The organism is Gimesia fumaroli (assembly GCF_007754425.1).
GTDB lineage: Bacteria > Planctomycetota > Planctomycetia > Planctomycetales > Planctomycetaceae > Gimesia > Gimesia fumaroli.
This window is the reverse complement of record NZ_CP037452.1, coordinates 1,038,085-1,082,500: the sequence shown is the minus strand read 5'-3', so window position 1 is coordinate 1,082,500 and position 44,416 is coordinate 1,038,085. Positions and strand designations below refer to the sequence as shown.

Sequence of the window (44,416 nt, the reverse complement as noted above, 5' to 3'; positions counted from 1 at the left end):
CCTGAGTGCTACGCTGACTCGGTTTGAGGAATTCCACCTCAACCGGGTCCTCTGCAAAGGCACTCAAAGCGCAACCATTACTTTTAATCCACTCTAGAATTTGAAACGAATGACTTCACCAGCTCCTTCAGAACAACCTGTCAAAAAAATCGTGATTGCTTCAGACCATGCCGGCTATCGCTACAAACGCCGGATCATTGAACACCTCACAAAAGAAGGCTATCAGGTGGAAGATTTCGGCACTGATTCGACCGAGTCGGTTGATTATCCTGACTTTATCTTCCCGGCTGCGAAAGCGGTCGCAGCCGGAGAATTCGATCGCGGGATTGTGCTAGGTGGTTCTGGAAACGGCGAAGCGATTGCCGCCAATCGGGTCAAAGGCATTCGCTGTGCGGTCTGCTGGAACGAAAAGTCAGCCCGTCTGGCGCGAATGCATAATAACGCCAACATGATCTCGATGGGCGAACGGATGGTTTCCATGCACGACGTGTATGAAATCATCGATATCTGGCTGACAACCCCCTTCGAAGGGGGACGGCACATCAGACGGATTGAAAAACTAGACGAATAAGCGGGCAGAGACCTGAGGTCGCCCCACAAAAACCCATAACCATTACAATAAAAACTAGTTACAAAAAACCATTCACTCTCACTCGAATACCAGACAAGTAATGAAATCATTTGTAAACACCGTTGAATAAACCGGCCCTTCATTTTGTAAACGCCGTTGACAAAATGAAGATCGGCTGTAAGCTAGAGGCATTATTCAGACCCTATGTGTTCTTGCGGATTTGAAAGCACACACCATGAATTGCCGACTTCTTTATCAGTTTCTGTTAGCGGGAAGCCTGTTTTTCAGCGGTACTCAGTCAGGTGAAACGGCTGAGGGTTCGCCCGATTTCGAAACAGAGATCGTCCCCCTGCTGATCAATCGGTGTATTGAATGTCATCAAGAACAGAACAAGTCTGGAAGTCTGTCTGTCGTTACTCGCGCCGACTTATTAAAAGGGGGCGATTCCGGAACCGCCGTCGATTTGAAATCGCCGCTGGAAAGCCATCTGCTGGCGCGCGTTCGAGATGGCGAAATGCCACCCGAGAAACAGGGACGACCGCAAAAACTGCCTGCTGACGAACTCCAACGGCTGGAACGCTGGCTTGCCGCGGGTGCGCCCTGGCCTGAGGGGCGGAAGATTGACCTGTTCGAGCGAACCACGAAATTGCGTGCAGGGCGGGACTGGTGGTCTCTGCAACCAATCAAGCGTCCCGCAGTTCCAACGTTGAAAACAGGATCGCAGCCGGCGAACCCGATTGATGCCTTCATTCTCAAACGGCTGGAAGAAAAGCAGCTCAAGCCGGCCCCTCTCGCAGACAAGCGAACCCGTTTGCGACGCTTGTACTATGACATCACCGGACTGCCTCCTACTCTGAAGCAGATCACACAATTTGAAAACGACACCTCGCCCGATGCCTGGGAGCGACGAATTGACGCATTGCTGGCATCTCCACAATACGGCGAACGCTGGGCCCGCTACTGGCTGGATCTGGTCCGCTATGCCGACACCAGCGGTTATGAGCGCGATCAGGAAAAGCCGTTCGCCTGGAAGTATCGCGACTGGGTGGTCGACGCGTTCAATTCCGATCTGCCTTATGATCGCTTTATCCTCGAACAAATCGCCGGTGACGAACTACCGGATCGCAGTAAAAGTTCGGTCATCGCCACCGGCTTTCTACGATTGGGAACCTGGAATGATGAGCCCAACGATCCGCTCGATTATCAATACGATCGGCTGGAAGATCTGGTGCATACGACCTCATCTGCTTTTCTGGGCATGACTGTGAAATGTGCGCGGTGTCATTCTCATAAGTTTGATCCGATTACGCAGGAAGACTATTACCGCATGGCGTCGGCGTTCTGGGCCGGTCCCATCGCGGCCGGGGACCGGAAACTGCTGGGGGGACCGAAACCGGAACAACTGGGTTTCCCGGATGTGCTGGGATGGACCGACCTGAGTTCGTCCCCTGCCCCCTTACACGTTCTGAAAAATGGCGAGCGGGAACATCCGCTGCAGGCCGTCACGCCGGCTTCGCTTTCAATGATTCCCGAACTCGAACGCCCCTTCACCCCGCACCCGAAAGACGCCGACACGTCACACCGCCGACTGCAACTGGCCCGCTGGATTACAAATCCTAACCAGCCCCTGACGGCGCGCGTGTTTGTGAATCGTTTGTGGCTGCATCATTTTGGTGAAGGCATTGTCCGTTCACCGAACAATTTCGGTTTCATGGCTGATCCGCCGACGCATCCGGAGCTACTGGACTGGCTTGCCGCCGAGTTCCAGTCGGGAGGCGGAACAATCAAACGCATGCACAAACTGATTCTAATGTCGCGCACCTGGCAGCAGTCATCGCTGCATCCCCAGGCGAAAGAATATCAATCCCGCGATGCGGGAAACCGACTCTGGTGGCGGGCAGAACGCCGACGTCTCGATGCAGAGGCGCTGCGCGATTCCATGCTGGCGCGAACGGGCGAACTGGATCTGCGCCGCGGAGGCCCCGGCTTTCGTCCGGCGATCAGCGCCGCGGCACTGGAGGGTCTTTCAACCAAATCCAAAGCCTGGCAGGCCTCTCCCCCGGAGGAACAAAACCGGCGCAGTCTTTATACCTATTCCAAACGGGGCCTGCTGCCGCCGATGATGACGACCTTTGATTTATGCGACTCGACTCAGTCGTGCGGAAAACGTGATGTCACGACGGTCCCGACACAATCGCTGGCGATGCTGAATAATGAATTTGTGCATGCCCGCAGTGAAACCCTGGCCCGGGAAATCAGTCAGGCAACCAGCGAACCGGGAGCACAGGTTCGACAATTGTGGGAACGCGTTTATGCCCGACCGCCGGCTGCGGAAGAAAAGACGCTGGCGGTGCGACATCTTGTGGTTCAGTCAGCCCATTTCCAGAAATCACAACAACAGGCCGCATCCACCAGCTCAACAGAAATGACGCCGAACGAGCTCGCGCTGGCCTCACTCTGTCACGTACTGTTTAACTCGAACGAATTCCTGTATCTAGATTGAGATGTTCATGATGAATCAACGGCGTTTCCCTTGTGGCAACTCGCGTCGCGAGTTTGTATGGGAGATGGGAGCCGGTTTCGCGGGACTGGCGCTGACGAGCCTGCTCTCGAAAGACGGCTTTTTCGCACAGCAGGTCTCTGCAGACGAACCGCCACGGTCACTCAATCCAACTGCCCCCAAAGAGCCTCAACTCAAACCGCGGGCCAAAGCGTGCATCTTTCTGATGATGAACGGTGCCCCTTCGCAGGTAGATACGTTCGATTATAAACCGGAACTGGAAAAATACGCCGGAAAGCAGCTTCCAGCCGACAAGAAGTTCATCAATTCCGGTGGCCGAAAAATGGGCTACCTGACGCCGGCCTGGCGCAAGTTTCGTCCGGGTGGTGAAAGTGGATTGTTGGTCTCCGACTATTTCCCTGAAGTGCGCAAGCATGCGGATAAATTGTGCGTGTTGAACTCATGCCATACCGACAGTCACGCGCACGGCTCTGCACTGGTGGCGATGAATACGGGAAAAACGTTAATCGGCCGCCCTTCACTGGGAAGCTGGTGCGTATATGGCTTGGGGACGGAAAATGAAAGTCTTCCCGGTTACGTCGTCATGCTGGATAAGCGCGGCGGCCCGATCAGCGGTCAGCCCAACTGGTCGAGCGGATTCATGCCAGCCACTTATGCGGGAACGTTATTTCGCCCGGTCGGCGATCCGATTCTTGACTTGAAAGGACCAAAACATATCTCACCATCGGCCCAGCGCGAACAGCTCGATCTACTGGCGCGTCTCAACCAGCGACACCTGGATGCCCGGCCCGGCGGCCAGGAACTCGCCGCACGCATCAACAGCTATGAGCTCGCCTACCGCATGCAAACCGCCACTCCTGAAGCCGTCGACCTGACACAGGAAACCGAGCAGACTTTAAAAATGTATGGCATCGGCGAGAAACCAACCGACGAATACGGCCGGAACTGTCTGATCGCGCGACGACTGGTGGAGCGAGGCGTACGGTTTATTCAACTCTATTCCGGTGGCGGCCATCTTGAGGAAACCTGGGATGCGCATGAAAGTATCGAGAAGAATCATGGCCGGCACGCGGGGGAAGTCGATCAGCCGATTGCCGCTCTGCTGACCGATCTGGCACAACGGGGTATGCTGGATGAGACTCTGGTCGTCTGGGGAGGCGAGTTTGGTCGAATGCCCTTCAGTGAAGGAAAAAATGCCCCCGGGCGGAATCATAATCCGTATGGTTTCAGTATGTGGCTGGCAGGAGGCGGGATCAAAGGTGGCACCACTTACGGCGAAACAGACGAATTCGGTTTCGAAGCAGTACAAAATAAGGTGCATCTTCATGATTTACATGCTACCATCCTGCAGATGATGGGGCTGGATCACGAGCAGTTAACATATTTCCATCAGGGACGCGACGAAAGTTTAACTGATGTTGGCGGTCGTGTGATCCATGATATCCTTGCCTGAAATCACAATTGGAAATTTGAGGCTTATTTTCAGAGGAACTCAATGAGAACGCTGGTCTCTTCACAACCACAAATTTTGAGCCAGATGAATGAGCGGATGGTCCTGCGCATACTGAGGTCCAACGGTCCCAGCTCCCGGGCTGAGGTTAAGCGACTCTCGGGCGTCACGGCACCCACCGTTTCCAAAGCGGTCTCTTCTCTGTTGAAATCAGGAATGCTGGAGGAGTATGAGGAAGCAGCAACTTCGCGCGGGCGTCCTGCAAAAAAACTACGTCTGGCAGAAGAAACCGCACAAGTCATCGGACTGGTAATTGATACGCCGACATGTACGCTCGTCGCGACCGGACTGGATGGAAATATTCGTGAGAAGAAACAGATCGAATTCAAGACCCCCGACACCTATGAAGCACTGCTCCAGAAGGTGAGTGAGGAAGTCAACAAACTCAAATCTACTCATGGCGTTCGCACCTGGGGAGTCGGCATCAGCCTGCCTGGTCTGTTTGATTCGCACGAGGGACGCTCGATTCTGTCACCCAATGTGCCGATTACGAACAGTCAATATGTCCGGAAAGACTTGTCGAAACGGACCGGATTGCAATGCGTGGTATTACAGGAAACCGATGCGCTCTGTCTCGCAGAACGGCATGCTGGCCTGGCACGCGACATGGACGACTTCGCAATGCTGGATGCGAGCACGGGAATTGGCCTGGGTGTGTTTATCGAAGGCCGCCTGCTGAAAGGCAGCAGTGGTCTGGCAGGAGAAATTGGCCACTTACCGATGGTCCCGGATGGCGTAAAGTGCGGTTGCGGTCGAAGCGGCTGCCTGGAAACCATTGCCAGCGACACCGCTCTGACGCGGCTGGTTTCGAAACGTATCGGTCGTGATCTTGACATTCATCAGATCCAGGAACTCGTGCAAACCGATGATCTGAATGTCGCGGAGGAATTAAACAACGTCTGCAATCAACTCACGTTTGCACTGGCGACCGTGATCAATTTATTCAATCCACAGACACTCTTCGTACATAGTCGCATGTTCGATATGGACGCTGCACTCTTTGATCGTCTGATCGAAAACACAGAAACCAAGGCACTCGCTTCTTCCTTTCGAGACTGCCGCATCGAACGTGCCCGCAGCAGTAAGCAGGCAGGCGCGATTGCAGGCATCATCGAGCATCTGACCGATTCCCGCATTTCGGAATCGAATCCACACTTCCTGAAAGTCTTATAACAGTGCCTTGAATATCTACGGCTTACTTTTGAGATCAAACTCAAACGTGGTATGATTCGCGTCTACCGTGGCTTCGAGTGTCGACTTTTTATTGTACCGTTCGGGAATTTTGCTTTGCGGTTGATTCGAGGAACCCTCGCCCGATTCTTCATCCGGATTTTCCAAGTCTGTTTTGACCTGAATGCGGACGATTTTATCCCCCGTCAAACAGCCCGATTTTTCGGTGTTGAACATCAACGTAAAGGCGCCACTTTCATCGGTCACACCCGATGAATATGTTCCGTCGGGCGCTTCAAAGGCAACGGTTGCCCCGGATAACGGTTGGCCATCGAGGGTAACTTTCCCTGAGACATCAATCAGATCAAGGTTACTGTAGTCGGCATTAATCGAACCACCACAGCCGGCACACAACATCAACAGAGACAAAACGAAGCCGGGAGAAAAAACACGTACTTTCATGCTTATACACTTTCAACTAAAAACGACTCATGCAAACAACTGCCACCGCTTCATGGAATGGCAGTTGTTTCAAATTTGATACTTACCTGAGATAATGAGATCAGAACCTTACGGTGTCACCACTTCGCGTCCAAAGCGAGTCGACAGCCCCTGATACACGGTTTGATCGATATTCTCAGAGATGAAGTGGACCGAACCATCGGCGTAGGCCATATGGCCTCCCCCCACGTGCCAGCTGCCGTATGAAAGCTCCATGATATGACCACTGGCAGAGGGATCGGTGCGGCGAGCATTCATTTTGGCATAAGCGGAGCCGACAAACTCGGTGAACTCGGTTCCTCCGGTACCGTTATTGCATCCACAGGGATCGGTTTGCGGCGAGCCGATCACCCAGTGATCCATTGACTGACCATCTTTGCCGAATTCGATATCCGTTTGCGCTTCACACAACATGAAGGTATTGGATGTCCCGTCCTTGATATCACGCAAAGAAACGCTGCTGCAGGCATAAAACAAGCCGTTCTGAATCACTTCTTCCAGCGACTTCGTCCCCGATATTTTTGTCGAAGCATCGTCCGAAGTGGCTTCGGATCCAGAATTTCCCAGGTAACTTGAGGTAGCACGATTAGGAATATTATTGAAGCTGTAATGTTTTTTGATGGGGGAACTGGGGCAGAACAAAACAGGAAGATGAGTTGCCGCGGCATCGGTATTGGCGGAGCCGGAGTCCCAGTTGCCATCGCCGGATTCCTGAAAGATCAGGGTATTATAAACATTGGCCTGATCAATCATTGGCAGAATCATGGCACTCCAGGAGGCACCGCGCTGATCCCAGCCAAAGGGAAGCACGCCATGCAGATCATGGTAGTTGTGCATGCCGATGGCAATCTGTTTCAAATTATTCTTACACTGTGATCGTCGGGCGGCCTCTCTGGCCTGCTGGACGGCTGGCAGCAGCAGTGCAATCAAAATGGCAATAATCGCAATCACGACCAGCAGTTCGATCAATGTAAAACCGGTTCGTCGCTTCGACTGGTTGTCTGTGAACAACATGAGATTTCCTTATGGAATAAAAAAGGAACAAGGGAGAACGCAAAGAATTTGGTTTCACCTGTCCGGCGAAACCAGGTACGTTTCAAAAGCGGTGTGAAACGTGCTCCTTTATACAATCCCATTTCGAAGTTTTAATGAAGTGATCGTAAAATCAGGGAAGAGATGCTCTGAAAATAATTTCTTTTTTTCAGGCGGAGCAGAAAGCCTTCGATTACCACGCTCACGGAAACAGTGAAGCGTGAATTGCAGCAGAAACAGGACCATTCAACGCCGGTCAAAACAACAGCGGGAGAATCTCACAGACAATCCTGACGCCGCTGACTCTCGCTTTTAATGACAAAAACCATTAAAAATGGCCGACCAAGAAGTTTTCATGAATTCATTTTGAAGATCTCATCAAAAAACGCCCTCCTGATTCAGGAAGGCGTTTTGATTGTCCTGGATTTCAAGAGCAACGTGATATCAGGAGATGGCGCGGCGCATGATGTTGTGCGTGATCTGCTGCACGCGCTCATCAGGGCCATGAGGCCGCGACCAGTGCGACCAGGGCAGCATATGTCCGGGTGGACTGGAAAGATCCTGACACCAGAAGATGGTCGAGGCATTGAACACAAAGTTGTCTTTCGGTCCGGGATAGATGGTCGCCGTCCAGTTCTGCGGATTGACGCCGCCCTGCAGTGCCGTTCCTTTCGCGACGACTTCCAGACCGGGAATGTCTTGGGGGGGATCGCCGTGATATTCCCAGCCGATCAAACCGGGAATGGAGTCTCCCTTTTTCATACCCGTATTTTCAAATATCCAGTGATCAGGCAATTCACAGACCCAGTCACCTCCTCCGTTGACCGGGTCGACATTGCGGGCGCCCATCAGATAACCTTCGTCAGGCCCCCGGAACGGAAACGGGCCGTTATCCCGTTCGCGGTCTTCTGCGTATTTGTACTTGCCGCCGTAAGGGCCGCCGCGGAACATAATGCGCTTTGGTCGTCCATCGGTACTGTCAAGCAGCGGCGTCACCCAGCAGACCGAGTTACCTGAGAAGAACAACAGATTGACACCTGCATCGCGCATTTTCACCACCGATTCATACTGTTTGATATCCCAGTATTCATCGTGGCCAACCGAGAGAAACGACTTGCATCTCAAGCCATGATCGGGAGTCGTCATGTCGCTGTTGGAACAATAGGTCACATCATAGCCGTGCTTTTCCAGCCAATAGGCAAACGGGAATTCAAAACAGAGCCATTCCCCCGAACCGACCGATTGCGGGTTTTCATAAATCTGTGCGTACTTGGCATACGGTCGATCAAAGCTGACATCGGCCCAGGGTCCCTGGTTGCCTTTCGGATGCGTATACACCGAGTAGTTGCTCGGCCACTTGTTGTATGCCTGCCAGGTATTGTCCGAACATTGAAACAGAATATCCGCGGGCCGATCATCTTTGACAATGAACACCACATAACTTTGCCAGTAGCCGTAGCCGGTTTTGTCTTTGAGTGTGGAAAGTCGTCCAAGATAAACGCCGCTCGGCCAGTCGTCCGGAATCGTCAATGTGACCGCAGAGTCCCAGTGGCATTCATGCAGATTTTTCTTGCCCGGTTTGGGAACGGGCTGCGCTTTGCCTTGCAGCGGGCCGATGGTTTTCATCAGGCGGGCACCGCGTCCACCATAATAGCCGGTGCGAAAGATTTCGATTTTGAATTCCTGGGCGGGACGCGTAGAGACCTTAATATCAATCGTATCGCCGGCAGCTACACTCTGTTTGGAACAGTAACCTTCAATCTTGGGAGAACGAAAGCCAGCGCGTTTATCCAGCTGCACGCGTGTCAGTTGCCAGTCGGTGGCACCTTCTTTCAAGTTTTCGCGATGGATTAAATCCGGGTCCGCCTTGGCAGCGTGGGCGTTATCCAGAGAAAGATTTCCTGCCAGTGACGCCAGCGACGTCGCCACGGCTCCTTTTAACAATTTGCGACGATCCGAGTTCATCTCTTTCATGGTGCCCATTCCTGTATTCTCAAAGGTGTCTAATGATAAGCGAACAAAGTTGTACTGTTATCTTCTTTTTTTAATCTCTGCTGAACTCTCCAGAACGCGTCCCATTTAATGATCGCATCACTCGTGCTATGATACTCGATCCAAAAGAACATGGAGACGCCATAAGAAACCTGGCCACAGGTCAGTTTCTAAGTTATCTCTCCATGATAACCTTAACTTTATTAAAATAATAAGTATAATTAAAGGATTTCCATATCCTTCTATGATGAAATAGACTGTCACAACGATGGTCTTTCTTCATCATGGCTACCACACCCGGAGTTGTCAGTGGCATCATTCTCGCTGGATCAGACAGAAATCAGAGCCTGCTATCAGGCACTCTCAAAACAATTGGAACAGGAAATCAGCGAACTGGAACCAGCGCTGATCGACATTCGGCGGACCCTGCATAAAAATCCGGAAGTCAGCGGCGAAGAAAAACAGACGTCGCAATTTATCTGTAAAACCTTACGAGACGACGGGTTAACGCCCCAGTTGATGCAGAACGACATCGGTGTCATTGCCGACGTGACCCTGGGAACGCCTGCCCCCGATGCCCCGCTGATTGCCATTCGTGCCGACATCGATGCGTTGCGGATTACCGATCAGAAGGAAGTAGACTACTGTTCGCATAATCCGGGAGTCGGCCATCTCTGCGGACACGATGCCCATACCTCGATCGCATTAGGCGCTGCTTTGGGCTCCCGCCGTTTCACAGAAATATTTGAATCCGAGTGGCCCGGTCAGGGGCTGCGGTTGCGATTCATCTTTCAGCCTGCGGAAGAAATTTGCATGGGCGCCCGCTGGATGGTCGAACAGGGAGCGATGGAAAATGTGGCGGCGATCATCGGCCTGCACATGGACCCCGAAATCGCAGCCGGGACGGCGAATATTCGCTATGGTGTGATGACGGCGTTCTGTGACGAAGTTCATTTTGAGATCCACGGCCTCGGCGCCCACGCAGCCCGCCCGCATCACGGCAACGATCCGATTACCACCGCCGCCCAGTTGATCTCCAGCCTGTACCAGAATCTGCCACGCTCAATCGATTCGCGGATGCCGGCCGTGTTTACCATTGGACAAATCACCTCGGGTCAGGCACCGAATGTGATTCCCGAAATCGCCGTCCTCAAAGGATCGTTGCGCTCCACCAACGACCATGCCCGCGATGTACTGCACCGACGCATTGATGATATCGCCGAGGGCATCGCGAAGAGTACGGGAACAAGAATTGAAACGCTGTTTAAATCTCCTCTGCCCGCGGTCGTCAATGACACGACGATTTCGGCAGCGCTGGAACAGGCGTCGCGCGATGTGCTCGGCTCTGAGCAGGTGGGGCTCATCGATCAGCCCAGCATGGGGGGCGAAGACTTTTCGATTTATCTGCAAACAACCCCCGGTTCCATGCTGCGACTGGGTTGTGCGAAACCGGGGCAGAAGACCGCCTTCTTACATTCACCCTACTTCGACATCGACGAACGCGCCCTGGCACTGGGCAGCCGCATTCTGCTGCAGACCGCATTATTGCTTTCACTGAATCCACAACTCATCAAAAAAGGGTCTTAGTCATATGGGAACAATTTCTTTCGCAAGAAATGATTACCCGACTCTGGGCGTAGAGCTGGAATTACAGCTGGTCGACGCCGAAACTTATGCGCTCTCGAACTCGATCACGGATCTATTGGCGGGTCTCTCCGAAGAGATGCAGAAGTCAGTCAAACCAGAGCTGATGCAGAGCTATCTGGAAATCAATACGGACGTCTGTCGTACCGTCGGTGATGTCCGCCGCGATCTGACCGCCAAACTGGAAGCCGTGACCGAAGTCACCGACAAGCTGGGCCTGAAACTGTTCTGGGCAGCGACGCACCCCTTCTCTTCCTGGCGCGATCAGCAAATCACCGTCAACGAACGCTACTACGAACTCGTCGACCTGATGCAGGACGTCGCCCGCCGTCTGGTCACGTTCGGCCTGCACATTCATGTCGGCGTCGATTCCGGCGATAAAGCCGTCATGGTCTGCGACCGCATGCTGCGCTATCTGCCACTGCTGCTCTCGCTCTCTTCGAACTCCCCTTTCTGGGAAGGTCGAAACACCGGCCTGCATTCGAACCGTTCGAAAATCATGGAAGGCCTGCCCACCGCAGGGTTGCCCCCCACCATGCGAAACTGGAGCGAATACACGTGGCTCATCAACCACCTGATCAGCACCGGCTTCATTAATACCATTCGCGAGATCTGGTGGGACATTCGACCGCATCATAATTTCGGCACCGTAGAGATTCGCGTCTGCGATATGCCCGCCAACCTGGAACAGGTGCTCTCGTTGACCGCGTTCGTGCAATGTCTCGTCAAATGCATCTCCGATGAAATCGACGAAGGCGCGTATCAACTGCAGCATCACCCAATGATGGTGCAACAGAATAAATGGCGGGCCACCCGCTACGGCATCGACGCCAGTCTGGTCAACAGCGACAGCTATCAACTCTATTCGGTCATCGACTCGACGAAACATCTGGTGGATCTGGTTGCTCCCATGTCCGAACGGCTGGAGTGTACAGACGAGTTAAACCGCATCTACGACCTGATCCATCATTCCGGCGCGAAGCGTCAGCTGGAGATTATGGAGGCCACCAATGACAAACGGGAAGTCGTCAAACAGATGATTGAAGAAAATAACATCTTCTGATTTCACTCGGTCCCCTCTATAATTCAATATCCCAGCGAAATAAACTCAAATCGCGTTTTTTCAGGAATCTGATTCCGTGTCTGAAACGGGGCCTCTGCCCAACGATGATTCTTCCGCATCCGAATCGACGACTCCGTCGACCGAAGAGACTGCGCAGACACCACAGGAAAAAGTCCGCACGTTTCCCACCACACCCGGCGTCTATCTAATGAAAGACGCGCAGGCCCGCGTGATCTACGTCGGGAAAGCCGTCAACTTGAAAAGCCGTGCGTCCAGTTATTTTACGCAAGCCGCCGCCGTCGAACGTCGCACCGCCGAACTCGTCACGGAAATCGCCGACATCGATTTTCTGGAGACGGAAAACGAAGTCGACGCCCTGCTACTCGAAGCCCGGCTAATTAAAGATATCCGACCCCGCTTCAATTCCGAACTCAAAGACGACAAGACTTTTCCCTATCTCGAAATCACAACGCGTGAAGATTTCCCCCGCGTCGAGTTCACTCGCAAGCCGCACAGTAAGGGGACCAAACTCTACGGCCCCTTCACGAACGCCAAACAGTTGCGCGGCACCATCACCGTGCTGCAGAAAATTTTCCGCTTCCGCAACTGTTCACTGGACATCGAAGAGGGGGACGAAAAGTGGCGCTGGTTCCGCCCCTGCCTGCTACACAGCATCAACCAGTGCACGGCTCCCTGTAACTTGCGGATCAGCAAAGAGGACTATCGCAAAGACATCAACAAGCTGAAGCTGTTTCTAGACGGCAAGAAGGATCGGCTGCTGAACGAGATGAAAAAGGAGATGCAGGCGGCCTCGGAAGCCAAGCTCTACGAGAAGGCGGCCCGGCTGCGGGATGAAATTCAGCTGCTCGACAGTCTGAATCTCCGCGGCAATCTCGAAGATCACGCGCAGCCCGAAGTGTTTTATATCGATCCGAAAAAAGGGATGCAGGGCTTGAAGAAAGTCTTCGGGCTCGCCGAACTGCCGCGACGCATCGAAGGGGTCGACATCGCGCACCTGCAGGGGGGCGAGACGGTCGCCAGCCTGGTGCAGTTCATCGACGGCCTCCCCTTCAAGCATGGCTACAAGCGGTTCAAAATCCGCACGGTCAAGGGCATCGACGATTTCGCCTCGATCCGCGAAGTCGTCAGCCGTCGGATCAGGCGCCTGCATCAGGAAGGGGAAAGCTTCCCCGACATCCTGCTGATCGACGGCGGCAAAGGCCAGCTCAACGCCGCCATGACGGCGATGCAAGAGCTGGGCGTCGACCCGCCGTTTACGATCTCACTGGCCAAACGGGAAGAAGAAGTCTTCGTCCCCGGCGAACCCGAGCCCCGCCGCCTGAGCCGCCACTCCTACGGCTTAAGACTCCTGCAATACGTCCGCGACGAATCCCACCGCTTCGCCCAGCATTATCACCATCTGCTGCGAAAGAAATCGCACTTTGATGAGTGAAGACTTCGCTCACCGTTTCCAATCCTCTACAGCAAATCCCGGAACATGTGTGAAAGGTTTTCGGTGAAGAAGAGTTCTACTTTTTCGTCGGAATCTTTGATGCCTGGATACACGCCACAAGGTTCGTAACGTTCATAGAAATCCGCGGCGAAGGGATCGGGAATTTCCTGGGCTGTTTCTTTCCGGGGAACAAAACAGCATCCGGGGCGGTACGGCCAATCTGTGTCCTGCCGGGTCTGCTGGGAAGCGAGTAGCCGAGAGAGTCGTATCCAGACAGTTTCTTTTTGCAGTCGGGCGACGACCCAGCTATTCGCATTCGAACGAAAGCGATTGTGGTGCTCCAGATAATACTGACTCAGCGATTCATCTTCGATTCTGAGCAGCAGTTCCGTGTTGACGAACAGCGAGCGGGGATCCAGATTGGGAGAGCCGAGCAGCGTCATTGTGCCATCAATCACGAAATACTTGCAGTGCAGTGTCGTATGGAGTTCGTCGCTCTCGAAGGGATTTGAGCCGAACCCGGATTCTGGCTGCGCGTCGGATTTGTCATTCTCCTCAGACAGGCGCGGGTAGCTGGGAATCATTTCAGCGATCTCCCCCGGGACCGCCCGGATTTCGTGCAAATGGGCGTGGAATTGATTGATCAGCGTTTTTCGCTGTTTGAGTCCGGCTGCATAGGTATAAAGGTTATCCGTGGAAACCAGGCTGTTGCTGACAATTGACAGCAGGAACGATTCGTTTTGCTCGCGCAGTTTTGCCAATCGATCGAGCCAGGCATCCGGGAAGATGATAATGGGTGAGGTCAGATGAATGCTCTTGCGGGCCGACGCGAGAAACTCTTCCAGCCGATTCCCCGTTTCGTCTGGCGTTTCGCAATCGACGGCGGGCAGATCATAAAAGAATTCGATCTGGCGGGGAGTATAGATGCGCTCTAAATAGTCGGGACAGCATTCCTCTGCGATGTTTGCAAACGGTGCCGGGAGGTCAGCAGAATCAGCCGAGGCACTAGATTCCGGCTTGGCTGTGGCTGGCGGTTCCTTGTCCGCAAATTCCAGCAGATCGACACTCAGATCGTGATTCCAAAAACGGGTGAATGCGTTTTGCGTCTCTTTCACAACCGGCCCATTGATCAATATTTCCGCATCGCTGAAACACCGAAATCGATGCAGATCGAAATACTCATCGCCCAGGTTCCGGCCTCCCAGAATGACACACCCGTCATCGAAAAGCATGATTTTCCCGTGCATTCGCCGGTTCAGGGTCTCTCCAAACTTCGCCCCCGCCAACATGATTTCTGCATCCGCAGGGTCCATCTTCTGTACGACCGGATTAAATAACCGCACCTCGATATCACTGGATGCGGCGAGTTGACGCATACGGGGCAGGATCGAGTCTTCTGATTGCAGAGTCACCCAGTGGTCGAGCAGAATTCGAACTTCGACCCCTTCCCTGGAACGGCGCTGCAGTTCGTCGATCAGGAAATTTCCAGCCCGGTCATTTCGCCACAGGAATGTACTGATCCAGATCCGGTGCTGCGCTTGCCGGATGAGCCGTTTTCGGCAATCAAAGGCAGCAAGCCCTTCACTCAGTGGAATACACCGATGCTGACTGGCAGGAACCAGAAACGAAGAAAGCACCGATGAGGCCGCGCTGGAACGAGACATATCAAAGTTTCAATTCCACTTGAATAGGCAAGTGATCAGAGGCTTTACGAGCACTCGGCGAGATGAGAACCTGACTGGGATAAGATTCCAAACCGCCGCCAGTAAAAATACGATCCAATTGTAGCATGGGAAAACGGCTGGGAAAAGTGGAACGCGGCGATCCCCTCGGAATGCATTCTTGCATCACAGACCGTAATCGCTTCATTGCGCGAGTGCGTCCCGGTGAATTGAAATCCCCCATGAGCACACAGGGGCCTCTCTCCGAACAGACCTGTTGCATCAGCTCATGTAATGCCTCGATCTGAAGGATATTTTCTCGACGCTGCACACTGAGATGCGTATTCAAAATCGAGAACGGCTTTCCTTCCCAGTCAAATTGCATTTGAAACACACCCCGTGGTTCGCTTAACGGGCTCACAACAGGCAAGTGAACTTGATTCAAATCGAGCAGGCGCAAATTCATTCGCGAGAGAAAAGCGAGGCCGTACAATCCCTCGTTTTCACGAGGATGCTCAAACTGAGCCCAGTCGACCAGGCTGAAAAAATGCGGCGTCATTCCCAGCCGCCGCCCGATCTCTTCCACCTGATTGACCCGGTCGGTGCGAGGGCAGTTCACATCGACTTCCTGCAAAGCGACCACATCAGCCCCAGTGTTCTCAATCACATTCACAACGTCTTCCAGAGAAGGCGCCATGCGGGGTGAGCGACAGGAATGAATATTGTACGACACAAATTTCAGCGAGTCTCTCGGCACACGCTCCCTTTCAGTCAATGTAATTTTGACCTAAAAGACCTAAAAGGTGGACCTAAAAGGTGGACCTAAAAGGTGTCAGGAACCTTAAATTAATGGTTCCTGACACCTTTAAAATTAAACCTTTAAAATTAAACGGACTCGCTGATTTGCTCTTCTGCATCGTCGAAGGATTTCTTCAGGTTATCCCAGGCAGACTCAATGTCTTTTTTCAGGCCTGCCCAGGCATCGGCTGAAGAATCTTTGACCTGCTCCAGCTTCTCATTCAACTCAGCACGCTTCGCTTCGAGATCTTTCATCTTCTCATCCCATTTCGCTTTGGCATCGTCCTTCAGCTTGGCCCCTTTGGCTTGCATCTCTTCAATTTTCACATTCAGATCCGCCAGTTTTTTGTTGATCTGTTTTGCATACTCATCCTTCTTTTGTGCCGTAAAATCTTTTGCGGTATCAATGGCTTCGCCGACTTCTTTTTTGACATCGTCACCCGTCACCTTCTTTTCAACGGGGGCAGAGTCAGAGGGACTCTGATTCTCACACGCGACCAGTAACAGACTTAAGCTCAATAAACAGGGAGTCAAATTTCGCATGCTGTTCTCCTTTTTGTATTTTGTAGATGATTCGTAATTTGCTGCATTCGCCCCAGTATAACATTTCTACTAGATGATTACGCAAAATGTATGCCACTCCTGCTACGACAGTAAGAGGAAAGGTCTTATGATTTACCTGAGATTGCGAACTGGTTTCTGATCGCCCACACTGATGGCTGAGCAGTCAGATTTTTGCAATACGAGTGACACACTCGATCCCAGGGAACGCTTGCTATAGAATACAGATTCGTAATCCACACCACGCAATATCAATCATACTATATCAACTAAGGAGCCCCCGATGCTGCGCTTGGCCGGGAGAGTGTTCTGGTTCGTTTTGATTCTGCTGACCGTGCCAAAGGTTGTGACCGCGGCGCCGCTGAATGTCGTGTATATCATTGTCGATGATCTGGGGGCGCATGATCTGTCCTGTTATGGGAATTCGCTGCATCAGACGCCGCACATCGATCGGCTGGCGAACGAGAGTATGAAGTTCACGCAGGCCTACGCAGCTTCACCGGTCTGCAGTCCGACGCGGGCGTCGCTGATGACCGGCAAGAACCCGGCCCGGCTCAAGATGACGGTCTGGCATGAACAGGCCAAGTCACAGCGCAAAACGAAACGGCCTTTAATCGATGGCAAATCGCTGCCGAACCTTTCGCACGACGAGACCACCATCGCCGAACACCTGCACCGGGCGGATTACCGGACGCTGCATGTCGGCAAATGGCATCTGGGGGAAGCCGGCTATTATCCTGAGAGTCACGGCTTCGAAGTCAACATCGGCGGCACACTCTGGGGTGCACCGCAAACCTTCTTTTATCCCTTCTCCGGTTCGAAGCATTATGGAAACGAATTTCGCTATGTGCCGGGTCTGCTGGAGCGGAGTGAGAAGGATGACTACCTGACCGATCGGCTGACCGACGAAGCAATCCGCCTGTTGAAGTCTTCCACAGAGAAACCATTTTTTCTGAACATGGCGTTTCACACCGTGCATACCCCCATTGAAGGCAAGCCGGCGGTGGTGCAGGAGTATCAAGCGAAAATCAAGCCGGGCTCCCCCTGGCAGAACGCCGAGTACGCGGCAATGGTGGCCAGCCTGGACGAAAACGTGGGACGAATTTTGCGCACACTGGATGAACTGAAACTCGCCGACAAAACGGCAGTGATCCTGATGTCCGACAATGGGGGCTTCATCAACAAGTACGACGGAAAAACCGTCACCAGCAATCACCCGCTCCGTTCGGGAAAGGGGTCACTCTACGAAGGGGGCATCCGCATTCCCCTGCTGGTCCGCTGGCCGGGCGTGACGGAGGCGGGAAGTGTCTCAGCCGAGCCGGTGGTAACGTCGGACCTGTATCCCACGTTGATTGATCTATTGCAACTCGAAGCAGACAAAGAACACAATCAACGGGACGGCGTCTCATTGAAGCCACTGCTGACCGGTTCCCAAAAGAAATTACAACGCGACCGGCTGCACTTCCATTACCCGCACTACTATCCGACAACAACACCTGCCAGCGCCATCCGAGTCGGCAACTGGAAGCTGATCCACTACTACGAAGACGGCCGTAATGAACTGTATGACCTGAAACAGGATCCTTCCGAAACGACCGATGTCTCCAATCAGAACCCCGCGCAGACACAACAGCTGTGGGACGACCTACACGGCTGGTTAAAATCGGTGGAGGCAAGTTTCCCGCAGGAGAACCCGGATCGGCGAAAGTGAGACGTAAGGGTTAAACCAGGATGGGGTGTTAAAAGGTGTCAGCTGCCACACGATGTTGAAAAACACCCAGGAACAAACGATCTGCAAATTCGTAGCTCTTATCAAAATAACCAGCCACATCGATCCTGCCAGTCTGGCTCAATGCTGCTCGCACCCGAGATACCAGAAACCTTAATATTAAGGTTTTAACACTCTTTTAAAACCTTCCCCCCTGATAATTGAGGGATGGCGATGGTAGCGCAGAAAACTGATCAGTTTAAAATCGGGAATCTTGTTCAATTCCAGGCACCCCGGGTACCCTATTTCGCTGTTATAGCCTTTCGCCAGACCAGCATAACCCATCGATTCCACAACACGCAGTTCCCAGATCTCAAACTCTTCAGGGTGTGGTTCAGGAGCTGCAAAAGGTTCCAGGCTGAATCTCGTGAAAATCCCATCCCTCTGATCAAAATCGAGCCTAACTTTGAGAGAGCGCCCATCAATGTGGGTAATATAAAAACGCATGATGCGAACGGGACTTCTATCACGAATGACTCGTTCTCTCTTCCAGACCCCACGGATTTTGGAGTACTCGCCGATCGGCTTACCTAATCGGCCAATGATCTGATAACGATCACGAAGATCACTGAAGCTTATATCGATGAGGGCTTGCTCCTTCTGTTGGGAAGCCTGTTTCCGTTTATCGTCAGCTTTTTTATGCAGTTCATCACTCTGATGAAGAGACTCCGACACCTGTGGAAGATCTGATACTTTTACGAACTTTGATTGTACATAGAAGAGAGTGCTGGATAACTGAAACGGGTGATTCAGTGACTGCTGATTTTCTTTTGCATAGTAAAGCTCTAAACGTGTCTGTTTGCCTACCTCTTTCCAGTATTCATTTGGCAGCCCAGTAAAACCAATTTTTTCAAATACGCGGTATTCACAACAAAGCAAATCGCGTTGCTTCCAATATGACGAAGTAAGAGGATCGATTTCTAATTTTGAAGTATAGATGTCACTACCACATTTAACCAATTGTTTTTCGGGAAGTAGTAGTGGATCGCTCAAACACTGATGATCAATGTGTGTGATCAACAGATAGAGCTGCTTGGTAGAGAAGTCAAAACGCTTCCAGGTTCCATGAATGGTATGGAACTCCCCGACCGGTTTTCCGAGTCGGCCGATGATCCGGTACTTCTTCTGCAGATCGTCAAAATGAATCTCGGTCCGTTTTGGAACGTTTTCATTATCATTCTGCTGCTCAGACGGTTCGGCTGACAATTGCGGGCAGGCCAGCAGGCAGAACAGACAGATCCATCCAGATGATTTTCGATTTTGTTGCGGTCTCACTTCCCTGTCTCCTCCGTTCGATCCTGAAACTTCCTGATCTTCCTCTGGCAATTCAGTGCTGCGTATCATAGTTTAGATTCAGAGACCTGGCCAACACTTTTTAAAAACCAGCAGCGCAGCAGGCAGCGAAATGAATCAAGATGATCACATACCTTCGGCAGGTCGACTCACAAAAATCATCGCATACCTCATCGCTGGCTTATCCCTGGTATTACTCATCGGATTGAGCCTCAGTTTTGCATTTCCGTTTGATGCGTGTGTGGCGATTACCGTGTATCCTGCCTGGGTCTGGTTTACCGGTGGTCTGTTTCTGTCGCTGATTCTGTTCAAAACGAAAAACCGATGGGTGGCTCTGACGACAATCGGTCTCTGGTTTGTGTTCCTGGTCGGTTTTGCAGATACGCCGTTGAGTTTGTGGCGCGGGCTGTGGGGCTCATCAAACTCCGAGTGGGTTGCGGCCCGAGAACAAGAGCGCGCCCTGCGTGTGATTACGATCAACTGCAGCGGCCGTCAGCAATCGATCCTTGCACTGAAACAAAAGAACCCGGATCTGATTCTGATTCAAGAGTCTCCCACAATCGAGAATTTGAAAACCGTCGCTAACGAATTATTCGGTGGAGAAACGCATCTGTTGGCGGGCGTAGATGCCTCCATCCTCTGCCGGGGTGAAATCGAACCGATCACAACCACGGTGAACTGGTCACTCGGAAAGCTGACCCTTCCCTCAGGCCAAAAACTGGTGGTTGTTTCACTGCGTCTCTCGCCGCCCCCGTTCCGTTTGGATTTGTGGAACCCCGCGTGCTGGCGCGATTTTCGTGACCATCGCATCAAGCAACGTGCCGAGCTTGCGGCTCTCTCGCAGGCTTTAACAGAGATTCCAGCCAGTCTGCCGCTGATTGTGGGGGGGCGACTTCAACGCCAACCCCCGGGATCCAATCTTCCGGGAACTGCCGGCGTCGCTACAGGATGCTTTTTCAACCGCCGGTGCGGGCTGGGGAAATACGATCACGAATGAATTTCCTTTTTTGCGAATCGACCAGATCTGGAGCAATGATGCGTTTCAACCATTGAATGTCGTTTCCGAACCCGCTTTCGACACTGACCATCGCGTGGTCATCACGGATTTAATGTTCGAATGACAATGTGGAATCGCCCATTTCGCGACTCGAAATTTCTGCAAAGACCTGCCTGCCCCCAAAGGCACTCTGCTGCTTACGAAGGCAGGTCATGCATTTCAAATGAGCAACAGGGGGACTTTATAAAGTAACCTCAGGAATAGACCCCATAAATGGCTGAAAAAAACAGGATCGCTTCTGATTAGGTAAGGGGTCTGAAAACAGCAGAATTCCCAGTAGAAAATGTAGGGTTGGCTGCGATTTCATAAGGGAACTCCCTCAAATTGCGGTCCCTGTCGCTGGTGCTGATACGCGAACCCGAGTAAAACAGAGATCCGCAAATAATTTGGCACATATTCTGCTCAAATCATTCGAATGCGTTGTTTTTTCGGGAGTTCTGAGCAATTTCGTGCCAGTGCATGTCACATACGATCAGTAACCCAAGCCCGGTACTTTCGCTGATTGTAAAAAACGCAATCGATTTTTCACAAAACAATGTGAAAGCCGTTCTGCGTCAGCTGCCTGGTTTCCCGCATACGTCAAATCCTAAGTAGTATTTTCGCCCAATGAAAAGGTAAAAAAGTGAACACAGAAATTTCAAGTTCCAATTCGTCTGCAACTTTTACTGGTGCCAGCAATGGAAGCAAAACTACCCTGAGTTCTGCTCGCTCGGCTGCGATCTCGGCTGTGACCAACTACCAGCCGACTCACCCGCCAATGAATTTTCAGCAGACTCCTACGGGACAACTCTTCAACGCTAACGTGTTTTCCAAGAACGCCATGAAAAAACGGTTGCCTAAGGAAACCTACAAGAAATTGGTCAGCACGATTGAAGAGGGCCAGAAACTCGACTGCTCTACCGCAGACGTTGTCGCATCCGCCATGAAAGACTGGGCCATCGAAAAAGGGGCCACCCATTATGCACACGTCTTCTATCCCTTAACCGGTTCGACCGCTGAAAAACACGACAGCTTCCTATCACCAGATGGTGACGGCGGTGCGATTGCGGAATTCAGCGGTTCTCAGTTGATCCAGGGTGAACCCGATGGTTCGAGCTTCCCTACCGGCGGTATCCGTGTCACATTTGAAGCCCGCGGTTACACAATCTGGGACGTGACCAGCCCGGCTTACATCCTGGAAAACTCCAACGGAACGACACTCTGCATTCCCACGGCTTTTGTCTCCTGGACAGGCGAAGCCCTCGACAAGAAGACTCCCGTACTGCGTTCCATGCAGGCGTTGAATATTCAAGCACAACGTATCTTAAAACTGTTCGGCCACACTTCTGGCGATCTGGTTTCGTCCACCGCAGGTCCTGAGCAGGAATACTTCCTGGTTGACCGTAATTTCTATTTTGCACGCCCCGACCTGCTCAATGCGGGACGAACACTGTTCGGTGCGAAGCCTCCCAAAGGGCAGGAATTTGATGACCACTATTTTGGTGCGATTCCCGACCGTGTGCTGGCCTTCATGTTTGAAGCCGAACGCGAACTGTTTAAACTCGGAATTCCCGTCAAAACCCGTCACAACGAAGTGGCACCCGGGCAATACGAAATTGCACCAATGTTTGAATCAGCAAACATCGCGACGGACCATCAACAACTGCTGATGACCACACTGCGTCGTACTGCAGAAAAGCACGGCATGGTCTGCCTGACACACGAAAAACCGTTCGCTGGTGTAAACGGTTCCGGAAAGCATGTTAACTGGTCCATGGGCAGTGCCTCACAGGGTAACCTGCTTGATCCCGGTGACACACCACACGAAAACGCCCAGTTCCTGTTGTTCTGTGGTGCCGTCATTCGTGCCGTCCATAAATTCCAGGGCCTGCTGCGAGCCGTTGTCGCATCTGCTTCAAACGATCATCGTCTGGGTGCCAACGAAGCTCCACCGGCGATCATCTCAATCTTCCTGGGCGATCAGTTAACCGACGTCTTCGAACAGATCAAAGCAGGTGGTGCTAACTCATCGATCCCCAAGGGAACGTTGACCGTGGGTGCCGATGTTCTGCCACCACTGCCGAAAGATGCCGGCGACCGAAACCGAACCAGTCCGTTCGCCTTCACCGGCAACCGATTTGAATTCCGTGCCGTTGGTTCCAACCAGTCAATCGCCGGTCCATTGGTCGCGATGAATACCATCGTTGCTGATTCACTGGAATACTGTGCAACCAAGCTGGAAGAAGCCACTGGTGGTGATCCTGACAAACTGCACGGCGAATTGCAGAAACTGCTGACGGAGATCATGAATGAGCATGGTTCCATCATCTTCAATGGCGATGGATACAGTGATGAATGGCATGCCGAAGCAGAAAAACGGGGTCTGTTGAATCTGAAGACTACCGCCGATGCTTTGCCGATTCTTCAGACTGAAGAAGTCAAAGAACTGTTTACCAAATACGAAGTCCTGTCGGAACGCGAACTGGAAAGCCGACTGGAAACCTACCTGGAACAGTACTGCATGTCGATCAAGGTCGAATTGAACCTGACGATTAAAATGGCAAAGACTTTGATCTTCCCTGCAGCCATTCGTTATCAAAGCGAACTGGTGACCAATTGTGCCAACCTGAAAATGCTGGGGTATGATTTTGATACCAACACGTTGGACAATATCACCGAACTGGTCAAATCCATGCAGGACGGTATCGCCGAACTGGAAGCGGCTGCTGAAGAAAACGGATCGGAAGATCTGCTCGCAGAAGCCAATTACTACTGCCACACAATCCTGCCTCTGATGAATAAGGTGCGTGCGGTAGCCGATGAACTGGAAGGAATTGTAGCCGACGATCTCTGGCCACTACCCACCTACCAGGAAATGCTGTTCATCAAGTAACAGTGACGAGTTAACAATTGAGTCTGTGAACCAGAGCCGACCAGGAATCCCAATTCTGGGTCGGCTCTGTTCCTGTGTGACGCGTTAAAAAACGGATCACCTCAGCCCGGCGACAGAGAAAGCGACTATGACCGATTCTGAATCTTTATTCTCTTCAGATGCGAGTCAGCGAAACAGTCAGGTGCATTCCAGGCCATTCCGTAAGATCATCACTGGAATTGCGCTGTTTTTTTTCATCTGTCTGGTCGCAGTCATCGGCTACGTCTCTGCCGGCTGGAAACTGGAAGATTCGATCTACATGGTGATCATCACCATTTTTGGCGTCGGTTACGGCGAAGTACAGCCCATCGAATCGTCTGGGCTGCGGGCACTCACGATCATGGTGATCATCGCCGGCTATGGCGCGGTGATCTATACCATCGGAGGCTTTATGCAGATGGTGATTGACGGCGAACTTAACCGGGCACTGGGAGCGAGAAGAATGACAAAAGAAATTGAACGTCTGCAAGGCCATACCATTATCTGCGGCGTCGGCCGCATGGGTTCGATCCTGGCAAAAAATCTGTTCGCCGCGAAGAAACCGTTTGTAGTCATTGACTGCGATGAACGTCGCCTGAAGGCAGCCGAGGATCAAGGCTACTGGGTAATTAACGGCGACGCCTCCGAAGAATATATCCTGGAACAGGCGGGCATCCGTCGGGCGGCGGTACTGGCAACAGTGCTCTCGGCCGACGCAACGAACGTGTTCGTCACCATCACCGCCCGTGAGATGAACCCCGATGTCATGATCATTGCCCGCGGCGAAAACCCCAAGACCGAGAAAAAGCTGATCGGCTGCGGTGCCAATCGGGTTGTGCTGCCAACCGCCATCGGTGCCTCTAAAGTCGCACAGCTCATCATGCGGCCCACAACGGAAAACATGCTGGAACAGCTCACCAGTGAGGGCGCGATCAAAGACGAACTGGGGCATTTCGGCCTGCAGTTCGAAGAATTACAGGTGACGAAGGACTCGACATTCGCGAACAAAACGCTGGATAAAATCGAAGTCCGCAGCGACCGCGGCTTTCTGGTGGTCGCCATCCGCCGGGCCGACGGCGAAGTTGAACAGGATCTCTCCCCCGATACCAAACTGCTGGAAGGCGACGCGGTGATTGTGCTCGTGCACAACAACGACATCCCGCACCTGTCCGAAAAATTCGCCGCCAAGGGGATTAAAATTACGTACCGGGGTGTGACCGCGGAGATCTAAAGGCCGTTATCTTCGCCTCCTTCAAACCGGATTGACTGCCCGATTTTCGGGCATGGTCTCCACGGTTGCTTTGCCTTCCAGCGCATCCAGCCGTGATCGGAGTTCCGCGTTTTCTTTCTGTTGCTGTAACAGAAAAAGGGTGACCAGATTGAACAAGACAAGCAAGCCAACAGCGAATAGTCCTCCGCCCCCGTCGCTAAAATAGATTGCGATTGAGAAGAAGACTGCAGTCACTAACAACATCCATGGATTCATTTTTGACATTCGTAAATCCTCATAAATTTTGATAACTCGTTCCTGAAAACGTTTTCAGTCCAGTTCATAGTGAAGTTTTCTCCGGAACGTTTTCCACTCCTGCAGATCTGTCAGAAAGGGGGGCATCTTTCCTCCCCCGGCAAACCAGATATCTTCGATGACGCAGTCGGGAATGAATTGATGCAGTTGATAAGCGGCTTCGAGGTCAATTTTGCTGCCTGTCAGATCCAGGTTTTTCAGATGGGCTAGATCTCGCAACTGCAATAGCCCCGCATTGGTGATATTGGAATTGATCAGCGAAAGACCTTCTAACGTTTTACATTCACCAATATGCTTGAGCGCTTCGTCAGTGAGATCCAGATAATCGAGCTTGAGCTCCTTCAAATGGGGCATTTGCTGTAAATGTTTCAGGCTGCTCATTTCAAACAGAGGAGCGTTGCCAACAGGGGGCGGCGATTTCCCCCTGTATCTCCAGACCCACCCGCTCAATGCAATGCGTTCCAGCGAGGGTACCTGCCCCAGCGCTTCGAATGTTTTGTGGCGTGCCAAAGGGCGTTCCAGGTCGATGCTTTTCAAACTGCGCATGTTTTTCAGACATGTAAGCCCTTCCGGTGTGATTTGATTCCCATATCCCGTCAAATCAAGTTCGGTGAGCTGAGCGCAGTGACTGATGGCTTCCAGATAACGATCATCAACACGCGCGGCTTCGATTTTTTTCAGAGCCGGTAGCTTAGCCAGCGCCAGCAGACCGGAATTGTCGAACGAATCGACGAATACCTCTTTCTGTCCGAGAGACAGATATTCCAGTTCCCGTAAATCCTGCAGTTGCTTTAACTGCGACGTATCACGAAAACCTTTTGTTAAAACGACCTTTAACGTCTTTATTTTCTTGAGGTGCCGCAGGTAGACCAGATCGGTATCTTTGACATACACGTCCGCCTGGAAGAGCAGTTTTTCCAGATGCGTCAGTCTGGGAAGAAACTGAAATGTGTAATCGGAATTACGATTGGAAATGCCCCACAATTCCCGTAGCGGCATTTGCTCGAAGTAGCCAATCGTCGTTCCATTTAATGGAAGTTGAGGGACGTGAAGAATCTCCAGACTCTTAAGCTGGCATAGTTCCGGTAAATCGGCTTCAGCGAATGATGTGTATTCCAGATTGAGACTCTTCAGCCCCTTCAACTGCTTCAGCGTTTCAAAGCATTCACTTGTCAGATGATGGTTCGCACTCAGGTCGAGCGCTTCTAGTTTTTTCAGGCATAACAGATGACGCAGTCCGGCATTCGTGAAGTGGTTCCCTTTCGCCCGCTGGATGGCGCGCAGATGCACGAATCGAACTTCCGGTAATTCCTGCAGGATCACCAGGTCATCATCGGCAATGGGTAAATGTTTGAGATCCAACCAGTTGACCTGCCCGTGTTGGTTCCGTTTCCAGCGCGCCCCCAGCTGCTTGAGTTTGATCAATGTAGCCTGCGACGTGGGCGTGGGCAGAGGTGCTGCTTGTGGAACGACTTGTTCCACCTGGTTATCGCGCATTGTCAGGAAACAGACGCCGCCAACCAACGCGGCCACTGCAAACAACGCTACAATAGTTCGAGATCTGCTCTGCATGAATTGATTATACGGGAAAGGGGTATAACAAAAACAGACATTCATCAGCAAAACCTGCATTCCGCGTGAAGCATTTCTGGATGGTGGCAACCATTCCTTCCAGTCAGTAAGATAAATCAAAACAAGCCATGCAACAAAACCACAGGAGATACGATGGACTCGACGGCCTCTTTTCTATCAGCCACCATCAACACGTTCGAAACCAATCAAAAAATGGCGGAGCGTGCCATCGAGCAGGTTGCAGATGACGGGCTGCGCGTCGCGCTGGATGAGAATACCAACTCCATTGCCGTGATTATGAAGCACGTCGCCGGGAATCTGATTTCGCGCTGGACCGATTTCCTGACGACCGACGGCGAGAAGCCGGACCGCCAGCGGGACGATGAATTTATCGATACGTTTCCCGAACGCGCAGAGTTGCTGGCGTACTGGGAGCGGGGCTGGTCGGTTCTGCTGGATTCGCTTAAAAGTCTGACGCCGGACGATCTGGAAAAAACCGTTTATATCCGCGGCGAAGCACACACGGTGCCGCTGGCAATCCAGCGCTCACTGGGCCATACCTGTTATCACGTGGGACAGATCGTGCAAGTCGCCCGCATCCAGGCCGGCGACCACTGGAACACGCTGACGATCCCCCGCGGCCGATCGGAAGAGTTCAATCAGAAGCACTGGGGTGACGGCAAGCCGAGTGAGTAACGTGAGCAGTGAACCTTGTCTAAGCTCGCTTCGCAGATTCGATAGGGGCGGATCCATGTGTCCGCCCGCCGCGAGAGGTGCGATCCAGATTGAATCAATCAAGGGCACCAGGTTAACAGTTCAAACGAGCAATCAAAAACTCGCGAACCCCGCGGGGAGACACACGGGTCTCCCCCTACAGCTTTGAAAAAACGAACGTCGGCTCGAATGCCCCGCTTACTTTGGCTTTACTACGTCGGCATGTTCAATTTCTAACAGTCGTTTCTTGCGCCATAAACCGCCGCCGTAACCGGTCAGGCTGCCGTCGGCGCCGATGACGCGGTGGCAGGGAATCAAAATCGCGATCCGGTTATCCCCGTTGGCGCGGGCGACGGCGCGGACTGCTGTTGGCTGGCCGATGATTTCCGCCTGTTCGGAATACGAGCGGGTTTCGCCACAGGGAATGGTTTGCAGTGCCGCCCAGACTTTCTGCTGAAACTCGGTGCCCGGTGTGATCAGTGGGAGATCGAATTCCGTTCGCTTACCGGTAAAGTAGTCACGGAGTTGTCCCTCCAGTCGATTGAAGAAGGGACTGTCGCCGGGCAGTGCTTTGGCGTTGAGCCGTTTTTGTAATCGGTCGAGTTGTGTTTCCAGCATCCGTCGATCGGTGAATTCGAGCAGGCAGATTCCCTGTTCCGTCGCGCCCGCCAGCATCGGACCGAGGGGGGTCAAGATCCGGCTGACGGCGATCACCTGCTGACCTTTACTTTTGGCGGGTGCCGTACCCATCGTTTTCTTGAAGCCTTCGCCGAACCCGCTAAGCGATTCGTAGCCGCTCTGAAAAGCAGCGTCGGTGACCGGCGTTTTGTGTTGAATCTGACTGAAGGCCTGATTAATGCGCCGCATGCGCAAATAGGCGGCAAAGCTCATGCCGTGCAGTTTCTGAAACCAGCGACGCACGCGTACCGGATCGAGACCCCGTTCCCGCAAATCTTCGGCCTGCAGCCGAATGGTGGTGTCTTGCTCAACCTCTTCAATCAACGGCTGCAGCCAGTCGGGCGTCGATCCCAGCGCCACCAGCGGCCGACAGATTTTGCATTCCCGGTAACCATTGGCGAGCGCGGTTTTCGCATCGGGAAAATATTCCACATTCTCCGGCTTCGGCTTGCGCGCCGAACAGGAGGGCCGACAGAAAATCCCCGTCGTCCGAATCGCCGCCACGAAGACGCCTTCAAAGCGGCTGTCCCGCTGGACCAGCGCTGCGTACATGGTCTCACCGTTGGGCAGCGAATGCGTCTGATTTGTTGCTTTATCTGTCTGATTCATTTTCTGAAAATCCCTGAAATACCGGTGTCTGTTTTAGCATGGTATCCGCTTTAGAAACAGCGACAACCGGGAAAAGAACAGGGAATTGGGTTTTGTGGGATTTCACAGAACGGAGTGAAATGGTTCTCGGGAATTTCATTCTCTGGCGAGATCGTATCTGGTATAATGGCTCGTTGCGACGGAGCTGGGCAGATACTTTTGACAAAAACATCCCCCTTTCTGAGAAGCCGATGATTACGATTCGACTGGAAACGCCAGGCCGGCGTCATCTATTAGATCATGACGCGATCATTGCGGAGTTGACAAAACAATTCCCCGGCACTCAGGTGACGGCAGAGAATTACCATGCACGTCGACGAAAAACGGTCCAGGAGTTCGCTGACCAATGCGCTGCCAAAGGGAAGCCGCTCATTATTCAGAAACGACTCGAACAGGAAATTGACGAACGCGAAGCATTACTGGGACCTGCTCGGGAGATTGCTATTCCGTTCGAAGATCAACGGGAAGTGTTCAAGGGCATGGTCTCTGTTTCCAGAGTCTTCCTGCAATCAAAAGTACAAACCGATTTTGAACTGATCCGCAGCATTGTGAACACTCTACGTGCCTTGAATTCAGGACAGGTTTTTGTCTCAGGTGATGACAATGATGATCTGGAATATCAACAGCGTCTGAAAGCACTCACGGCCAACCAGGGGATCTTGCTGGACGGCGGCATTGCGTTCGAAGACCTGTTGCTGCCACCCAATCAACGACAGGCATTGGAGCGATTGCGCAGTGAACAGATCCGGATGTGTGCCGGGGTGAAACATGGTGCCTTGAATTTTAACGTATTTATCTTCGAGGCGGATCAGACAGACGATTTCTGTGAAGCGATCCGTGAACTGGATCAGGTCACGAATTTGTCATTTCAAGATACACAGCTTTCCGAACGGGGAATGGAACGACTTTCGGGACTTCCCCGATTACAGAATTTCCATCTTCGAAATACGATGTTTTCCAACCAGTCCTATCGTCACCTCACGTCTTTTCCCAGGCTTTCAGAATTTTGGGTTGAATTTACAGATCTGAATAATGACGCGATGGCAGCAATGGGAGAACTGCACGGACTACAGTATCTCCGATTAAGAGAAGTTCAGATGACCAATCACGGTTTTCGAGAACTGAAGCATCTACAGAATCTGACCAGACTGGTTCTGACACAGATCCCCTTAGATGAAGGTTTAGAGGCACTGTCGCACTTACAGAATTTAACCAGTCTGAATTTGACTCGAATTCCTGTTAAAAAAAGTTTAGAGGTAATCTCCTCACTGACACAACTCAAATATCTAGAACTGTCCGAGATACCTTCTGTAACCGGCGATGTTCTGGAAATGATCGGCCAGCTCACTAATCTGGAGGGTTTGTCGCTGGAGATGAGCACACTGACGGATGAAAATGTGAACCACCTGTCTGGCTTGAAACGACTGACTCAACTGAGCCTGACTCTAACGGCACCAGCGTCTCACCCGCGGCGATTGACTTCAAAAGGAATTCAAGTCCTTTCAGAACTGCCTCAACTTCGGCAACTGCAGCTCTCCGCGATCCCGCTTGATCAAGCGAGTGCCAATCTGCTGGGGCAGCTGACGCAATTGCGATATCTGGCTCTCAATGATTCAGGACTCCCGCCCACCTGTTGTCTGCAGTTAAAAAAGAGTCTGCCCGACTTACATATCCACTGGATCGACTCAGATCAGCCAGGTTCCTGAGTCCAACACAGGTTAAAATCATTTCATAAACAGGAAACGAGAATTCGTCTGATTCGAGCCCCGCCTTCTCGGATTGATTTGAGGTTTTCGCAGTCAGTTCGCTGAATTCACGCATTTTCCGCAGTTTTATATGATAAATATCACTGCTTTACGGGCAATTGTCTGGTGAAGACGCATTTTTTTCTTGCAAAACAACTAGTCGAATGTATTGTATGACAAAGAAAAATCAGTGAAATCCCTAGTTTTAAAATCAATTTTGCGCTCTTTCATTTTGATGATCTAAGTTTCATTCTCATGAAACGGGGTGCATGTTCTATACCTGATACCGAACAGAGTTTCCGACTTTTATGTCGAATTCAATACCATCACTCGATCAAAGTGCAAGAAGTCACTTTACCTCTTTGTTAAGTAAAGAGCGCTTACGGATATTTGGTTATATCCAGGCGTTAGTGCCTCACAGCTCTGACGCAGAAGATGTGTATCAGCGTGTCTGTTTGACTCTCTGGAATAAGTTTGATGAGTTCGATCAGGAACGAGACTTTTTTTTCTGGGCTTGTGGAATCGCTTTTTACACTGTTTGTAATCACCGCAGAAGCATCAAGCACGATCGGCATTGTTTCAATCAGGAACTCATTGAAACGATATCACAAAAACGGGAACAGCATTTAAGTAATTACAATGTCCGAATTGAGTTACTCCGTGAATGTTTAAACGACCTGGACAGTGCGGATCAACAGCTGTTGCAGAATGCCACTTTGAAAAACCAGAAGATAAAGGAAATCGCAAAGACAGCACAAAAGTCGATTCAAACTCTTTATAACCGCCTTTCCATTCTCAGGCGTGAATTGGCGGATTGTGTATCGAGAAGGCTCCAAAGTGAGCGGCAGGTATGATGTCAATACAGGATCTCCCCCCCGATTTTGAACTGTTACTGAACCAGCTGTTAAACGGCGAGGAGGAAGTATTCTCTACATCGGAATTTGAAACGTTTCAAAATTTTCTTCTCTCCGATCCCCAGGCCTTGGAGCACTATTTTGAGTACCTCGATATCAATTCGGGAATCCAGACAGATATGTCAGAGCATCTGCAGATGCTGGAATACGATGCCATTGGGGAAACAGAACCGGAAAAGCCGCAATTTTCCCCGGAGCCTCTCGTCACCAAAGAGGTTCCTTCGAAGGGACGGACGCCGTTCCTTAATTATTTCCTCGTTGCCGCTGCCTCGATCATGATGTTTCTGGCGTTGGACTGGATGACATCAGGCGGTTTCTTCGGGAAGCAGGCTGCAGATTCGGTCACAAAGTCGAATGTAACGCAGAGACCTTATGTCGCGACGCTCACCCGTTCCACAGATTGTGTCTGGGGGAGCACGTCGCCTCCGGAATTCTCCGGGCAGAGGCTGTTAACAGACGATCTGGTGCTGGAACAGGGGGTTGCCGAATTTCGGTTCGATTCGGGAGTCCGTCTGGTGATCGAAGGACCGACGAAAATCAAGCTGGAAACAGCCTGCTGTGCGAAGCTGGATTATGGAAAGATGGTACTGCACGGATACGAAGCGTCCCCCGAATTTGCTTTGGTCACCCCTCTGCTGACCTTTCATGATATAGGAACTGAATATGGTGCCCGAATTGAAAAGGATGGTGAGGTGGACCTGCATGTGTTCGAAGGCGCAGTCAGAGTCGACCCCAATCAGAAGAACGAACAGTTTGCCGAATCGCTCATTGTCAAAGCAGGACAAGCCAGACACCTCAATGATAACAGTGTCGATGACATTCAACTGCAACCGGAAATCTTTAACAGAGAAGTTCCCGGAGCGCCGAAAGATTTACAGGCACTGCAACAGGAGTTACGAGCTTACGACAGTTTTCATCCCTCTGCGATCAGTGATCCGGAAAGTTTTTCGAAATGGCAAAACACCGGCACTGGCTGGGAAAATCCCTGGCGTAAGAAGATCAACAGTGGTGAATTAGCGCAAGGTGACAGCCACCCCCGCAAGTCCCTCGCCAGAACAGACCTCGCGGAAAACCAGCTGGGCCTGATCGAACTCCGGAATGGAAAAACCGCCTGGCGAACACTCCAACAGCCCATTCGCATGGATACAAACGCCATCTATTACCTCAGCTTCTATCTGCAAAAAATCAACAATGGTCCGGATGCGGGCAGCGAGCAGTTTGGCAATCTCTCTTTACAGCCATCAATGGTGCTTGAACATCCGCGAAATATTCTGTTTGGCATGAGTTCTGAAGGATATGCCACCCTGCAGGCTGATATGCAAATCATTGAAAGTGCCCCTCCGCTGCAAACCGGAGAAACGTACTTCTTTGTTGCCAAAATTGTCGCCAGTGAAAAAGCCTCTGATCAGGTTTTTATGCGGGCCTTTTCAGAAGCAGAACCCATTCCTGATCAGGAACCTCCCGTCTGGACCGCGAACACCACCCCGTTCCAGAGCGCACATGTATTTGATCTGGTTCGTCTCAAAGTTGCCCGCAGGGGTGACTTTCTATTCGACGAATTACGCATCGGCACCACCTGGGGCGCGGTGATCAATTCCGACCTCTCCAGACGGGTCCTTGAGAAAGAATAAGTTCACCGCCCGATTTCTTCATTTCAGCCGGTGAATTTTATTTTCAGAGTCGTATCTCCCTATGCAGACTACTACAATCTGATCCAAACTGAACTCAGGTTTGATCCAGGTGCTTTTTCGGAGAGATAGCGAATGCGGCTCATGATGATTGCCGTGGGGAGTATCGGCGATGTGTTTCCTCTGCTGGGAATTGCGCGAGAAATGCGCACGCGGGGGCATGCAGTGCAAGTCATCGCCAATCCCTTTTATACAAAACACGTTGAGCAAGTCGGCGCGGAACTTCTGCCAATCGGGACCGCCGAAGAACATCAGCAGATGATGAACCATCCCTCCATCACCCATCCCCGCAAAGGCTGGGCACTCTGGTTGAAGTTGGGTTCGTTGAATTATCTCAAGCAAACCTACGCATTGATTGAAGAACATGCTGTCAAAGGCGAGACGGTTCTCGCCGGCAGTTGGGGCGCACAGGCGGCTCTGGTAGCCCGGGAAAAGCTCGACATTCCTGCCGCGACCTTCCATCTGGAACCAGACAAATTTCGCACCGCCTTTGACTCCGCCGCCCTGCCGCGGCGCTCACTGGTCTTTCAATCGAATCCGCCCTGGCTCAAGCGGATGCAATACCGGCTGCTCGATAAACTGTTGATCGACCCTGCCTTTTCACCCGTCAATACATTTCGCCGCGAATTAAGTCTGCCTGAGATTCAGCATTTCTGGAACGCAGGTATTCATTCACCAGACCTGACAGTCGGCCTCTTTCCCGACTGGTGGGGACCGATCCAGCCTGACTGGCCGAAGCAGACCAAACTGATTGGTTTTCCCCTCTGGGATCAAAACCCCGACCAGCAGTTTCCGGAAGAAGTGGCCGAATTTCTGGATGCCGGTGAGCCCCCAGTTGTATTTTCGCCCGGCGGATTTGGAAACATTCCGGAAAAACTGTTCCAGATTGTGGTTCCGGTTTGTGAAGACCTGGGGCTGCGAGCCATCCTGCTCACATCAAACCGCAGTCTGCTTCCGAAACAGTTACCAGAGGCAATCCGGCATTTTCAATTCATCCCTTTCACTCCTCTGTTAAACCGGGCCAAAGCTGTCGTGCATCACGCAGGCATCGGGACCGCCGCACTCTGTCTGGCAGCGGGAACGCCGCAAATCGCAATTCCTCCCATGCACATAAATCGAGACACGGCATTGCGTTTAGAAAGACTGAACGTCGGCCGTATGATTTCCCCCTTTTCCTTGCGGGAGGAATCTCTAAAACAATCGTTGCGAGTGCTTCAGGGGGCTGATACGATCAGTTCTAATTGCCAGGAGATTGCATCACGACTCAAAAACAGCAGCACTATTCCTACCGCCGCTGACCTGTTAGAGAGTCTTGTCACAAACGCTTAAGTAAACCAATGAAGAATTCTATCGATCCAACGCGGGTCTCCATCGTGGGATCTGGCTTTTTGGCGCGAGGCATGGTCTATGCGCTCCGAAATCAACCAGATCTGGAAGTCGGACGAGTCCTCACACGGCGCGATATTGAGAGTTGTAACGATTTTCCCGATCGTGAATTGCTGACAAATTCCATCGAGGAAGCAATTAACGCTGCCGAAATCGTGCTGGAGTGCAGCGGCGACCCGGTGCATGCCACACATGTGATCGAGCAGGCAATGCAAGCCGGAATGCCCGTCGTAACCATGAATTCCGAATTCCATGTCACCACAGGTTCGGCTTTGGTGAATCGGGGTTTTCTCACGGAAGCCGAAGGCGATCAGCCCGGCTCACTGGCCGCGTTGCATCACGAAGTTTGCAGCATGGGTTTCCGGCCACTCGTGTATGGCAATATCAAAGGCTTTCTGGATCACAATCCCCCCCGCGATTCGATGGAAGAGTGGGCCCGCCGTCAAGGGATCAGTTTGTCGCAGGTTGTTTCCTTTACCGATGGGACGAAACTGCAGATCGAACAGGCTTTGATCGCGAACGGCCTGCAGACAAAAATCGCCCAGCCAGGACTGTTGGGCCCCCGTTGCAAAGAGATCTCTGCAGGCGGCGACCAGTTAGCCGAGGCCGCAAAACAACTCGGTCATCCCGTCAGTGATTATGTTCTGGCTGATGGCGTCAAACTGCCCGCCGGCGTTTTCATCACGGCACAACACGATCCCGAACAACAGTCGTATCTCGAATATCTGAAACTGGGAGCGGGCCCTTATTATACCCTGGTCCGCAATTATCATCTGTGTCATCTTGAAATCATGAAAACCATTCGCGGCGTCATGACCGGCGATGATCCCTTATTGAATAACTCCTCGCAGCCGACGGTCGGCGTCGCCGCCATCAGCAAGTGTCCCTTACAGCCCGGCACAGTGATTGAACGCGGCATCGGTAGTTTCGAGGTCCGCGGCTCGGCCGTTCCCATCACCGAATATCCGAACCATATTCCCATCGGTCTGTTGCAGGGAGCCCGCATACGCAGGCACATTGCCCCCGGTGAAATACTGATGCTGGAGGACGTCGAACTCCCCGAAACCCGGGCCTTCGGCCTGTATCGGAATATTCTCGCCCAAGCAGTCGCATCAGTGTCTGAAGCCGCCCCACGTTAAATTGATACCAGTCTCATTTCGGGATGCACTCGCAATGTGCCAGGTTTGATATCAGTTTGTAACGGTGCATAGTATCTAAAACAGCACCAAGCTTTCCCTCCAATTTTTTTAATTTTCCCGTTGTTGATTTTTTTCCTCGTTTTTGTCGGTAGGAAATCATATTTTCCTGACAATCACTTGTATCAGGCAAGAAGGAGCAGGCGAGCCAACTGGCTCTGAACGGATTCAGATCATCCAGATCGCTGGTATTAGTCCCTGAACGACAGGGGCCTGAGAAGAAGTCTCAGGTCCCTTGTTTCTTTGTCGCTTCGGAAGTAAACCGTTCAACATTAGCAAATTCTCACGCACAACCGAGTTTTGCATTCCGGCAACGCATTCTCCTCATGCAATTCTCCTGCTGTTCTTCATGAAATGAGCGGCGTATAATAACACTATCGATTGAGATGGAATTATACACTTGCGTCAGATCATTCAGGAGAATTTGAGATGAATCGTCCAACACTTGTCAGCTGTTTTGTATTTTTCGCAGCAACAATTGGCGGCCTCACAGGACTGATTGCTGAAGAGACGGATTCACCCAACTTCGTCCAGTACGGCAAGATGCATGAAGTCATCGGCCAACAGCAGCATCAGGGCCGCGTCAACTTTGAGGAACTGATTAAGAAACCACACTTCTATGGCGTGGGTGCGTTGGAATCGCTGGCAGGCGAAGCAACGATTTTTGATGGCAGGGTCACGCTCACGAAAGTCAAGCCGGACAGTGCACTCAGTCCGGAAAAACTGTCGTCAAAAACACAAGCCGCCCTGCTGGTCGGCGCCTATGTGAAAAACTGGTCAGAGCACCCGCTCACGAAAACGGTTCCCTCGGACGATCTCAATTCACTGATCGAACAGACCGCGAATCAAGCGGGACTGAAAACGGATCAGCCGTTTCTGTTCGTGATCAAAGGCGATTTTCAAAGTGTCCAGTTCCATGTCATCAACGGCGCCTGCCCATTACGAGCCCGTATGCGCAAAGAGGTACTCCCCAAAGACAAACGACCTTATGAAGCAAACCTGCCCAAAGTCAGCGGCAAACTGGTCGGCGTCTTTGCCAAAGATGCCGTCGGCAACATCACTCACCCTGGTACTTCAGTCCACATGCATCTGCTCTTTAAAGATTCGCAAAGTGGAAATCTGAGAACAGGCCATGTTGAGAAAGTGACAATCCAACCCGGAGCGAAACTGCTGCTGCCTGAGTGATGGAAGTGCGCGAGTCGTTCAGGCTTAAAGGAACTTAGCTTCATTTTTGACAGATGGCACTCTTGGCTCGCCCCCAATAATGCTAAGAGAGCATCTCACCGTATTTTTCTACCACGAAATTCACAAAACTACACGAAAAAAGTCCGCTCTGTGAGCGGTTCGGCGACAGCCACCGGTTTCGAAACATAAAGCAGGACCGTCTTATTTACTCTCCTCGTCTTGTTTCGGCCTCAGATGCACCTGATCTGATTTCTCCTTCCCCTGAATCATCACGTTTCCTGCAGATTTATAGCCATACAGCATGACAATCGGTTTGGCCTTATCGTTGAGAATGGAAATTCCGCCATCCTCCGCGCGACTTGCCAGCAGAGCGCGCACATAACCGTCCGGGGAATTCAACTGCACCGTACAACCATCGCTGTTGGCTTCTGCACGATAGACTGGCTGCTGCTTTTGATTGAAAATCGTCATATCGCCCCCCTGCTCTGAAGCACCTGCTTCCCAGACGACTTTTCCCGATTCATCAACCACCTGCAGCAGCCGCGTTTGTACGATTGGGGCGACCTCATCTTTGGATGTCACCTGCGAAGCGAGTGCATCGCGAAGAGAGACTTCATAAAACCAGGCGAGAACCGCCAGAATGAGGATCAGGCAAATGACAGCCTGCAACTGTGAATTTCGTCGTTCCAGATTTTCCAGACGTTGTTCCAGAGTGCTCATTAATATTCCTTGCTGATATCGATATTCGGTGTTTTAGAGAGTGTTCGATCTGATAGAAGCTGACGCACTTAAAAATTGTGTTTCGACTCGACCCGTGCAACCAGTTTCGGATCGATGTCTTTGATATGTTTGAGATAACTGCGCGCTTTGAGCAGTTGCAGTTTCGTCGGCTCGGGAAGGTTTTCCGCATTTTTCATTTTGTCCGAGTTCACGCAACTGAGCATATACACCACAATAAATTCACGAGCGACGGGAGTGTTATACTCTTCCGTCGGCTCCTGTTTTGTGCCCCGCGGTCTGATTTTTCGGTGCGTCAGGTCGCGGCCCAGGTTCGTCAACCATTCTCCCCCGTCGGAAGGAGTGCCCAGTAACCCTTTCCAGTCGTTCTTGATCTGGTCGTTTAACTGATCATCAATCGACTTGGCAATCGGATTCTTTTTTTCCTGCTCGCTCAATGTTTCAAATAACTGCATCAGTTGATCCAAAAGCGACCAGTCGCCGAGGGCACTGCCCGTAATGATGGCAAAGGCGGCGGCACTCGGTCTTTCCAGTATCAACCGATTCGTTTTCCAGAGCGCTTCCAGCGGAATCGCATCATCGAGTCGATGAACCGTCGGCAGTGCAGCACTGATCTTCATCAGTTGAACCGGAGGCGTCTCACGATTTCCAATCAGCTGTTGATCCAGATAAGTCAATCCTTTAGTGCCTGACAAAATCAGCCAGGCAGCGACTCCCATTGCCGAGATATCGTCCTTCGCGGTCGGTTTGAGCAACGAAGCATCGTCAGGCGTTCCACAAAAAGAGAACAACAATTTATAGGGATCACGGCGCTGTGACGGAATCGATTGATCGGCGACCCACTTTCGTAATTTCTCAGCCGGAAGTTGATCGGCGTGCTCTTTGAGATATTCCAGTTTCGTTTTTCCATCCGGCAGGGAACCTGCGAAGAGTTGCAACAACGCATCGTTGGCAATCACCGGATCGGCGTGTTCCAGGTATTTCAGCTGATACTGAAACTGGTCCTCAAAATCGGCGCCCTTTTCCGGAAAATCCGTCACATACTCCACGACGGCTTCAGAGATTCCCTCGGGAGAAATTCCAAAGGGTAAATACCATTGGGCGTCCGGCTTGAGACTGCTGGTAACCACCAGTTGCAGTGAATCGGCTTTCGTACCAACCGACTTGCCAATCAGAATTTTGTCGCCGGTTTTCAACTTCCCGGACAGGTCTTTAACCACACGAACGACTTCTGCCTCCCCCTCGCCTGGTAACGGCCGGGCCACCACAGTCGCCGGCCAGTAGTGAACCTGTTTGTACAACGTACGCGGATGAGAAAGCCCTTGCGCCTCAGCTGCCCCCGTCAATAACAGACACAACAACAGAACGTTCAACAGTAACAGCGAAACCGATTTCATTTGATGCCCCAGACAAAAAACTCAAAGTGGTATAAATTCAGGCGATTCCATGATAAGAAAAACACACCGTTCATAAAGCTTAAACAGATTTATCACAGGAGTTAAGGATTAAGTGCTGAGAAAAGCACTGATTGAGACAGGTCAGTGAATTCATGCTTCACTACCAGAATCTTTCAGCGTGTAGGCACTGTGTTGGCTTGCCCAACAGTGAAAAGTGAATGGCTTTGATTTGTGAGCGGCCCGGCACCAGTCGCCGTTTTCGAGACATCTGTCGCAGCCATCTGTTTCAATCACTGGAACTTTGATTTGCTGCTTACTCACCCCACAGCGCATGGTGGGGCTGACCGGATTCAAACAGTTTGAGGCGTTTCTCGAACTTGGTTTTTTCCTTGGGGTCCTGGCACTGCTTGATCGCGCGTTTCTGAGTTTTCACTGCATTTTTAAAGTCGCCGACTTCCGCATATGCCACCGCCAGGTCATCGAGGTGTTCGTTTCCCGAAAGGTCATTCGCCAGTTCGGCTAACTCCAAAGCGCGATCGCCATCGCGAATTTTCTTATCGGGGCAGGTCGCCAGAAGCCAGGCCAGTGCTGACATGGGAAACGGATAATCGTCTGCCAGCGAAATCGCCTTTTCGAAGTCCTGAATCGCTTTGCGATAGTTCTGTTTTCGACAATACGCGATGCCGCGAAACCCGTACGCTTGCGAATCATCCGGGCGTATTTTCAGACACTTGTTCAAATCTTGAATCGCTTCTTCGGTCCGTTTGTCATCACAGCGAATCCCGCCGCGATACCGATAGGCGTCTTCCAGAAACAGTTTGACACTGTCCGCCAGACGAATTGCTTCGGTCAAATCCGCTTCCGCTTCGTCCGTCTGCCCGGTGCAAAAGTACGACGCGCCGCGCACGTACCAGGGAAGATAGGACTCGGGACAGAGGGCAATCGCCTTCGAAGCATCAGCGACAGCATCGTCGAAATCATCCAACTCAAAATGCGCCCAAGCACGCGCCGTCCAGGCTTTGGCCGACTTCTTGTCCTTAGCGATCTGCTTCGTCATCTGCGTCCGAATCTGCCTGGGTGACTTGGGATCATCACCCAGAAAATTCAGGAACACATCTTCCACTTCCTCGGGAGTCTCTGCCATTTGCTCTCACCCTCCAGCGCTGGGGACCAGGATCAATGTGTTCATATACCATACAAATCGCTGCCCCGGCGTACAAGAAAAAAGTCCGTTCGGCTCGGCTTGGCGTACTCCAACTGGAGATGCCGATGGAACCGGGGTGATTTTGATTCCTGGAATCTGTATTTTCTACCACGGAGGACACGAAAAGTACGAAAACGGTAACGCAACCAGAACCAGTTCGTGTGCTTTCAAGTTTTTTGTGGCAGAAAATATCAAAATTCAAAAACAATTCGCGTCCAAATCCTGAGCGGCTCGGCGCTAGCCGCTGAATTCGTAACATATTTTGCAGGCGTCTGTTTCCATTGCTGCAGCCTAATTTGTTTAGACCCAGTTTTTGGATTCCTGGAACCTTTATTTATCTCCCCTTAAGTAAACAACCACTCCACCTGATTCGATAGCATGCCTAGAAATCGTATCTGAAAATAATTTCTCTTCCCACGCCGCAACTCATACTCGTAAGAAGGATAGATCAGTTTGTCCTTATAGATTTGTCCCACCAGGTCAAAACACAATTGATCGTTTGCTTGAATTTCATACGTAACCGGATCTTCAAGTCTATATTTTCCCCGAAAGATTCGTCTTCCCTCGATCGATTGCCCAGCGTGATCCAAAATCATCGGCCTGACTAGCTCTGGTCGAAACGCACCTCCTGGAACAACCAGTTCTTGAGACGTTGTGCTGTGGTTAACAAAACAGATCCTTAGCACCGAAAGTTCAAGTGATTCGAGAATTTCCTTTTTCTCCATTGCCGAAATCTGCTGCCCCGAGCGAATCTGATCAGTTTTCCCCTCTACACGATGACCAAAGCGCATGGAATGAAAAGAGAAAAAGGAATCATCGGGAAAATAATTCTGCAACTGATTTACCCCAAGTACTTCAATCTCGATCTGAAGGTGATCATTCATAGTTTCTCAACTTACTTTCAATCGGCAGATCATTCCAAAGTATTTGAAATGATGGCCCTGACACGGAAGTGACATTCCAGGATCAATATGCAATTCTCTGCATTTTAAATGCCTGCTCATGCAATCAGCTTACCAGTTTTCATCTCGGGGTGTGAGTGGCGATTCGGTAGAATTTGGTTTTCGTTTTCGTGGCGGTAATAAAACGGCGGCTGGCGCCGTGCCGCTTACATGTTGGATTGCTTTTCGTGTGATTTCGTGTTTTTCGTGATCGAAAAAAGAGCGCTGAAATGAAATGGTTTACGGTATACATGATCTTTGGTTTTACCGGCAGCTAGCGCTTTGCCGCTCAGGGTTGTGGGCGATTTCTCATCACTGTTGGGCAAGCCAACAGTGCCCCCCACCAACAAGTGCCACACGTTGAGAGAGACAAACGACAGCAGCGTCACACGACGCGCGAGGGGCGTTGTTTTTTATTTCTGATCGGCGGGGACATCGTCTGCGGGAATTGCTGGGGCTGGTTTATTGGAACGGAGCTGGCCGCGTTCCCGGTGATATTTTTTGAGCCTTGCGAATCGTTCTGCGGCCAGTAGATCCATCACAGTGGCTTTGCCGTAGCCGGGTACGTCTACCTGATTGGAAGCGGTGTTCCACACATGCGCCAAGCTTTTTCTCAGTCCGTTCTGGGGATCGTAGCCGGTCAACTGTTTTACATCTACTTTGTTTTCTTCCAGGAACCGCGTCAGTTTTTCCAGTCGTGGGGGCGGCTCATATTTACCGTTGCTCCATGCTGCGTAGATTGGCAGTGTCGACGGCTGGTTGGATTTGAGGTCGAACGAATGACCGCCTATGCCGGGGCTGTTGTCGTAGTTGAATAACGAAACATGAATCGCTCCTTCTTTGGGCAAGCCGATGAGCGTGACCTGCGTGTCTTCCATTCTCGTTACACCAACGACGCCGGCGATAAACTTCTGCCCCCAGCCAGTCGGCCCCAGTATCCCTTCACCCAGTGGGGGATATTTGCTGATCAACAGAAAGTTGCCTGACTCCGCCGGGTCGGTGTCGATGCGTAATGTCTCTTCGCCCCACTGTCGTGGATAGGCCACCGTCTTCTCATTCGCTTTAACTACGACCGACTCGGCTGTGCCATGCAGGATGATCAGCGAGCTCGGCTCATTACCCGGGTCGTTTCGGTTCGATTTGGGAAATGCGCGGGGCATTCCCGAGATCCCGGCCCACGACTGGGCCACCAGCCGATAGGTGCCGACGGGGACATTCTTGAATTGAAAGCCGCCGGTATCGCCGGTCACCGCGTGCCAATATTGATCAAAGCGAATCGCCGCCCCCGAGTCGAGATCGATGACCTTGCGTGTTTCCGGAGAAAGAGGGATCCCACTTTTCGCATCACAGAGAAAGACGACCGCATGGCCGGTGTGAATTGTATGGCCGCGCACGTTGGTTAATTGGCCGTAAATGCTTCCCGCCTGTTGATCCTCTGCATGACAAGTGGCAACCGTCGATAGCGCCAGCATGATTCCCAAGGGAATGATGAACAGGAGACGGGCTATGTTGTGAGCGAAAGCCTGAACCATTATTTGGCAACCTTTCCTGCAACGGTGAAAGAGAGTCGAACAATTGATGGGAAGTTACGATGAAACCATTCTACCTGAATTTGTAGAATCGGAAACCGCAGTTCCTAAAGTAGGCAATGTTCATCTCGGAGTGTGAGTGGCGATTCGGTAGAATTTGTTTTTCGTTTCCCCGCTGTTGGTAAAAACGGCGGCTGGTGCTGTGCCGCTCAAGGATAGTGACGATTTCTCAACACTGTAGGGCAAACCAAAAGTGCTATCCGATGAGCTAACAGAGCCACCTGATAATTTCACGCTGCGCAGGCAAACAGGGAGAACGAATTCGCTCTCCCTGTTTGTTTTGGCAGATCTCTACCGAAGCTCTGTTTCAGTCTCCGAAGGCGCCGTCAAAGGCGATGTCGGAGGGGGCGAAGTCAACGTTCTTAGTGAACTGGCAGGCTTCGCGGGCACCTTGATCACGGTTCATGCCCATGTCTTCCCATTCAATGGAGAGCGGGCCGCCGTAACCGATGTCGTTCAAGGCGCGGATGATTTCTTCGAATCGCACGCCGCCTCGTCCGACGCTGCGGAAGTCCCAACCTCTGCGTTGATCGCCGAACGGCAGGTGGCTCGTCAGAATTCCGGTCCGACCATTGAGTGTGACCGAAGCATCTTTCATGTGAGCATGATAAATACGATCGGGGAAGTAACGGATGAATTCGACAGGGTCAACGCCCTGCCAGATGAGGTGACTGGGGTCGAAATTGAAGCCGAACTCTTCGCGGTGGTCGAGGGCCTTCAGTGAGGCTTCTGCGGAATAGATGTCGAACGCGATTTCCGTGGGATGGACTTCAAGGGCAAACTTGATGCCGCATTCCTGGAAGACGTCGAGAATCGGATTCCAGCGGTCGGCGAGCAACTGGTAGCCGGCGTCGTACATTTCCCGCGGCGTGGGTGGGAAGTCGTAAAGCAAGTGCCAGATGCTGGAACCGGTGAAGCCGTTAACGACACTGACGCCGAGCTTCTGTGCGGCGCGGGCCGTGTTCTTCATTTCTTCCATCGCCCGTTCGTTGACGCCGGCGGGATCGCCGTCCCCCCAGACGTATTCGGGCAGGATGGCTTTGTGGCGTTCGTCGATGATATCGAGCACGGCCTGACCGACGAGGTGATTGGAGATCGAAAAGAGTTGCAGGTCATATTTTTCGAGCAGTTCCCGTTTGCGGTTACAATAGGTGTCGTCGGAGAGCGCTTTGTCGACTTCGAAATGGTCTCCCCAGCAGGCAAGTTCCAAGCCGTCATAGCCGAAGTCCTGGGCTTTCTTACACATCTCTTCCAACGGGAGGTCGGCCCATTGTCCGGTGAATAATGTTACAGGGCGTGCCATAAGAAGATCCTTTCATATTGTCACATCTGGGAATGAATAAATCGTCCCTCACACTAGACCAGAACCCCCGGAAAGTCAAACGAACACGCACTTGTCGGGAGCAGCCTGCAAAAAAAGGGGATGGCAGACTCCAATCAGGTAAGCAAATTGATTATTATCGGGACCACCTCGAACGGAAATAACACAAGATACCTTAGAAATCGCCGCCCTGCGGTGCCAATCGCCTCAAACAGGAAAGTTCCATTATGTCAGACAAAAGTCCCCCGCTGGTGGGCGTGATCATGGGAAGTCAATCCGACTGGGATACGATGAAAGAGGCGGCTGCGATCCTGGAACAGTTTGGCGTCGCACATGAGTGCCGCGTAGTCTCGGCACATCGGACTCCCGACTGGATGAACGAATACGCCAAAGAGGCGGAAGCACGGGGGCTGGAAGTGATCATCGCAGGCGCCGGCGGTGCCGCCCATCTGCCGGGCATGGTCGCCTCGCAGACAGTGCTGCCCGTACT

36 protein-coding genes (1 of these 36 cut by a window edge) are annotated in these 44,416 nt (G+C 51.8%); 21 read left to right on the top strand and 15 right to left on the bottom strand.

Annotated features, from left to right (window positions below):
* Positions 1-109: 109 nt before the first annotated feature.
* The 4 genes from rpiB to Enr17x_RS04190 all read left to right on the top strand — a co-directional run bounded on the left by rpiB (position 110) and on the right by Enr17x_RS04190 (position 5,775).
* Positions 110-571, top strand: a complete 462-nt coding sequence (gene rpiB, locus Enr17x_RS04205; protein WP_145306187.1) for a ribose 5-phosphate isomerase B — start codon at positions 110-112, stop codon at positions 569-571.
* Between the two features lie 235 nt (positions 572-806).
* Complete coding sequence (locus Enr17x_RS04200) at positions 807-3,074, top strand: PSD1 and planctomycete cytochrome C domain-containing protein (RefSeq protein ID WP_145306185.1); 2,268 nt, start codon at positions 807-809, stop codon at positions 3,072-3,074.
* Positions 3,075-3,081: 7 nt separating this feature from the next.
* Positions 3,082-4,545 (top strand): DUF1501 domain-containing protein, encoded by a 1,464-nt coding sequence (locus tag Enr17x_RS04195; protein WP_145306183.1) that lies wholly within the window; start codon positions 3,082-3,084, stop codon positions 4,543-4,545.
* Between the two features lie 42 nt (positions 4,546-4,587).
* Entirely contained in the window at positions 4,588-5,775 is a 1,188-nt protein-coding gene (locus Enr17x_RS04190) for an ROK family transcriptional regulator (RefSeq protein WP_145306181.1), read from the top strand.
* Between the two features lie 15 nt (positions 5,776-5,790).
* Here Enr17x_RS04190 and Enr17x_RS04185 read toward each other — a convergent pair whose 3' ends face one another.
* From Enr17x_RS04185 to Enr17x_RS04175, 3 genes are all read right to left on the bottom strand, one after another.
* Entirely contained in the window at positions 5,791-6,234 is a 444-nt protein-coding gene (locus Enr17x_RS04185; protein ID WP_145306179.1) for a transthyretin-like family protein, read from the bottom strand.
* A 108-nt stretch (positions 6,235-6,342) separates the two neighbouring features.
* Positions 6,343-7,287 carry a DUF1559 domain-containing protein gene (locus tag Enr17x_RS04180; protein WP_145306177.1) on the bottom strand — a complete coding sequence of 315 codons (945 nt, stop codon included), beginning with the start codon at positions 7,285-7,287 and terminating at the stop codon, positions 6,343-6,345.
* Between the two features lie 462 nt (positions 7,288-7,749).
* On the bottom strand, positions 7,750-9,279 hold the full coding sequence (locus tag Enr17x_RS04175; protein WP_198000961.1) for a N,N-dimethylformamidase beta subunit family domain-containing protein: 1,530 nt from the start codon (positions 9,277-9,279) through the stop codon (positions 7,750-7,752).
* A gap of 327 nt (positions 9,280-9,606) precedes the next feature.
* Here Enr17x_RS04175 and Enr17x_RS04170 point away from each other — a divergent pair, with 327 nt between their 5' ends.
* The 3 genes from Enr17x_RS04170 to Enr17x_RS04160 all read left to right on the top strand — a co-directional run bounded on the left by Enr17x_RS04170 (position 9,607) and on the right by Enr17x_RS04160 (position 13,457).
* Positions 9,607-10,884: a M20 metallopeptidase family protein gene (locus Enr17x_RS04170; RefSeq protein ID WP_198000960.1), complete on the top strand. Its 1,278-nt coding sequence runs from the start codon at positions 9,607-9,609 to the stop codon at positions 10,882-10,884.
* Between the two features lie 4 nt (positions 10,885-10,888).
* Positions 10,889-12,004: a carboxylate-amine ligase gene (locus Enr17x_RS04165; RefSeq protein ID WP_145306171.1), complete on the top strand. Its 1,116-nt coding sequence runs from the start codon at positions 10,889-10,891 to the stop codon at positions 12,002-12,004.
* A 76-nt stretch (positions 12,005-12,080) separates the two neighbouring features.
* Positions 12,081-13,457, top strand: coding sequence for an excinuclease ABC subunit UvrC (locus tag Enr17x_RS04160; RefSeq protein WP_145306168.1), 1,377 nt, complete (start codon positions 12,081-12,083; stop codon positions 13,455-13,457).
* 26 nt (positions 13,458-13,483) lie between these two features.
* Here Enr17x_RS04160 and Enr17x_RS04155 read toward each other — a convergent pair whose 3' ends face one another.
* From Enr17x_RS04155 to Enr17x_RS04145, 3 genes are all read right to left on the bottom strand, one after another.
* Complete coding sequence (locus Enr17x_RS04155; protein WP_145306166.1) at positions 13,484-15,121, bottom strand: phospholipase D-like domain-containing protein; 1,638 nt, start codon at positions 15,119-15,121, stop codon at positions 13,484-13,486.
* 1 nt (position 15,122) lies between these two features.
* Entirely contained in the window at positions 15,123-15,875 is a 753-nt protein-coding gene (locus Enr17x_RS04150; RefSeq protein ID WP_145306164.1) for an endonuclease/exonuclease/phosphatase family protein, read from the bottom strand.
* Between the two features lie 128 nt (positions 15,876-16,003).
* Entirely contained in the window at positions 16,004-16,459 is a 456-nt protein-coding gene (locus Enr17x_RS04145; protein WP_145306162.1) for a sll1863 family stress response protein, read from the bottom strand.
* 301 nt (positions 16,460-16,760) lie between these two features.
* Between Enr17x_RS04145 and Enr17x_RS04140 the strand changes: the two genes are divergently transcribed.
* Positions 16,761-18,188, top strand: coding sequence for a sulfatase (locus tag Enr17x_RS04140; protein WP_145306160.1), 1,428 nt, complete (start codon positions 16,761-16,763; stop codon positions 18,186-18,188).
* A gap of 177 nt (positions 18,189-18,365) precedes the next feature.
* Here Enr17x_RS04140 and Enr17x_RS04135 read toward each other — a convergent pair whose 3' ends face one another.
* The gene (locus Enr17x_RS04135) at positions 18,366-19,238 is read right to left on the bottom strand and encodes a hypothetical protein (RefSeq protein WP_145306158.1); all 873 of its coding nucleotides are present in this window, start codon (positions 19,236-19,238) and stop codon (positions 18,366-18,368) included.
* Positions 19,239-19,244: 6 nt separating this feature from the next.
* On the opposite strand from Enr17x_RS04135, the gene Enr17x_RS04130 reads away from it, so the two are divergent.
* From Enr17x_RS04130 to Enr17x_RS04115, 5 genes are all read left to right on the top strand, one after another.
* Positions 19,245-19,448: a hypothetical protein gene (locus Enr17x_RS04130; RefSeq protein ID WP_145306156.1), complete on the top strand. Its 204-nt coding sequence runs from the start codon at positions 19,245-19,247 to the stop codon at positions 19,446-19,448.
* 202 nt (positions 19,449-19,650) lie between these two features.
* Positions 19,651-20,535 (top strand): hypothetical protein, encoded by an 885-nt coding sequence (locus tag Enr17x_RS04125; RefSeq protein ID WP_145306154.1) that lies wholly within the window; start codon positions 19,651-19,653, stop codon positions 20,533-20,535.
* Positions 20,417-20,659 (top strand): endonuclease/exonuclease/phosphatase family protein, encoded by a 243-nt coding sequence (locus Enr17x_RS30330; RefSeq protein ID WP_390622518.1) that lies wholly within the window; start codon positions 20,417-20,419, stop codon positions 20,657-20,659. Before Enr17x_RS04125 ends, Enr17x_RS30330 begins: the two co-directional genes overlap by 119 nt.
* Positions 20,660-21,352: 693 nt before the next feature.
* Positions 21,353-23,467 carry a glutamine synthetase III family protein gene (locus Enr17x_RS04120; RefSeq protein ID WP_390622562.1) on the top strand — a complete coding sequence of 705 codons (2,115 nt, stop codon included), beginning with the start codon at positions 21,353-21,355 and terminating at the stop codon, positions 23,465-23,467.
* A gap of 127 nt (positions 23,468-23,594) precedes the next feature.
* Positions 23,595-24,716 (top strand): potassium channel family protein, encoded by a 1,122-nt coding sequence (locus tag Enr17x_RS04115; RefSeq protein ID WP_145306150.1) that lies wholly within the window; start codon positions 23,595-23,597, stop codon positions 24,714-24,716.
* Between the two features lie 21 nt (positions 24,717-24,737).
* Here the strand turns inward: Enr17x_RS04115 and Enr17x_RS04110 are convergent, their stop codons facing one another.
* Both Enr17x_RS04110 and Enr17x_RS04105 read right to left on the bottom strand, forming a co-directional pair.
* Complete coding sequence (locus tag Enr17x_RS04110) at positions 24,738-24,980, bottom strand: hypothetical protein (protein ID WP_145306148.1); 243 nt, start codon at positions 24,978-24,980, stop codon at positions 24,738-24,740.
* 45 nt (positions 24,981-25,025) lie between these two features.
* Positions 25,026-26,582 (bottom strand): leucine-rich repeat domain-containing protein, encoded by a 1,557-nt coding sequence (locus tag Enr17x_RS04105; protein ID WP_145306145.1) that lies wholly within the window; start codon positions 26,580-26,582, stop codon positions 25,026-25,028.
* Positions 26,583-26,735: 153 nt separating this feature from the next.
* Between Enr17x_RS04105 and Enr17x_RS04100 the strand changes: the two genes are divergently transcribed.
* A complete protein-coding gene (locus Enr17x_RS04100) occupies positions 26,736-27,278 on the top strand; it encodes a DUF1572 family protein (RefSeq protein WP_145306143.1) in 543 nt (180 codons plus the stop codon).
* Between the two features lie 216 nt (positions 27,279-27,494).
* On the opposite strand, the gene Enr17x_RS30315 is transcribed toward Enr17x_RS04100, so the two are convergent.
* Positions 27,495-28,583 (bottom strand): bifunctional transcriptional activator/DNA repair enzyme AdaA, encoded by a 1,089-nt coding sequence (locus Enr17x_RS30315; protein WP_145306141.1) that lies wholly within the window; start codon positions 28,581-28,583, stop codon positions 27,495-27,497.
* 92 nt (positions 28,584-28,675) lie between these two features.
* Between Enr17x_RS30315 and Enr17x_RS04090 the strand changes: the two genes are divergently transcribed.
* The 6 genes from Enr17x_RS04090 (at position 28,676) to Enr17x_RS04065 (ending at position 36,736) form a co-directional block, all read left to right on the top strand.
* Positions 28,676-30,328, top strand: a complete 1,653-nt coding sequence (locus Enr17x_RS04090; protein WP_145306139.1) for a leucine-rich repeat domain-containing protein — start codon at positions 28,676-28,678, stop codon at positions 30,326-30,328.
* Between the two features lie 347 nt (positions 30,329-30,675).
* Entirely contained in the window at positions 30,676-31,221 is a 546-nt protein-coding gene (locus tag Enr17x_RS04085; RefSeq protein WP_145306138.1) for a sigma-70 family RNA polymerase sigma factor, read from the top strand.
* Positions 31,218-32,912 carry a hypothetical protein gene (locus Enr17x_RS04080; RefSeq protein WP_232100944.1) on the top strand — a complete coding sequence of 565 codons (1,695 nt, stop codon included), beginning with the start codon at positions 31,218-31,220 and terminating at the stop codon, positions 32,910-32,912. The genes Enr17x_RS04085 and Enr17x_RS04080 overlap by 4 nt, the downstream gene beginning before the upstream one ends.
* 132 nt (positions 32,913-33,044) lie before the next feature.
* Entirely contained in the window at positions 33,045-34,298 is a 1,254-nt protein-coding gene (locus Enr17x_RS04075; protein WP_145306136.1) for a glycosyltransferase, read from the top strand.
* 8 nt (positions 34,299-34,306) lie between these two features.
* Positions 34,307-35,494: an NAD(P)-dependent oxidoreductase gene (locus tag Enr17x_RS04070; protein WP_145306134.1), complete on the top strand. Its 1,188-nt coding sequence runs from the start codon at positions 34,307-34,309 to the stop codon at positions 35,492-35,494.
* A 486-nt stretch (positions 35,495-35,980) separates the two neighbouring features.
* The gene (locus tag Enr17x_RS04065; RefSeq protein WP_145306132.1) at positions 35,981-36,736 is read left to right on the top strand and encodes an acetolactate decarboxylase; all 756 of its coding nucleotides are present in this window, start codon (positions 35,981-35,983) and stop codon (positions 36,734-36,736) included.
* Between the two features lie 201 nt (positions 36,737-36,937).
* Here the strand turns inward: Enr17x_RS04065 and Enr17x_RS04060 are convergent, their stop codons facing one another.
* From Enr17x_RS04060 to Enr17x_RS04040, 5 genes are all read right to left on the bottom strand, one after another.
* On the bottom strand, positions 36,938-37,456 hold the full coding sequence (locus tag Enr17x_RS04060; protein WP_145306130.1) for a hypothetical protein: 519 nt from the start codon (positions 37,454-37,456) through the stop codon (positions 36,938-36,940).
* 68 nt (positions 37,457-37,524) lie between these two features.
* Complete coding sequence (locus Enr17x_RS04055) at positions 37,525-38,871, bottom strand: hypothetical protein (protein WP_145306129.1); 1,347 nt, start codon at positions 38,869-38,871, stop codon at positions 37,525-37,527.
* Positions 38,872-39,184: 313 nt separating this feature from the next.
* Positions 39,185-40,015 (bottom strand): tetratricopeptide repeat protein, encoded by an 831-nt coding sequence (locus Enr17x_RS04050; protein ID WP_145306127.1) that lies wholly within the window; start codon positions 40,013-40,015, stop codon positions 39,185-39,187.
* Between the two features lie 1,414 nt (positions 40,016-41,429).
* Positions 41,430-42,548 carry a carboxypeptidase-like regulatory domain-containing protein gene (locus Enr17x_RS04045; protein ID WP_145306125.1) on the bottom strand — a complete coding sequence of 373 codons (1,119 nt, stop codon included), beginning with the start codon at positions 42,546-42,548 and terminating at the stop codon, positions 41,430-41,432.
* Between the two features lie 364 nt (positions 42,549-42,912).
* Complete coding sequence (locus tag Enr17x_RS04040; protein WP_145306123.1) at positions 42,913-43,908, bottom strand: sugar phosphate isomerase/epimerase family protein; 996 nt, start codon at positions 43,906-43,908, stop codon at positions 42,913-42,915.
* A 245-nt stretch (positions 43,909-44,153) separates the two neighbouring features.
* Here Enr17x_RS04040 and purE point away from each other — a divergent pair, with 245 nt between their 5' ends.
* Positions 44,154-44,416, top strand: partial view of a 5-(carboxyamino)imidazole ribonucleotide mutase gene (gene purE, locus Enr17x_RS04035; protein ID WP_145306121.1) — the 5' portion only. 232 nt of this gene lie beyond the right edge of the window; the window shows 263 of its 495 coding nt (coding positions 1-263); the start codon lies at positions 44,154-44,156; its stop codon lies off the right edge, out of view.

What these genes read in the sequence shown, in the direction of transcription:
- rpiB (WP_145306187.1), top strand. Translation starts at nt 110, where the DNA reads ATGACTTCACCAGCTCCTTCAGAACAACCTGTCAAAAAAATCGTGATT.
- Enr17x_RS04200 (WP_145306185.1), top strand. Translation starts at nt 807, where the DNA reads ATGAATTGCCGACTTCTTTATCAGTTTCTGTTAGCGGGAAGCCTGTTT.
- Enr17x_RS04195 (WP_145306183.1), top strand. Translation starts at nt 3,082, where the DNA reads ATGATGAATCAACGGCGTTTCCCTTGTGGCAACTCGCGTCGCGAGTTT.
- Enr17x_RS04190 (WP_145306181.1), top strand. Translation starts at nt 4,588, where the DNA reads ATGAGAACGCTGGTCTCTTCACAACCACAAATTTTGAGCCAGATGAAT.
- Enr17x_RS04185 (WP_145306179.1), bottom strand. Translation starts at nt 6,234, where the DNA reads ATGAAAGTACGTGTTTTTTCTCCCGGCTTCGTTTTGTCTCTGTTGATG.
- Enr17x_RS04180 (WP_145306177.1), bottom strand. Translation starts at nt 7,287, where the DNA reads ATGTTGTTCACAGACAACCAGTCGAAGCGACGAACCGGTTTTACATTG.
- Enr17x_RS04175 (WP_198000961.1), bottom strand. Translation starts at nt 9,279, where the DNA reads ATGAAAGAGATGAACTCGGATCGTCGCAAATTGTTAAAAGGAGCCGTG.
- Enr17x_RS04165 (WP_145306171.1), top strand. Translation starts at nt 10,889, where the DNA reads ATGGGAACAATTTCTTTCGCAAGAAATGATTACCCGACTCTGGGCGTA.
- Enr17x_RS04155 (WP_145306166.1), bottom strand. Translation starts at nt 15,121, where the DNA reads ATGTCTCGTTCCAGCGCGGCCTCATCGGTGCTTTCTTCGTTTCTGGTT.
- Enr17x_RS04145 (WP_145306162.1), bottom strand. Translation starts at nt 16,459, where the DNA reads ATGCGAAATTTGACTCCCTGTTTATTGAGCTTAAGTCTGTTACTGGTC.
- Enr17x_RS04140 (WP_145306160.1), top strand. Translation starts at nt 16,761, where the DNA reads ATGCTGCGCTTGGCCGGGAGAGTGTTCTGGTTCGTTTTGATTCTGCTG.
- Enr17x_RS04130 (WP_145306156.1), top strand. Translation starts at nt 19,245, where the DNA reads ATGATCAATGTGTGTGATCAACAGATAGAGCTGCTTGGTAGAGAAGTC.
- Enr17x_RS04125 (WP_145306154.1), top strand. Translation starts at nt 19,651, where the DNA reads ATGAATCAAGATGATCACATACCTTCGGCAGGTCGACTCACAAAAATC.
- Enr17x_RS04120 (WP_390622562.1), top strand. Translation starts at nt 21,353, where the DNA reads ATGAATTTTCAGCAGACTCCTACGGGACAACTCTTCAACGCTAACGTG.
- Enr17x_RS04115 (WP_145306150.1), top strand. Translation starts at nt 23,595, where the DNA reads ATGACCGATTCTGAATCTTTATTCTCTTCAGATGCGAGTCAGCGAAAC.
- Enr17x_RS04110 (WP_145306148.1), bottom strand. Translation starts at nt 24,980, where the DNA reads ATGTCAAAAATGAATCCATGGATGTTGTTAGTGACTGCAGTCTTCTTC.
- Enr17x_RS04105 (WP_145306145.1), bottom strand. Translation starts at nt 26,582, where the DNA reads ATGCAGAGCAGATCTCGAACTATTGTAGCGTTGTTTGCAGTGGCCGCG.
- Enr17x_RS04100 (WP_145306143.1), top strand. Translation starts at nt 26,736, where the DNA reads ATGGACTCGACGGCCTCTTTTCTATCAGCCACCATCAACACGTTCGAA.
- Enr17x_RS30315 (WP_145306141.1), bottom strand. Translation starts at nt 28,583, where the DNA reads ATGAATCAGACAGATAAAGCAACAAATCAGACGCATTCGCTGCCCAAC.
- Enr17x_RS04085 (WP_145306138.1), top strand. Translation starts at nt 30,676, where the DNA reads ATGTCGAATTCAATACCATCACTCGATCAAAGTGCAAGAAGTCACTTT.
- Enr17x_RS04080 (WP_232100944.1), top strand. Translation starts at nt 31,218, where the DNA reads ATGATGTCAATACAGGATCTCCCCCCCGATTTTGAACTGTTACTGAAC.
- Enr17x_RS04075 (WP_145306136.1), top strand. Translation starts at nt 33,045, where the DNA reads ATGCGGCTCATGATGATTGCCGTGGGGAGTATCGGCGATGTGTTTCCT.
- Enr17x_RS04070 (WP_145306134.1), top strand. Translation starts at nt 34,307, where the DNA reads ATGAAGAATTCTATCGATCCAACGCGGGTCTCCATCGTGGGATCTGGC.
- Enr17x_RS04065 (WP_145306132.1), top strand. Translation starts at nt 35,981, where the DNA reads ATGAATCGTCCAACACTTGTCAGCTGTTTTGTATTTTTCGCAGCAACA.
- Enr17x_RS04060 (WP_145306130.1), bottom strand. Translation starts at nt 37,456, where the DNA reads ATGAGCACTCTGGAACAACGTCTGGAAAATCTGGAACGACGAAATTCA.
- Enr17x_RS04055 (WP_145306129.1), bottom strand. Translation starts at nt 38,871, where the DNA reads ATGAAATCGGTTTCGCTGTTACTGTTGAACGTTCTGTTGTTGTGTCTG.
- Enr17x_RS04050 (WP_145306127.1), bottom strand. Translation starts at nt 40,015, where the DNA reads ATGGCAGAGACTCCCGAGGAAGTGGAAGATGTGTTCCTGAATTTTCTG.
- Enr17x_RS04045 (WP_145306125.1), bottom strand. Translation starts at nt 42,548, where the DNA reads ATGGTTCAGGCTTTCGCTCACAACATAGCCCGTCTCCTGTTCATCATT.
- Enr17x_RS04040 (WP_145306123.1), bottom strand. Translation starts at nt 43,908, where the DNA reads ATGGCACGCCCTGTAACATTATTCACCGGACAATGGGCCGACCTCCCG.